This window comes from Dehalococcoidia bacterium, assembly GCA_025054935.1.
In the GTDB taxonomy this organism is placed as follows: Bacteria; Chloroflexota; Dehalococcoidia; order SpSt-223; family SpSt-223; genus JANWZD01.
Genome location: JANWZD010000007.1, coordinates 379 through 57,412, shown reverse-complemented (window position 1 = coordinate 57,412; position 57,034 = coordinate 379). Strand labels below are relative to the sequence as shown.

Sequence of the window (57,034 nt, the reverse complement as noted above, 5' to 3'; positions counted from 1 at the left end):
CTCGCCGGCTTGTACTCAAACACGACCTCGTGCTCGCCGGCCGGAACGAGCACCGCCATGAACAGCGCGTTGGCGCGCTCCAGCGATGCTGCCGCCCCGTTGATCGAGACCTGCCAGCCTGGGAAGAACGACTCGGTGAAGACGAGATAAGCCGGGGTCTGAAGCGAGACGGCGACCACCCGTCGTTCAGGCGACTCCTGCCGCGCCGAGAGGCGGTCGGGGACAGTCGGCTTCGGGAGGGCAGGCGGCGTTGCGCCGATGAGTGCGGTTACGCGTCCGCTCGTGGCGCGGACAACATTCAGCGCTTCGCCGTCGCCCCGCACAGGCTGGACGTCGCGCGTCAGATAGAACCGCTCCCGCCAATCGAGGTTCTCGTAGACCTTCAGGTCGCCGCTGTGAACGAGCCGCCAGCGTTCATTCAGAACAAGCGGCTCGCTCGCTTGCATCCGGTCATCGATCAAGGTGGCGCCCCGCACGACGAGCCGCACCTCCGGCAAGGTTGCCGCAATGCGGATCTCTTTGGGGTAGATGACCCCCGGAAATTGGACGGCCGTCCAGTAGTTGTAGGCGCGCGGGTTGCCCTTCCAGAGGGACGCCACTGTCCGCTGCGGAACGACGTGGGCCGGTGCCGCGCCTGGGCGGTTGTAATCGCCCTCGGCAGTGTCGAGCCCGGCTCGCAGCGTGTCAGTCAAGACCCGCCCGCTACTGTCGATGACCGTAACCACCCCGACGATTTCCCCCTGAGGAACGCGAGCTCCATTCTCGAGGTAGGTAATCAGCCCTAGGGAGGTGCTCGCGAAGGAGGGAACGTTGCGGAGGGTGAGGGGACGGTCGGGCGTCACCCGGACCGTGTGGCCGAGGTCGTAATAGGCGTTGGCGTACCAGACATCGCGCGCCTTGTCCATCACGGCATAGCGCACGTTCAGCATCCCGAGAAGGAGACTGTCGGGGAGGGCGTCGAGCTGCTCGCGGAGGATGCCGTCCGGCGCGCGGTTGCGGGGACGCTCGGCAACACTGCCCGCGAGCGCCTCGGCGCTCTCAAGGAGGACGCTCTTGAATTCGACATAGCGCCGGAGGGGGAGCACGCCTCCGTCGTAACCGTCGATAGTCGAGAGGCCAAAGCGCATCGGCACATTCGGTGTCAGAAACTCGTGATACTTGAGGGCGGTGACATAGTCTTGGATCCGCTCGGGCGGCAGTTCATCCTGCAGCAGGAGCCGCAGGTCGGCGAGGTCGCCGGGGTCGAAGGTGCCTTCGGAAATCGCGAGCACCCGGTAGGTTGCAGGGTCCGTCAGCAGATGGCTGATCACCGGCCGTTGGGTGGTATACGCCGTCATGGGGAGGGGGTGGCTCAGTTCGAGATCGCCGCGGGCGAACCAGAGCTCGACGGCGACCACGACAACAATCGCCGTCCCAAGCCAACGGTTCGGCGCCCACGGCAAGCCGGCGAGGATCAGCGCCAGCGTCAAGCCGATCATGGGCACCCAAATCGCAAGCACTTCACGGCGCGGAAAGACAAGAAGCGGGTGGAGGAGCCAAACGAGACTGAAAGCGGCGATGATGACGATGGTGATCCCGAGTTGCCGCCGCCGCAGTTCAGCGAGGGAATGCCGGTCGGCAAAGGTCTGAGTGAAGGCGCTGGCGCCGATCGCGGCGAGGGTCGCGACAGCAAATGTGTAGAGAAAGAGCCAACGCGCCGGCACGCGGAAGAGCGAGATGCCCGGCCAATAGCGGTAAACATACTCGTAGAACGGATTGAAGTTGCCCAGCGCCATGAAGATCGCGAGAACAGCGATGCTGAAACAGAACCAGGTGTACGGGTGGCGAATTCGAACCCCCAGCGCGACAAGCGCTAACCCAAGGGGCAGGATGCCGACGTAGGCGATATATTCGCTGAAGGGGTTCTCGAGATAGCCCGGCAGCAGCGAGCGGAGCAGCTCCCACGGCCGAAGCGAGAAGGAAGTCACCTCTTTGAACGACATGCCGCCGGCGCGGATCGACTCTGCAGACAGTTCGAGGGTCGGGATCAGCTGCACGGCGGCGAGCCCGACGCCAAGCGCCAGCATCGAAGCAAACGCGAGCAGGGAGAACGCCAGTTCGTTCGTCCAGCGGCCAAGCAGGGCGCTCAGCCGCCCGAGCCGCGCCCGCCAGCCGACAGGCGGCGCCTCCCTCAGCATCAGCGCGCGATGAGTTCCGAGCAGCAGCTGGAACATAAAGAAGAAGCCGAGTGCGACGAGCGTGAGATAGGACTCTTGCGTGTGGCCGGCGAGAAATTGGGCGGCGAGCGCGACGCCGGCGGCAAGCACAAGCGGGACGCTCTTGCGCCGGCAGGCTTGCTCGTAGAGGACGAAGATGATCGGGATCCATGCCGACGCCGCGAGCTGATTGGGGTGGCCGGTCTGGCCTGAGAGGAAGCCGCTCAGCATAAACACCAGCCCCCCAACGATCGCGCCCAGCCGGTCGAGGCCGACAGAGAGGCGGCAGAAGGCGTACATCCCGATACCGGCGAGAGCAATATGAAGCACGGTGTGAACCGTGATCGCGCGCGGTGCCGGGAGCGCGATCGTCAGCCAAGTTGGCGGGTAAAAGACCGCCGTTTGGATGTTCGCGAGGAGCGGGACGCCGAGGAAGATGTCGGGGTTCCAAAGGGGGAGCCGCCCTGCGCGCAAGGCAGCGTTGACCGCTTCCCGGTAAGGATAGAAGTACGTGAGGAGGTCGTAGCTGCCGAGGACCCGGTCGGTCAGGACGATTTGCCAGAAGCCGGCGATGGCAGCGGCGACCAGCACGACGCCGACGGCAGCCTCCAGCATGACGGCGCGAAGAACCGGAACGATCTCCCGCCATCTCCACCCCTGCAGCCCCGCTCCTCTGTTCCCTGTCGGCAGCGTGGGACGGGCGGGCGGGGGCGGTGCTGCCGACCCGTTCGTGGCGGCAGGGCGGAACGGCAGCGGGAGCTTCAGCGGTCGCTCCTAGCCCTGCTGAAGCGGTACTTCAGGAGCGCCACGACTGCCGGCAGGCCGTCTCGCCAGGGCGACAGTTTTTTGTCGGCGCGGGGCACATACGATATCGGCACTTCGACAATGCGGAGGCCGCGACGAAGCACCTTCGCCGTGATCTCCGGCTCAAGATCGAACCGCTCGCATTCGAGATTCAGTTCGAGCGCGAGCGTCCGAGGCATCAGCTTGTAGCAGGTTTCCATATCGCTCAGGCGAGAGCCATAGAGGAGGTTGGTCAGCCACGTCAGAAACTGATTGCCGAACCGGAGGAGCGGTTTCTGGCTGGCGAGGTTGCGCGCGCCATAGACGACGGTCGCGTCTCCGGCGAGCGCTGGGCGAAGCAGCTTGGGGAAATCGCCCGGGTCGTACTCGAGGTCTGCATCTTGGATAATGACCCAGTCACCCGTGGCGGCGGCAAGGGCAGTCCGCACGGCGGCCCCTTTGCCGCGATTGACCGGATGCCGGAGACGGACCAGGCCCGGCAGCTCAATCGCCTGCAGGATCTCCCACGTGGCGTCGGTTGAGCAGTCGTCGACCACGATGATCTCGAGTTCGAGGGGGAGCGCGGCAAGGCGGCGCAGGGCCTTCTCGAGCGTGAGCTCTTCATTATAGACCGGCATCAGCACCGAAAGCCGCACGCGCTCTCCTCTCTGCACGAGAGTGGCCACCCCGAGGTGGCTGCGCCGTATCGTAAGGGACGTCGCGCTCACTTTCCCATGGTGGGCGAGGCGAGCCGTCGCGCTGCTCTCGCGCAGCGCCATCCCTAACCGCTTGCTAGCTGGGACGCTGCAGTTCGTCGTTCAGCAGGATAGCCTCGGCAATCTGGCGCATCGATTTGCGTGTATTCATTGCCAGCTTCTGCATGCGGCTGTAGGCTTCGGCTTCTTTCAGCCCATGGCGGTCCATCAAGATGCCTTTGGCGCGGTCGACGAGCTTGCGCGTTTCCAATTGCTCGGTCAGGGTGCTTACCTCATTTTCGAGCGCGCGGAATTCCCGATAGCGCTGAAGCGCGATTTCGATTGCGGGCTTCAGGTCCGGCTCGCGAAACGGCTTAACAAGATAGCCGACGACGCCCGCATCTTTCGCCCCATCAAGCAATTCCTGCTGGCTGTAGGCGGTCAGCAGGAGGACCGGCGCAATCTTCTCTCGGGTGAGTATGCGCGCCGCCTCGATCCCGTCGAGGTCAGGCATCCGAATGTCCATGATGACGACGTCCGGCCGAGTTTGCCGCGCTAGGTTGATCGCGGTCTGCCCATCGCCCGCTTCACCGACCACCTGATAGCCCATGGAGGTCAGCATTTCGCGGAGATCCATCCGAATGATCGACTCGTCGTCAGCGATGACGACCCGTGTTGCCGTCATTGTCTACCCCTCTCGCCAGCGCCTCACGCCGTTTGGACCATCCGCTGACGGCTGCCGAGGCGCGGCAAGACGACCCGAGCGGTCGTCCCGTTGTGGCTTGTCAAGTGGAATTCGCCGCGAAGGTCTTCGCGGACAAGCGTCCGCACGATCTGCATGCCGAGGTTCCCATCCCGCTCGACTGACATCTCCGGCGGCAGTCCTGCCCCATCGTCGGCAATCTCAATAGTAATCTGGGTCGCCGACTCCGCAAGCCGGACGGTAATGACCCCCTCCTCTCGTCCAACGTAGCCATGCTTGACCGCGTTTTGCAGGAGCTCGTTCACCACCAGCGCGATCGAGGTCGCCTGCTGCGCGGGAAGATAGACATTCTCGCCCTCGAGGACGATGCGGATCCGCTTGTCAGGGTCGAGAATGCCTTGCGTCACTTCACTGACGATCCGGGCGCAGACCTCGCGGATGTTGATGATCGCGTCCTCATCGTGTGATAAGAACTCGTGGACCACTGCCACAGACAAGATTCGGTTGACGCTGTCCTGCAGCAGCCGCGTGACATCAGGGTTATCGGTTCGGCGCGCTTGGAGACGAAGCAGCGCCGCAATGGTCTGAAGATTGTTCTTCACCCGGTGGTGGATCTCTTTGATCATGGCGGTCTTGACCCGCAGCGCGAGCTCCCGCGTGCGCTCGTCGGTAATGTCTTGGATCACGACGAGGGCACCCGCCAGGCGTTCTGGCTGCCCAGACCGCCAAGCCGCGGCGTCGCAGACGATCGGGATCGCTTTTCGGATCCAGACAAGTCCGTCGATTGACGCTTCCCGCTCCAGGCAGCGTCCTTGGGCCATCGCCGCGTCAGCAAGCGTTTCGGGACCATCGAGGTCTTGAAGGGGAATCGAAAGCAGGCTGCCGGTATGGCCGAGTTTGCGGTAGAGGTTCTCGGCGATCCCGCTGATGTACTGGATGATCCCCTTTTGGTCGACGACAAGCAGCCCATCGTGCTCGCCGAGCCGCGAGAGCGATGCCGCGCTCGCTAAACGCCCATGCAGCGCCATCTCTTGAATACGCTCGAGCGCTTTGCGGAAGACCGGGCTTTTTTTCCGCATGCGCTCGTATTCGAGCAAGTTCGACTCGATGCTGAGGGCGCCGATCAGCCGGTTCCCTGACCGCACCGGCACGACTTCTTGAACAGTTGGGGCGCCGCTCGGCCCGCGGCTGTTGAACACCCGTGCCGAGCGCCCGCGCGTCAGCACTTGGAAGACCGCCGGCTCACTCTTCTTCTCGACGACAGTGCCCACAAGCCCTTCGTCGAAGACAGGAGCGACCGGCGCGGGGCGTGCCTGCGCCGACACGACAGCAGTGCCGGGATGACCAGTTGGGAGGTAGAGGAGAAGGTCTGCCCGACTCAAGTCGGACAGCAGCGGAAGTGCGGCCTCGATCTGGCGGAGCAGCTCCCGGTCACTGCGAGTCAGCCCGCTCTCCTCATTGAGTGGCTTCGGCACCGACGTCCTGCCTGAGAGCCGTTCAGCAGCGAACGGCAGTACTTCGGGCCCTTCCTCCGCCGTTTTCGCGGCGGACGCAGGAAGGGGCGCTGGAGCATCTCTTGAGCCGATTATATCAAAGCCTCCTCGCGGCTCCGGCGCGCGACGGCCACGTCGGCCAGCACTCCAAGGTGGTCGCTCAAGGCGCCTCCCGCTTGCGCGTCGCCGAGCACAAGCTGCGCACCAATCACGGTGATGTGCGGATCCTCAGGAGCGCGCAGGAGGATGAGATGGTCGATCCGGCGCGCGGCGCGCCGCTCCCCCGTGGCCATGTCGATCAGGGTTCCCCCAGCAACCCCCTTCGCCGCGAGCGCGTCGACCGCCTCCCACCCTGCGCTTCCGTTGAACAGCAGCGTGAGCTCGGGCGCGTCTGCTTCGGCGTTGAGATCGCCGCCGAGGAGCCGGAGGTCTGCCGGCTCGGCGAGCCAAGGGCTTGCGAGGAGCGCAGCTACTTGGCGTGCCCGGAGGTTAGGCAATGGAAGGTGGGTGAGATGCGCGTTGAGGAGGCGAACCTGTCCGAGCGGGGTGGCGACGAGCGCCCCAAGCGCCACCCGCTCTCCATCGGCGGGGTCCGATGGGAGGGGGAACGGTCGGAATTCCAGAATGGGCCAGCGCGACAGCAGCGCCGGAGACGACCAGCTGCTCACGCTCTCCCCTTCGACAATGCGCTGCTTGTGCCGCACAGCGAGGGCGACATGCGTGGCCCCGAGGGCCGCCCCGAGATCGCGCGCGGTGTCGAACCGGCCGTCCGCAGTCAGGAGCGCTTCCTGGAGCAGGACAAGATCCGGCGAGAGCAGGTCGAGCGCCCGAGCCATGCCCGCAAGGCGGCGACGGTAGGCGCCATCGCCCTTCGCCGTGTTATAGCTCACGATCCGCAGAAACTCAGCCATTCGAGGAGAATCCGAGCGGCAGCCTTGTCGAGCAGGTCGTTGTTGTTGCCGCACTTTGGGCTCTGGATGCAGCTTGGGCAGCCGTCTTCACAGGGACAGTCGCGCAGCAGCTGGGCTGCGGCCGACCAGAGCGCTTCCAGTTCGTGATAGCCGCGCTCGGCGATGCCGACCCCGCCCGCATGTCCATCGTAGATGACGATCGTCGGCTGTCCGGTGTCAGGGTGGCAGGGAGTAGAGATGCCGCCGAGGTCGCGGCGGTCGCAGAGCGCGAAGAGCGGAAGCAGCCCGATGCAGGCGTGCTCGGCCGCGTGCAGGCCGCCGGCGAAATCGCGGCCGGCCCGCTCGACTTCCCGACGCGCCGCCTCCGGCACCGTCCACCACACTGCCACGGTCTCGAAGGTGTAGGGGGGGAGATCGAGGCGCTCCCGGCTTAAGATCTCTTCGCTGAACACCCGCCGCCGCGTATAGCCGATAACGCGCGTGCGCACGTCGACCTGCCCAAGCGCAGCGACCGTTCTTCCGGCTGCCCGCTCGTCGATCGTGGCGCGGATGGTCAGTTCGGTCTGCTCGTCCGCAGCAGTGTAGTAGGGGACATCCGCCGGACGAGCACGCGCCACGCGGGCAGTCAGGTCGAGATCCTCAACGAGGTAGGTCTCCCCCTGATGGAGATAGACGGCGCCGGGATGGACGTGGTAGGCCGCAGTCTCGGCTTCGATCGTCTCAATTGTCCGCCCCGACGCCACCAGTGCGACCGGCCGGCCGCTGGCGGAACGGATGTCAATCTCCCCCGCAGGGTACTCCGCTCTTGGCGTGAGATGCCAGCGGTCGTTGCGCCGCTGCAGTAGGCCGCTTTCGGCAAGGTCGTGAACCGCGCCGAGCAGTTCTTCGCCGAAATACGTGAGGTCGTCCAGGTCGATCGGACGCTCATAGGCCGCTGCCAGCACGTGCTGATACAGGATCTTCGGATTAGCGGGATTGATGCGGGCGTGCTCAAGGGGGGTGCCGAAGATCAACTCGGGGTGACGCACCAAATACTGGTCGAGCGGATTGTCCAGCGCAATCAAGATGGCGAGCGACTCTTCGCGTCCTCGTCCTGAACGTCCTGCCTGCTGCCACACGCTTGCAATCGAGCCGGGATAGCCCGTGAGGACGGTCACCGCAAGGTCGCCGATATCGATCCCGAGTTCGAGCGCATTGGTGGCAATCACGCCGAGGAGCTCTCCTCTGAACAGCCGACCTTCGATCTCGCGCCGCACAGCTGGGAGATAGCCGGCCCGGTAGGAGGCGACGCGATCCCGCAGCTCCTCCTCAAGCCGATCGCGGGCATAGCGCGCGATCAGTTCCGCAAGCTTGCGCGTCTTGGTGAAGACAATCGTGCGCAGCTTGGCGCGAACGAGCGCCACCAGCAAGGCGGCGGCGTCGGTGTTGGCGCTGCGGCGAGCCGAGGCAGCGCCATCGAGAAGAGCAGGATTCCAGAACAGAAAATACTTCGAGCCGTGGGGGGAGCCGTCTTCCGTTACGACGGTAGCCGTCTCCCCCACCAATCGCCGGAAGTGCTCGCCCGGATTCCCGATGGTGGCGCTTGTGGCGATGAACAGCGGAGCGCTGCCGTAGAAGGCGCAAAGCCGGCGCAGCCGCCGCAGAACGTTCGCGACGTGGCTGCCGAACACGCCGCGGTACACATGCGCCTCGTCGATGACAACAAACCGGAGGCGGCGCAGCCACGCGCTCCAGGCGTGATGACGCGGCAGGATGCCGACCTGAAGCATGTCGGGGTTCGTAAGAAGGATCTGGGCCCGAGCGCGCGCTGCCTGCCGTTCAGCAGGTGGAGTGTCGCCGTCAAAGGTCCGCGCCTCGACCGTTGGGGCGAGGGTCGCCAGTGAGCGGAGCTGATCCTGAGCGAGCGCTTTGGTGGGGAAGAGGTAGAGCGCTCGCGCTGACTGGTCGGCCTCGAGCGCCTCGAGCGTGGGGAGGTGGTAGCACAAGCTCTTGCCGCTGGCAGTGCTTGTCGCGATGACAACGTGCTCGCCGCGCCGTGCGGCGTTGATCGCCTCCGCCTGGTGGGACCAGAACCGCTCAATCCCTCGCTGACGCAGCCGAGAAGCGAGCGAAGGAGGCAATGGCCGCTCGAGCGCCTCGTAGCGCGCGGGGCGCGGGGGAAGGACGGCGACATGGACGATCTGGCGGGAGAACGCGGGGTCGCGCCGAAGTCGCTCGATGAACTCAGCCGGGGTCATCACTCAATCGTGAGGACGTCGCTCACGACGTCCAGCACCTCGACATCCAGCCGGCTCTCTTCGATATAGCCGACGACGGTGCGCAGGATGTCCTCCGCGTGGCCCTGGTGGCTGGCGGCGCAGGCGATCCCGATTTCGGCGAGCTGCCACGCTTCCTGCTCTCCCACTTCCGCGGCGGAGACATTGAACCGGCCTTTGACCCGGTCGACGACCGATTTGACCACCTGCCGCTTCTCCTTCAGCGAGCGCGCTGCCGGGAGGCGAAGCCGCACGATTGCCGCACCGACGATCATGAGGCGTCGAACCGGTCGCCGAGCGGGGCAAAGTGGGTCCCGCCCAGATAGTGCAGCGGATGCCGGTCGGAAGCGCACCAGAAGCCGTCGAAGGCTGCCTCATCCGCCTCCGCGACCAGCACCTCGCCGACGAACAACGTGTGGTCGCCCGTCTCGATAGCGCGCAGGACGGCGCACTCGAGATGGCCGATCGCTTGGTCGACGAGGGGAGCGGCGATACGGCGGCCGGCGACAGGGCGCAGGCCGGTGAACGTAAATTTGTCCTCATGAGTTCGGCCGGAGATGAGCCCGGCTTGGAACACCTTGTCCGCCTCCTCTTTCGTCACGATCGACAAGCCAAATTCTCCGCTCGCCGTGATCAGTTCGTGAAGGAAGCGATCCGGCCGAACGACGATCCCGACCAATGGCGGCCGGCTGCTGAGCGGGGAGGTCCACCCGATTGGGGTGACGGTAAACCGCTCTTTGTGGATGGCGCTGGCGAGGGTGACGGGCCCCGGCGCAAGGAGGCGAAGCGACTGTTCGAGAGGAACGCGCACCCGCATTAGGCCTCCCTAGGAAAGACGAGGGTAGCGGTGCCGGTCACACAGTGGTCGCCCGACTCGTCAACAACAGTGAGGTCGAGAGTGACCGCCGGTTCTCCCTCGTCCTCTAGTATGTCGACGACGATAGCCTGCATTTCAAAAGGCGAGTCTTGCCAGACATTACGGCGGAAGACGAGGTCGAGCTTCGTCAGCCGTGCCGTCGGCAGCCACTGGCGCAGTGTGCGATCGAGAAGACCGGCGAGCAAGGGACCCGGCACGAGCAGGCGCGGCAGTCCGAGCGCTTTCGCCTCCTCAAGGCTGGTGAAGCGTCCATCGTGGCGCCCGCTTCCGCGGACGCTCAGGAAGCGACGAACGCGCGCTTGGTCGACTTGGTCGCGGGCGGGGCCAAGCTCGTCGCCGATGGCGAGGTCCCGAAATGAGCGGGGCGTCACTCTTGGTGCACCAGTGTCCGGCGGCAGCGGGCGACGACCTCGCCGCGCTGATTGGTCAGCTCGGTCTCCCAGACCACGAAGACAAGATGGCCTGTTCGGCCTGTTTTCTCGTAGACGTCGCGCAGAAAGGTCGTCGTTGTGATCATGTCGCCGGGACGGATGGGAACCAGCGGCCAGAACACTTGTCCGGCCAGAAAGGTGCGTCTCCCCCACTGCAGATCAAGCGGCGGCGGTTCGCCAACGAACGCCATGCCCATCAACGGGGGTGCGTACGGACCGAACTCGTCCTCCGGAGGAGCCCCCTCCCCTGTTGCCGCAAGATACTCCTCGATTTTCTGCGCATCCCACGTGAACGTGCCGACGGGGATCGGCCGGTCGAGCAGCGTTCGGTCGAATTCGATGGCGGTCATTCCACTCCCAGTTGCGTGTCTGCCAGCGTTGCAGGGGCGACCGCCCCGCTCCGGAGCGCGGCGACGAGCTCGTCCATGCTGCGGACGGGAACGAAGAAGCGCGTCAGCTGGCGCGCGATTGCGTTGACGAAATGGGCGTCGCTCCCCGCAATCCCCACATATCCTCGCTCAGCGGCCAGCCGCTGGGCACGCTCGTTCTCCCAAGGGCGACTTCCCCCATTCAGGACCTCCACTACGCGGACGAGCGAGAAATCGCGGTTGCCGGCGAGGTCGATAAAACTGACGCGCTCGCGTCCGGGATGGGCCGGCACTGCGATTGCGCCCTCGGCTTCGCAGCAGCGAACGAGCTCAACTGCGTTGATCCGGACGTCGGCAAAGTCGAACCGCCGGAGCAAGGCGTCATTAACCCCGTAGACCAAAAAGTGGCCCGCGTCCGTATCCAGTTCGCTCGCCTTGAAGATCGCGAGATCGTACGCATCCTCGAGGGCACGATAATCGCTGACGCGGTCGAACGTGCGGTGCTCCGTCAGCACAATGCCGTCAACGCGGTAGCCTTTGCGCCGCAGGGCGGCGATCCACTTCGCGTATTGCTCGACCGTGGCGCGGGCGTCGTCGGAGACGATGGAATGGCAGTGGAGGTCGAGAAACATCACGCTAAGCCTAGCACAGGGCGGGCGCGAATTCGTCGCCGGAGCCCCGCGCGCACGCGCTGCGATCGCTGTCGGAAGTCCAGTCTGACGCATCGCGGCTGCGTCGGCCCTGAAGAGGGCGGCAGGGTGCTCCACGGCCAAGAGCTAAGAGCAGGCTGACCTGCCTAGCGCGCGCCCGCGCCGGCGACCGGAGAACGCCCTCGGGTGGACGCACCCCTCGCGCTGCCGTAGAATTCGGGGCACATTACCGAGGGCGGTGCTGCGGTCTCGGCCCCTTACCGCTCGCGCCCTGCGTCCGGTGCCGGCTCCCGACTTTCGCGATTGGACTGTCGAACTCGTGACGGAGGGCAACACACGCGTGGAGCAGTCTGAGGAAACCACCGCTCGCTTTGCGATCGACGTTGCGGGTATCGAGAACTCAGGTCGTTCCTTCGAGGCGATGGTGGAGCAGCGGCTGTGCGCCGCTGCCCGCCGGCGCCTTGGGGACCTCGGAGAGGAGCAGCCTCCGCTCGAGCGGGCTTCCTCCGGCGCGGCGAAGCTCGCAACGCAGCGTGCTCCTTTCCGCTCTCTCGAACTGATCCAGCGCTTCTGCGCGGATGACGTGGACTATTTGCGCCCGGACCTGCCGATCCTTGAAGCGTGCTTTCGCCTCTTCCTGCTCAACGGCAACACGCCCCTCACGATTGCCCAGCTCCGCGAGGAGCTTGAGCATTGGCCCAGCTTCGCGGATCGCGTCCGTCCGCTCTCCGACGCTCAGCTCATTGATATGCTGACGCGAGACCGCTATTACGGCATCCGCCGAGTGAGCGAGTAGAGCTGTCGGTGCCGGAGTTAAGCGAGCTTGTGGCGCGCCTCGGGACGCCAATGACCCGGCCTGACCTGCTGCAGCAAGCCTTGGTGCACCGGTCGGTTGTCAATGAGCGGCCGAACCTGAGCGCAGGGACGAACGAGCGGCTCGAGTTTCTTGGCGACGCTGTGCTCGGCTTTCTCATCGCGGACGCACTGTACCAGCGCTTGCCGAACGCGAGTGAGGGAGAGCTGACCGCGCTGCGCGCCTCGATTGTTCGCAAGGAGACGCTGGCAGCAGCGGCCCGCAAGCTCGAACTCGGCCGCTGGCTTCTGCTTGGCCGAGGCGAAGAGGCAAGCGGCGGCCGCGAACGCGACCAGATCCTCGCCGCCGCTTTTGAAGCGGTCGTCGGCGCGGTCTATCTCTCCGATGGCCTCGCCCATGCGCGGACCGTCGTCCTGCGCGAGCTGGGTCCTATCGTGGAGGAGGTTGTGGCAACAGGGCCGCGCAAGGATGACAAATCGCGCCTGCAGGAGCTGACCCAAGCGCGGTGGCAGCTGACCCCCGTCTATGAGCTCCTCGAGGCAGTCGGGCCGGACCACGCGAAGGAGTTCCTCGTCGAGGTCCGCGTTGGCGCGCAGGTGGCCGGCAGAGGGAGAGGGCGGACAAAACAAGCGGCTGAGCAGATGGCCGCGCGCCAGGCGCTCGCTTCCCTCACTGGCGCGCCGGCCGAGGCGTCTCCCGCAGCGATCTGGCCGCGGCCTCCCGGCCCGGAGGCGAGGGCGGGAGATCAGTCTCCCTCCTCCTGACAGAGTGGAGCGGCGCCAGTGCTTCGTGCGCTTGAACTGGTTGGTTTTAAGACGTTCGCCAGCCGCACCCGGTTCGAGTTTCGAGGCGACCTCACGGCGATCGTCGGTCCGAACGGAAGCGGCAAGAGCAACGTTGCTGACGCGGTGCGGTGGGTTCTTGCCGAGCCGGCGGGGCGGGGGCTGCGCGTCCGCAAGGCGGAAGACCTGCTCTTTGCCGGCGGCGGGGGGCGTCCGCCAGCCGGCTATGCTGAGGCAACCATCATCCTCGACAACACGGCGCGGGTGGTGCCGCTTGACTTCGACGAGGTGGCTGTCACGCGCCGCCTCTATCGCTCCGGTGAGAGCGACTATTGGCTGAATGGGCGGCGCGTCCGCCAGCGAGACGTGTTCGACGCGCTCGGCCGCGCCGGCCTGTTCCAAAGCAGCTACGCTGTGATTGGGCAGGGCTTGATCGACGCGGCGCTCTCTCTCCGTCCGGAAGAGCGGCGCGAACTGATCGAAGAGGCAGCTGACATCCGCCGTCATCATGCTGCGCTTGAAGAGGCACGAGGGCGGCTGGCGGCAACGCGCCTCAATCTTCAGCGGCTCGACGACCTCTTGCGCGAACTGCGCCCGCGCGTCGAGAAGCTGGCGAAGTTCGCTGCCGACGCCGAGGAGCATCGTCGCCTGACCGCGGCACTCGCCGACTTGCTTGCCACTGCGTATGCCATCCGCTGGCGAGCAGCGCAGCAGCGATACGAGCGGGCGGCAGCTTCCGCTGCAGAACGCGTGGGCGAGCACGACGCGCTTCGTGCCCGTCTCCAGCAGACGGCGGACCGGCTGACCGCACTCCGGAGCGAAGCGAATGCCGCACGCCACCGCCATGACCACCTCCTGAATGAACTGCGGACAGCGCACGCAGCGGCCGACCGCGCGCGCCATGAGGCGGCCTTTGCCGCTCGGGAGATCGATCGCTTCACCGATGAGCTGACCCGCCTCGAGGCGGATGCCGAAGAAGCGGAGCGCCGCGCTGCCCAAGAACAAGCCGCTCTGGACGCGGCAGAGCAGGAGCTGACCCGTCTCCGTGCCGAGATCGAGCGGCTCGAAACTGCGTCCCGACCGAGCGCGGAGGCGGCCGACGCAGAGCAGCGAGCGGTCAGGCTGCGTCGACTGCTCGAAGAGCGCCGAGCGGAGCAGGGAGCGCTCGAAGCCGAGCGCCGTGCGGCGCTCGCCCTGCGGGATCGGCTGGCCGCTGACCTCGCTGCCCTCGACCGCCTGAGTGAAAGCCCTGCCCTTGACCCAGCGCTCGATGCGGAGATTGAGCGAACCTCGGAGCAGGCGGCGGCGCTTGCCGGACGCATCGAGTCCTTGGCGGCAGAGCGAGAGGAAGCGCGCCAGTGGCTGACCAATGCCGAAGAGCAGCTGGCGGCCCTCCGCGCCGAGCGTGCGGCGCTCCTAGAGCGCCTTCGCGACTGCGATCGCCGTCTTCAGCATCTTGCCTACGAGGAGGCAGCCGGCGAGGAGTACTCTCCGGCGGTGCGGGCAGTGCTGGAGAGCGCCGGCTGGCAGTTCGGCGCTGAGAAAGGGCGCCGCAGCACTGCTACCGCGGCGCGTCTTACTGGAATTGTGGGAACGGTTGCTGACCTGATCGAGGTACCGGCGGGGTATGAATTGGCATTTGAAGCTGCGCTCGGTGCCCGCAGCCAGGATATCGTCGTCGAGAGCTGGCGAGAAGCGGAAGAAGCGATCCAGTTCTTGCGCGCTGTCGGGGCCGGCCGAGCGACGTTTCTCCCGCTCGACACCATTCAGCCGGGGCGCCGCGCGAGCTGGCCAGCCGAGCCGGGAGTGCATGGGGCCGCCGCCGACCTCTGTCGGCATGACCCGCGCATCCGCGCAATCGTGGACCGATTGCTAGGGAATGTCATCATCGTCGACAGCTTAGCGGTGGCGCGGCGCTGCCTTGCCCGCAATGGGCGCGGTCATCAATTCGTCACCGTGCGAGGAGAGACAGTCGGAAGCTGGGGCGCCATCACCGGCGGCAGCCCGCCCTCGCGCCGAGAAGGCAGGTGGCGCCGTCGCGCGCGCCAAGCGAGCATCCGCGCCGAGCGCGAGGCGCTGGCGCAGCAGGGAGAGACGCTCCACCGCCAGATCGAGCGGCTTGCCGCAGAGGCGGCAGGTCGACGCGAAAGAGAGCGAGCGCTTGCGGCAGAGCGAGAGCGCCTCGAGCATGCTCGGGCGGAGACGGCGCGGCAACTGGCTCGCCTGCAGGCGCGCGCTGAGCAGCGCCGCGTCGCCCTTGAGGCGGCAGCGCGCCGACAAGAGGAAACTGCAGCGCGGCGGGCACAGTTGATGACCGAGATCGAGGCTCTGACCGCTCGCCTCGCCGTGATCGATCAGCGGTGCTCCGAACTGGGCCGCGAGCGCGAGACGATTGAGCGCGAGATTGCCGAGGCGGAAGCGGCGGTTCTGGAGGCGCGGCAGCGCCTGGCCCGCGACGGCGCGCAGTTGGCTGCGCTGCGGGCGGCCGAGCGCGCTGGGGTCGACACAGTGCGGCGGATCGGCGCCGGCATTGCCCGGGAGCGCGAGATTGCCGCAGCAGCTCGCCGGCGGCGCGACCTCCTTGCGCGGCAGCGGGAGACGGCTCGCACCGATGTCGAGCGTCACGAGGCGGTGGTCGCGGCCGCTCTCGCGCGCGCGGAGATGCTTCAGCGCGAGGCCGAGGCGCTCGGTCACCGCCGCCATGCCCTCGAGCAGGAGCTGGACCGCCTCGTCGAGCAGGAGCAGGCTGAGCGGGCGGACGCTGCGGCCGCTGCGGAGCGGCTTGCCGAGGCACGCCGCGAGCGGGAGGCGGCAGCTGATGCGCTCGATCAGCTCCGCAGGCGCATGGAAGCAGAGGGGCTTGATCCCCAGCGACTTCCATCTCCTCCCCCGGATGTCGACCTAGACGAGATCGAGCGCCAGATCACGCGGCTGCGCGCGCGTCTCCGCACGCTGCCGAGCGCGAACTACGCGCTGATTGCGGAATATGAGGAGGAGCGGGCGCGGCTCGACCACGGGCTGGCGCAGCTTGCCGACCTGCGCGCCGCCGAAGCGAATTTGGCGAAGACGATTGAGTCGCTCGAAACGCTGATAGCGGAGCGGTTCGACCAGACGGTCGCAGCGGTCAATGCCGAATTTCGGCGCTACTTTCAGCGACTGTTCGGCGGCGGCTCCGCGCGGCTCGGGGTCAGCGAAAGCGCCGGGATCGAAATCGAAGTGCAGCCGCCGGGCAAGCGCGCGCAAAGTCTCGCCCTCCTTTCCGGCGGGGAGCGGGCACTGACGGCCGCTGCTCTCGTTTTCGCGCTCCTGCGCGTCAACCCGATCCCCTTCTGTGTCCTCGATGAGGTTGATGCTGCTCTCGATGAGAGCAACGTCCGGCGGTTTGTGGCTGCGCTCCTTGAACTGGCGGCGACGACGCAGTTTGTCGTCATCACCCATAATCGCGTCACCATCGAAGCGGCAGCAGCAGTGTATGGCCTGACGGTCGGCGCTGACGGCGCGACAAAGATTGTCTCCCTGCAGCTGCGGGAGACTAGCTCGCGAGCGATGCCAGGAGGCGGCTGATCCGGTCGCGCTCTGCTCCTGCAGGCGCGGCCTGGAGATAGCGGCGCAGGTGCGCGATTGCGTCGCCATACTGGCCGAGGCGAAAGGCAAGGAGACCGCGGTCACGGCGGTCGAGGAGCGACTCCGGGGTGAGGAGGAGGATCCAATCGATGGCGCGGAGGGCAAGCTCCCACGACTCGCGCGAGAGATAAATCTGTTTCAAATTCTGCAGCATTCGCACGAGGATGGCGCGGCGTGAGGCGGGCCGCAAAAACCCATCGATACGGACCGGCCGCCCGACGGCACGCGCAGCCAGCGCTTCGAGGGCGTGGCGTGGCAGTTCCTCCCCGCCGAAAGGGTTGAGATAGATCGTTCCTCCCTCGACGGGCGCGCCGATGACGAAGTGGCCGGGCAGCGGCACGCCGAACGCAGGCTGACCGACCCGGCGGGCAACTTCGAGATAGAGCACGGCGAGCGCGATTGGGATGCCCAGGCGGCGAGTGAGGACCTCTGGCAGGAAGCTGTTGCGGGGGTCGTAATAGTTGAGGTGATTTCCCGCGAAGCCTTGCTCGACGAAGAGCCAGTGCGCGAGCGCGAGCGCCCGCGTTCGCCCGGCGCCGCCCGCGAGCGCTGCCGCTGCTTCCGCCGCGAGAGAGTCGATCCGCGCCGCCTCTGCCCGGCGGTCGAGCTGAGGGGAGTAGAGAGCCGCAATAAGGATCGCCCCTTCAGTGAGGTCGATCTGCGTGTCAGCTCGCTGCGCAAGCGCGGCAAAGGCGCGCGAGATCGGTTCAAGGATCATCGGTAGCCGAGAACGGAAGAAAGACGCCCGCCCGCCACATTGATACTCCGTCCCAGAAGGCTACCGCTTTGCGTGCCGATCTTCCACTGCCGCTCTGGCGGGGCGCGCCAACGCGGCATGGAGGAGGCCGCGCTCCCGCGAGGAGGAATGTTCCGCGGGAGACCTCGGTATCTGCTCGAACCGGTTCCTCAGGGCATCGGTTGCAGGGCCGCGGAGGAGGGTCCCTCGCTAGGGAAAGGCCAAAGTGCCGAGCGGGGTGGGCGCTGCGGGCAGCGGGGTGAAGTACAATCGGCGCGATACTTCGGAGAGGAGCCTGCCGTGACGTTGCGGCTGTCATTCGTTATTCGGCCCTATCCTCATGTCCAGCCGCTTATCGATGGAGAAGTGAAGCCGGAAGGGGTTGAACTCGACTATCAGGCATTTGAGTGGGACGCCTTCAACCGGATGATCCGAGAGCAGGCTTTTGATGTCTCGGAGCTCTCATTCTCGCTCCATATTCAAAGCGTCGCCCTCGGGGTGTCGAAAGTGCAGGCGCTTCCAGTATTTCCCGCACGGCATTTCAAACACAGTGCCTGGTTTGTCAATGTCAATTCGGGTATTGATCGGCCGCAGGATCTTGCCGGAAAGACCGTCGGTGTCTTTTCCTACAAGATGAGCACTGCTCTCTGGGCACGTTCAATCATTCAGCACCAGTATGGCGTCGATCTCCGCAGCATCAGATGGGTGACCTCTCATCCCGAAACTTTCGACACTCCGCCGGCAGGGATCACCATCGATTTTCGCCCTGGCGTCGACCTCGATCAGATGCTCGCAGACGGCGAGATAGACGCGATGATTCATCCGACAATGCCGCAGTGCTTTATGAATGGTGATCCGCGTGTCCGGCGGCTGTTTCCGAACTTTCGGGAGGAAGAGGCGCGCTATTTCCGAGAGACAAAGATCTTTCCGATCGGTCACGTCGTTGCAGTGAAGCGCGAGCTGCTCGCTGAATATCCGTGGCTGGCGCGCTCTCTGTACGATGCCTTCGAAGAAGCGCGTCGCCTCAGCTATGAGCGTCAGCGGCGCAACCCCGATTTCTCGCCGCTTATCTGGGCTCAAGCGTACTACGCCGAGGAGCAGCAGATCCTCGGCGATGACCCGCTTCTGTACGGGCTTGAGCGCAGCCGGCCTTCGGTCGAAGCGGAGTTGCGCTTTCTGCAGGAGCAGGGACTGATCGCCCAGCCGCCTCGGGTCGAAGATCTGTTCGCGCCGGTTTGAGACGATCGGCTGCCAGCCTGCCTTGGCCGACAGGGCAGCAAAAGATGTCCGCCGGCTGAGGGGGCGCCGGCCCTTGCGAGGCGGGCGGTGACCAATCCGTTTGCTGGTTGGAAGGAGAGGCTAGGTTCCCTCAGGCGGGCGGCGCGGTGCTGCTCGTTGGCTAGCGGTGGGGGAGGCGGTGGAGGGGCGGCGGGAGTGCCGCACGCGACGCGCACTCTGCCGCTGAGAGGTCCTAGAGGAGCACGCCCCTGCCGACGTTCGTCATGCTTGCGCCTGAGGCCGATAAGGGGCCGCTCGAGCGCCGCGCGGAGCGCTGTCGGGCAGCGCCTGCTGCTCCTCCGAGCGCTATTTCGTCCTCATCGGCTGAGCGGCGCTTCGGATGGCGACCGCCTTGCTGCTGGCGGGTCGGTCATCGGGTTGCTGCTCGCCTGTATCATGTACAACCACATCGGGTTCGTGACGACACTGCACGGCTGCTAAAGGAGCTGCAATGGAGACCCGCAAACGTCTGGAACGAGCAATCGCCGCCCTTCTTGAAGCGCGCGCTGAGTTCGACGCCGCAACTCGCGACTTGGACCCGGAGCATGTCGACGACGGCGCGAACTGGTCGGTGCTCGACCATGTCCGTCATGTCAGCCATCCTGGCGCGTACCCGAAGTGGATCCGCGGCCTGGCGACAGACCGCTCCTTCACCTTGCCGAACTTCGGTGGCCGCGCCGGCTATTGGGCGTGGACCCGCCAAAATGCCCTCGACGTGATCGATGAGCAGATCGCGTTTGCGCGCTCACTGTCCGACTGGCAGCTGACCCGCCGCGCCAAAATGGGGAACCGCGAGGTTGATGTCATCGACCTGCTCGAGGGGATGGCCAACCACTACCGGCACCATGCTGAGACGATCCGGCGGATGACTGGGCAGCAGACCGGCCACTCCGTTCCTCATCCAGACAGCTGATGGGCTGACTGGCGGCAAGGGGGACGCCGGCGCGGTGCTGCGGCGGAGGCAGTCCTCGCGGCGCACGCTGTTGCTGCTCGCACCGCCGAGGCGGCTGAGTTCGCCCTACCTTGCTCCTCCGGCGGGGCGTTGCTATCCTCCCCCCGCGTGTCGCGAGAGGGCGCGGTGTTCTGCAGATGTGAGCGATGAAACTGACAGTAGTAATGCCCGTCTATAACGAGGCGGCGACAATTCGCGAAGTGCTCCGGCGCGTCAAGCAGACCCCCTATCAGAAGCAGATCATCGTCGTCGATGACGGCTCAACCGATGGAACGCAGGAAATCCTGCGCGCCCTCGACGACCCCGAAATCGAGGTAGTGTTTCACGAGAAGAACCAAGGGAAAGCGGGGGCGCTCAAGACAGGGTTCGCTCGGGCAAGAGGGGATTTTGTCATTATTCAAGACGCTGACCTCGAATATGACCCGGCGGATTATCCCAAGCTGCTCGGGCCGCTGATTAACGGCGAGGCTGATGTCGTCTACGGCTCCCGCTTCACGGGGCCGGAGCGGCGCGTGCTGTACTTTTGGCATACCGTCGCAAACCGCTTCCTGACCTTGCTCTCCAACATCACGACAAACCTGAATTTGACTGATATGGAAACCGGCTACAAAGCGTTTCGCCTCGAAGTGATCCGGCGGATCACCATCGAGTCGAGCCGGTTTGGCGTCGAGCCGGAGATCACTGCCAAAGTGGCCCGGATGGGGTACCGGGTCTATGAAGTGCCTATCCGCTACCACGGTCGGAGCTACGCCGAGGGCAAGAAAATAACGTGGAAAGACGGCATCAAGGCGATCTGGGCGATCATCCGTTTCGGAGTGCTGCCGACGCGGGTGAGCGGGCATTACGGCAACGATACCTTGGCCGTGATGGACTCGCTCGACCGCTATAACGATTTCCTCTGGCAGCAGATTCAGCGGCATATCGGCAGCCGCGTCTTCGAGGCCGGCTGCGGCACGGGAACGATCACGAAGTTTCTTGTCGGGCGCGAGCTCCTCGTGTCGGCCGATTACGATCGCGCGTACCTTTCGCTTCTGCGCAAGTATGCCGACCGGCCGAATGTCGTTCTTGCCCAGATAGACCTTACCGCTACCTCGTGGCCGTTTGCCCGCGAGAACGAATTCGATACTGTCGTGTGCATGAACGTTCTCGAGCACCTGCCGGATGACTCGCACGTTCTCCGCCAGTTCTTCCGTTTGCTTCAGCCGGGCGGGAAGCTGATCCTTCTTGTGCCGGCCAACATGTGGTTGTACGGATCGATCGATAAAGCGATTGGGCACTACCGGCGCTACACTCTCGACCCGCTGAAGAAACTGGTGACCCTCGCCGGATTTCAGGTGATCGAGGGACGCTATCTGAATCTTGTGGGGACGATCGGCTGGTTCGTGAACGGCCGGATCCTGCGGCGGCGCTCTGTTCCCCGCGGCCAAGCTGCGCTTCTAAATGCCCTCTGGCCGGTCGTGCGGCAAGTCGAGCGCTTTCCGCTGCCCACTGGGCTGTCCTGCCTCGTGGTCGCCCAAAAGCCTGTCGGCGGTATGGGCTCTGGGTAACGCTCGGCTTTCGGGCGCTCTTTTCTCTGCGGAAGAGGATGACGCTCCTGCCGGACGGCACCGCTGTCGTCAGCGACGCTTTTCTCGTCGCACGAGGGGATGACGCTTCGCCGCTCGCTCTCGCCGCAACGCCTCCGGCGGTGCGGTATGCTAGTGGTAGCGCGATCGTTCCTCTCGGTTCGATCGACAAGTTGACGAGCTAAGCAAAAGGGGCAGGCGATGGCCTTTCCGCCAGTGACCGTCTATACCACCTCGAGCTGTCCTTGGTGTGTGCGAGCAAAGCAGTATCTCACCCAGAAAGGGGTGCCGTTCGTTGAGAAGAATGTCGAGCACGATCTTGCCGCAGCGATGGAGATGGTCCGCCGCTCCGGGCAGCGCGGTGTTCCGGTGCTGACGATCGGCAACGAGGTCGTGGTCGGCTTCGACAAAGCGCGCATCGATCGCTTGCTCGAGGCTGCCGCGGCGGGGCGTCCCACGTTCGGCGCGAGCGTCGCCGACGCGAGCAAAATCACTGCCAAAGCAGGAAGGCTGCCCATTTTCGGCGCCTATGTGGGCAAAGTGTCGCCGGGGTCGCCCGCAGCGCGCGCAGGGCTGCAGCCCGATGACATCATTGTCGAACTGAATATGCGGCCCATCGCCACTGCCGATGATCTCGCCAAAGCGCTCGAAGCCGTGCCGCCGGGCGGGCGGATCCTCGTGACATGGATGCGCGGCCAGCAGCAGTATCGCGCCGAAACGTCGTTCTAGCGTCAAGGGCGCCTTCTTCCGCCATAAAGAGGCGCCCTTGCAGTTCCCTCACCAACTGAGCAAAGCGGCGTCCAGGAGGGGGGCAGTGTTCGGTTCGAGGCCGGCGTCGGCTTTGCTATCATTCGATCGTGAAAGCTGCTCCCCACGAATGCATCGCAATCATTGACTTTGGCTCGCAGTACAGCCAGTTGATCGCCCGCCGGGTCCGCGAACTGCGTGTCTACTGCGAGCTGCTGCCTTGGGACGTTCCTTGGAGCGAGGTTGAGCGGCTCAACCCGAAAGGGTTTATCCTGTCCGGCGGGCCGCGCAGTGTCTATGAAGAGGGGGCGCCGCTGGTGCAGCGCGCGATCCTCGAGAGCGGCAGGCCAATCCTCGGGATCTGTTACGGCATGCAGGCGCTCGCCCATCAGTTGGGCGGCAGCGTGGCGCCGGGTCAGCGTCGGGAGTATGGGCACGCCATTCTGACGGTCAACGCCGAGTCGCCCCTCTTTCGCGGACTGCCAGCGCAGATCTCGGTGTGGATGAGCCACGGCGATCGGATCGAGTCGCTCCCGCCAGGATTTGTTGCCCTTGCTCACACAGACAACAGCCCCTTCGCGGCGATGGGAGATGGGCGGCACCGGTTTGGGCTGCAATTTCACCCAGAGGTCGTGCACACCCCGCAGGGCAAGGAGATCTTGGCCAACTTTCTCTACGGGATCTGCGGCTGTCACGGCGATTGGACGCCGAGCAGCTTTATTGCAGAGAGCGTCGAGCGGATCAAAGCGCAGGTGGGCGACGGCAAAGTAGTCTGCGCGCTCTCTGGGGGCGTCGACTCCTCAGTGGCGGCGAGCCTCGTTCACTGGGCGGTCGGCGACCGACTGACGTGCATCTTTGTCGACAACGGGCTGTTGCGGAAGGATGAACGCCGCCGCGTCGAGCAGGCCTTCCGCGACAATGTTCGGCTCAATCTTCGAACGGTTGATGCGCGCGAACTGTTCCTCGGTGCCCTTGCGGGAGTGACAGATCCTGAAGAGAAGCGGAAAATCATCGGCCGCGAATTCGTTCGCGTCTTCGAGGCGGAGGCGAAAGCGATCGGTGGCGTCAAGTTTCTCGCTCAAGGGACGCTCTACCCCGATGTGATTGAGAGTGCCACGCCGGAGCGGAAGGCGGCCGCGAAAATCAAGACGCACCATAATGTCGGCGGCCTGCCCGAAGACCTTGGGCTCGAACTGGTCGAGCCGCTCCGCTATCTCTTCAAGGATGAAGTCCGCGAAGTCGGTCTCCTGCTCGGGTTGCCGGAGGAGATCGTTTTCCGCCATCCCTTCCCCGGGCCGGGGCTCGCGGTGCGGATCATCGGGGAGATCACGCCCGAGAAATTGGCCGCCGCCCGAGAAGCAGATGCGATCTTCGAGCAGGAGATCCGTCGAGCAGGACTGTATCGCGAGCTGGCGCAAAGCTTTGTGGTCATCACCCCCGTTCGGACTGTTGGGGTGATGGGCGACGACCGGACGTACGGCTATGTCGCCGCAGTGCGAGCGGTCACGACGGAAGATTTCATGACGGCTGACTGGGCGCGGTTGCCGTACGAGCTGCTAGCGCGGGTGAGCACTCGGATTGTCAATGAGGTGCCCTATATCACGCGCGTCGTCTACGACATCACCAGCAAACCGCCGGGGACAATCGAATGGGAATGAGCGTGCTCGTTGTTGGCAATGGAGGGCGCGAGCATGCCCTCGCTTGGGCGATCCGGAAAAATGCTCGCGTTGCCCGGCTAGCGGTCGCCCCCGGGAACGCCGGCACGGCCGAGATCGCGGAAAATCTGCCCGTCGCGCCGACTGATGTCGCGGGGATGGTGCAAGCGGCGCGAGCGTGGAAAGCCGACTTCGTCGTTGTTGGTCCTGATGCCGCGCTCGGCGCGGGCATGGTTGACGCCCTTGAAGCTGAAGGGATCCCGGTGTTTGGGCCGACGCGCGCAGCTGCCCAGATCGAGACGAGCAAGCGGTTCGCGAAGGAGGTGATGGCGGCGGCAGAGGTCCCGACGGCGCGCTGGCGCACCTTCGCTGACCTGGAGGAGGCGCGCCGGTACGTGCGCCAGGTCGGCGCGCCGCTGGTCGTTAAGGCCGATGGGCTGGCGGCCGGCAAGGGGGTGGCGGTCTGCGAAACCTTGGAAGAGGTGGAGCGCGCCCTCGTCGACAACCTCGAACGGCGGGTCTTCGGCGCGGCCAGTCAGTCTGTCGTCATTGAGGAAAAGCTAACGGGGCGGGAGGTCAGCCTCTTCGCCCTAGTTGACGGCAAGCGGGCGGTGCCGCTTGCCGCCGCCTGTGATTACAAGCGGGTCGGCGAAGGAGATACGGGGCCGAATACCGGCGGAATGGGCGCCTACACCCCGCCAGAGTTTTTCACGAGTTTCGACATCGCGACGGTCATGGAGACCATTGTCCAGCCGGTGGTCGATGAGCTCTGCCGACGGGGAACCCCATTCCGCGGAACACTCTACGCCGGGCTGATGGTCACCGACAGTGGCCCGAAAGTGCTTGAGTTCAACGCGCGCTTTGGCGACCCGGAGACCGAGGCGATCGTTCCCTGTCTTGACGTCGACCTCTTCGATCTTCTCTACGCCACCGCAACAGAGGGATTGGCTGGGATCCGCTTTCCTCCTTCGACGAAAGCAGCGGTCAGCGTCGCGTTGGCGGCGGAGCGCTATCCCGGGACGCCCGTCGTCGGCGACGAGATTACGATCGGTCCGCTGCCTGCTGGGGTGGTGGTTTTTCACGCCGGAACACGCCGTGTCGATAGCCGTCTGGTGACAGACGGGGGACGAGTGCTGCACGTTGTGGGAACGGGCGGGAGTGTGGCCGCTGCCCGCGAACGTGCCTACGAAGGCGTTCAAGCGATCCAGTTTCGCGGAATGCACTACCGACGCGACATCGCGCTCGGGGGGTGAGATGATCGAACGCTACACCCGGCCGGTCATGGGCGCGATTTGGACGGAGCGGCACAAGCTCGACCTATGGCTGAAAGTCGAGATCGCCGCTTGTGAGGGATGGGCGGCGCTCGGGGTCATTCCTCCCGACGACCTCGCGGTGATCCGTTCCGCTACCTACGACCTTGACGACGTCGCCCGCTATTTCCGCGAGACCCACCACGACATGACGGCCTTTTTGCGCTCGGTGCAGGAGCGGCTTGGGGCTGCCGGCCGGTGGATCCACTACGGCCTTACCTCCTCCGATGTGATGGATACCGCACTGTCGCTCCAGCTGATGGAGGCGATGGACCTCCTGCTGAGCGGGGTCGACCGTCTCGAACAGGCGATCACCGCGCTTGCCGTCGCCCACTGGCGCACGCCGCAAATCGGGCGAACGCACGGGGTCCATGCTGAGCCGATGTCGTTTGGGCTGAAGCTAGCGGTCTGGATTGATGAAGTGCGTCGCGGGCGTGAGCGCCTCCGCGCTGCGCGCAGCCGGATCGCTGTCGGGAAGCTGTCTGGAGCGGTGGGCTCTCATGCGCTCGTGCCGCCGGAGGTTGAAGAGATTGCCTGCGCTTCCCTCGGGCTCACCCCCGCCGCCGCTTCGACTCAGGTCCTCCAGCGCGATCGTCATGCGGAGTACGTGCTGGCGCTCGCTCTCCTTGCCGCCTCGCTGGAAAAATTCGCGACGGAGCTGCGGGCGTTGCAGCGCACCGAGGTGCTCGAAACCGAAGAGCCGTTCGAGGAAGGGCAGACGGGCTCCTCCGCAATGCCCCACAAGCGGAACCCGGAGCTCGCTGAGCGGATCACCGGCCTCGCGCGAGTGGTCCGCGGGCATGCCGTCACCGCCCTCGAAAACGTCGCCCTCTGGCATGAGCGCGACATCAGTCACTCTTCGACCGAGCGCATCATCCTGCCCGACAGCAGCATCCTGCTTGATTACATGCTCGACCTTCTCGCCGGCATTCTCGAGCGGCTGCAGGTCTATCCCGATCGGATGCGGGAGAACATTGACCTGACGCGCGGGCTGGTCTACTCCCAGCGGGTCTTGCTCGCGCTCGTAGAACGCGGTCTCACCCGCCAAGAGGCGTATGCGATTGTGCAGCGCCATGCGATGCGCGCGTGGCGCACTCGCGAGAACTATCGCGACCTCCTTGCTGCCGACCCTGCAGTAACGGCAGTGCTCTCTCCGGAAGAGCTCGATGCCCTGTTCGACCCCACCTACTATCTCCGCTACGCCGATGTTCCCTTTCGCCGTCTCGGCATCCCGCTCGACGAGGCGGTCTCGCGGAGAGAGCGGCAGCCCCCGCCTCCCTGACCGTCGCTTGGGCAAGGGTGAGGGCGCGCTGCGGCGTGGAACTAGAGAAGGGGAGCGTTAGGGGCCGGGGTCGCTGTAGAGGCGCACGCGACGGTCGATAACCGAGGCGTTCATCTCGCCGGTGAACTGTTCGCGGAGAATGCCGTCCCGATCGATGAAGAAGGTCGTGGGGAGGCTGCGGACGCGGTAGACAGCGCTGATTGCGCCGTTGGGGTCGAGCAGGATCGGGAACGTCAGCTTGAATTCGTCGACGAAAGCGGTCACCGTTGCGCTCGCCTCTTGAACATTCACGCCGAGAAAGACAACCCCAGCGTCACGATAGCGGATGCTGGCTGCCTCGATCGCGGGCATCTCGCTCCGGCATGGTCCGCACCAGCTTGCCCAAAAGTTGAGGATGACGAGCTTGCCGCGGTAGTTGGCGAGATTGACCGCCTCCCCCTGCAAGGTGCGGGCAGTGAAGAGCGGCGCGGGGTCATTGACGCGCGCCGTTGCGCTCGTGTCGAGCGCGGTGACGGGGGCGTCACGGGGGAGCGTGGCGAAGCGCAGGCCGACGATGCCGACCATGCTGAGCAGAAGGCAGACGAAAAAACCGACGAAGATCGACACCCCGAGCAGGCGCATCAGCCCTCTCCCGCCGCCACCGGCGGTCGGCTGAGGCCGCCAGTTTGCTGGATCAGCAGCCGGACCTCAGCCATCGTCCGATGGAAGAAAGGATAGACAAGCCAGACGGTTGCCAGTCCGAACAGCCCTCCGGTGAGGGTGCGCAGTTCCCACGTGCTCGTCCGCATGCCGGTCAACTGCGTCAGGCCGTCGAGCGCCATCGGCGCGATGAGGACAAGGTACGCCTTCCAAGGAAGCGGCCGGATCCGATCGCGCAGCAGCACGAAGAGCAGACCGCCGATGAGAAAGGCGCCGTAAATCGCGGCGCACCGCTGGCAGCAGGCCATCTGATGGCCGGCGATGAAGTGGGAACGGTCGGGAAGCTGATGGCAGATCGGCCGAAACAGCAGGTAGAGGGCAGCAGCAGGGAGATCCCATCCTGCTGCCACCAGAAGCGGAGCAAGCGTCGCGAGCCCGAGGTAGAGCGCGAGCATGCTGTTGACGGCAAAGAGCCAATGAAAGGTCATGAAGCGGACGACGCTGTCGGCAAGCCGAGCGATGCCGCGCTCCAAAGCGGGCTCGAGAGAGGCGAACGGTGCCACGACAACATAGTAGCACAGCCTCAGGAGAGCGGTCGCTCACGAGGGGAGGGCACGGGAGCAGCGCCGGCGTGTCGTTCTTCGCCGATGATGCCGATGGCGCCGAGCACGATCCAGACAAGACCGAACGCTTGATCAGCCCGGAGGCCGATAAGCCAAGCCGGGTCGAGCCGGGCGTAGCCGAGAATGAGGTGACCGAGCCCGAAAGCGAGCGCTGCCAAGCACCAGCGCTCCCGCACGGTTCGTCTCGGCCAGGCCAGCCAGAGCCAGACTGCCGCGATCCCCATCCAGAGCAAGGAGTAGAGCGCAAGGGGGTGCACCGGTCGGGCGAGAAGTGTTGCCGGTACGCCTGCCTCGGTCCGGGTGTAGGAGACCGCCCACGGCACCTCGACGAGGGCCCCGGTGTAGTCGCCGCTGATGAGGAGCCCGACTGAGGCGATTGTCTCGCCGACCAGCAGACCGCCCGATGCCGCCGCGAGCACGCGGCCGGGCGGATGGCTCGACCGCAGCGCCCAAATCGTGAGGACAGCGGCTCCGCCGAGCGCTGCTGCCGGCAGAGAGACCCCCCCGTGAGCGAGCGTCACCGCGCCCCCGACCCCGCGTCGGAGGAGGTCGGGCCGCTCAATCAGCACCGCTGCCCGCCCTGCGATGATGCCGATGGCCACGACGGCTGCTGCCAGCAGGGCCGCCGAGACGGGGCGGAGCCCCACCGCCTCGCCCCACCGCTGCGCCACGATCAGCCCCGCGACGAGCGCGAGAGCGAGAAACACCACCGACCAGCGCACCTGCACGGGGCCGGCAGAGAAGGCGATCGGGTCGATGGCGATCGTCACCGCTGCTGCAGGCGAAAGGACTCCCTCAGCCAACGCTCGGCGCAGCGGCGCTCGCGCCCCGAGCGGAGCGACCGCTGCGTCTCCATCCGAACAGCGCTACAAGGGATGCGACGCCCTCCTCCCACGGCGAGCCGCCGCACGAGCGCTGGGCGCGGCTGCATCCTGCTGCCTTCCGCTGCGACCTCTCTCGCCGGCACTCCCATCGTGCGCCTGCCGGTCGCATTCCGCCGCTCGGGCCGTTCAGTCTGCTGACCGCCGGAACTGCTCGCTGAGCGTCTCGACTTCGCGCTCGAGGTCGCGTTGGCGGCGATTGAGGGTAAATACATAGCCCCCAATCAGCAGCCAGAGAATGGTATATGCGGCGAACAGCAGCCAGAATGCGGGATTGTCAAACATCGGCAGCCCCCTGAAGCTCGCGGCGGAGCGCTGCCACCTGGTCGCGCCCCGCCTCGAGACGGTAGCGGAGGTTCAGCAGCCAGAAATAGAGGGCGGTGAAAGCGAGCACGGAGACAACCAGCACGATCAGCATCGACGCCGGCAGCGCAGGATTTTCCGTGACGACGATGGGCGTCGGGTGCTGGGTCCGCCACCACTTTACCGACTGGTGGATGATCGGAACGTCGATAAAGCCGACAATGCCGACGATGGCGGCAAAGCGCGCTGTCCGCGGGCTCTCGCCCATCGTCGCTCGCAGCATCAGATAGCCGACATAGATCAGCCACAGGATCAGCGTGGTGGTGAGGCGAGCGTCCCAGACCCACCACGCGCCCCACACCTGCCGCCCCCAGAGCGACCCGGTGACGAGAGCGAGCGTCGTGAAGATCACCCCGAGCTCTGCTGACGAGAGGGCGACGCGGTCCCAGAAGCGGCTGCGGCGGACGAGATAGAGGATGCTCGCGATGAAGACAACGAACACGGCGAGATAAGCAAGCCACGCCGAGGGGACATGGATGTAGAAGATGCGCTGAGCGATCCCTTGGAAGCGGTCGGTCGGCGCGTAGATGAACGCGCCGAACATGGTCACTCCCATCAGGAAGATCGTCAGCCAGCCGAGGGCGACCCACGGGTCAAAGCGTCGTGCGCGTTCACGAGGGACAACAAGTTGCTGCGCCATGGCCTCCTCCGAGCTACTCCTCCAAGACGTACCCAAAGATGAGGTACGAAATGACGACAAACACGAGGTCGAAGACCATCATCAGGTTCAGCCACGGGATCGCGAGATCGGGAGCGATCGTGCCGATGGCGAACCCAGTTGCTTTGACGGCGGCGATGACGATGGGAATAATGATTGGAAAGAGGAGAACAGGCAGCATCACTTCGCGCGTTCGCGTGTTGACGGCCAGCGCGGCGAAGAGCGTGCCCAGCGCGGCGAACCCAACCGTGCCGAGCAGCAAGGCGGGAACCAATCCCCAGCCGACAGCGGTCAGGTTGAAAAGAAGAAGGAAGATAGGCACGGTCAGCGCTTCAACGATAAGCATGAAGACGACATTGCCGACGAACTTGCCGAGATAGATTGTGCTCCGGTCGATGGGGCAGAGCATCAGCCCTTCGATCGCATTCCGTTCCTGCTCGCGCACAAAGGTGCGATTAAGTCCGAGCACGCCCGCAAAGGCGAAGCAGACCCACAAGATCCCCGGCGCAATCGCGTCGATCCTGACATCGCGCAGGTCGATCGCGAAGTTGAAGACGATAAGCACGAGCAGGGAGAAATAGGCCATCGCCGTGAGGATATCTTTGGCGCGCAGCTCAGTGCGAAGGTCTTTTTCGAGAATGAGCAACGCTTTCCTCATGGCGCTGCTCCTCCCATCACGGCGCGGGCGTAGAACTGCTCGAGGGCTGCCCGGTCGATCGCTGCGCGCGGAGTGTCGAGGACGATCGTGCCCCTCACCAACAGGACGACCCGGCTGGCGAGGTCCAGCCCGAGGTCGAGCGAGTGAGAAGTGAGGAGAACGGCGCGATCAGGTTGCTCGACGGCGGCGAGCAGGGAGCGCAGCCCGGCGGCGGCGGTCGGGTCGAGGCCGCTCTCCGGCTCGTCGAGGAGCAGCAGTCCTGGCCGGTGGAGGATCGCCCGCGCGAGCGCCAGCCGCTGCTGCATTCCCCGCGAGAGCACGCGCACGCGGTCGCCTCGCCGCTCGCTCAGCCCAACCTGCTCCAGCACCACGTCGATGCGGCGGTCAAGGTCGGGGATATCGAACATGCGGCCATAGAAGCGCAAGTTCTCCTCGGCGGTCAGGTCATCGTAGAGGTAGGTCTGATGGGCGAGGAGGCCGATCCAGCGGCGGATGGCCGGCCCCACCTCGTGGAGGTCGACACCGCCGATCCGCACCATACCGCTGCTCGGCCGGGCGAGGGTGGCAAGAATCCGAAGGAGCGTGGTTTTGCCGGCACCGTTTGGCCCGAAAATGACGACTGTCTCCCCCATCTCGACGCGGAGATCGATCCCGCGCAGAATGAGGCGGCCGCCAATCTCTTTGCGCAACCCCCGCACCTCGATCGCCGGCGGCCGAACTTGCACGTCGGCGGTGGGGAGCGCTGCGTGCGGGATTGTCATCTAGATCCCTCGGATCTCGCGGATGAGCGCCACAAGCGCCTCTTTTTTCGCCGAGCGCAGGCGAGCCCACTCTTCATCGCTGATCTCACCGGCCGCATGCCGATCATCGAGGTCGGCGAGAGCGGCGAGGAGCGCCTCCCGCTCCTCAGCGCGCGGTTCGGCCGCGGTCGGGAGAGCGGGCTGGGGAGAGACGCTCGCTTGCGGAGGCGGCTTTCGGGGCGAGGGCGAGGAGAGGCCGCGCCTGCTGCGGCGCCGCAGGAGCGGCACTGCCACCGCGGCGATTGTCACCAATAGAATGGCGCTGCCGACGGCCATCGTGAAGAGCGGCTGGTTGCCAAGAGCCTGACTGGTCAGCCCTTGGCCTTGAATGACGGCGCGAAGTTCCTGACCGGGGACGAGGTTGGTTGCGGTGTAGCTGCGAAAACGCTGCCCGCCCTGTTCGACCGTACCGCTCGGCCGCGCGCCGTCTGCAATGAGGGTCCAATCTCCCTCGGCGAGCAGCAGGCTCAACTCCTGGGTGGGATGGTACACCGGCAGAGTGAAGAGAATGCCGTTGTCAACATAGTCAACGAGGTATTGGAAGACAACGGTGGTTTGGCCGGGCTTAACGGGGAGAGTGTCGGCGAAGCCGTTCATTGTCCGCGCGACAGCATTGACTTGGATCCCCTCAAGCACCTGCAGGCTGCGCGACCCTGCCGGCAGACCGAAGCGGAGGGTTTGCCGCTGCTGGCCGACAAGTTGGCCGATGTAGGCTTGGGATGAAGGGTTCTCGACGTCGACAAACGAGAGAACGCTCAGGAAGCGCTGGGGCGGCGAGGGGACAATGAGTACGACGTAGCGTGTCAGCCGGATGCCGGGGTCGCTCTCGGTCGGGGCGTAGACGGCCAGCTCCACGGGAAGCTCTGCGGTGCCGGGCGCGAACTGAAGCGGTCCGACTTGATAGCGCGCGCCCTCGAACTCGGCCCACACGACATAAAAGCGCCCGGCCTCTGTCGGCAGCCCGTCGAAGCGGAAGGTGCCGTCGGGTCCGCTCGTCGCGCTCACGCGCTGGCCCGGGCCCGTGGTGGTGACGGGGAGCAGCGTGACAGCAACTCCGGCAACCGGCGCTCCCCCGGCTGATCCGTTCACCACCCGCCCGACCACAGCGCCAGGGCCTTGGGCGCGTGCTGGCGAGGCGGCGGCGAGCACCGCCACCAGAGTCGCGAGCGAGAGCGCCAAGCGTCGGGTCAGCATGGTCAGAGACGAGTGCCGCACTGGGGGCAGAAACGATCGAGCGGCTCACTGGCTGCGCCGCACCGCGGACAGGCACGGCCCTGGGGAACACCGCACTGGCGGCAGAAGCGGTCGTTCGCGGTGAGGGCGGCGCCGCAGGCAACGCAGCGCGTGCTGGGCTGAGGACGAGCGGTCCGTCGGCGCGCGGCAACCTCGCGCTCGATCTCGGCGTCGATGGCGAGCAGGGCCGCTCGGGTCTGGTCGTCCAGCTGCTTCAGCAGGGCGATCGCTTGGCGCTTGTAGCGGTCCGACAGTTCGGCATGGTCGGCGGGGGAAAGTTTGCCGGTCCGCGCATCGAAGTCAAGTTCGCGAAGGGCTTCGTAGATGCTGTCACGCTTTCTCCGCAGTTCGGCGAGCGTCTCATCGCGGCGGGTGGCAGGGCGGGGCTGAGCGCGCAGAAACGGCCAGCTGACGTAGAAGAAGGCGACAGCGGCGAAGGCGAGCGCGATCAGCAGCGTGGACGTCACCGACGCTCTCCCGTTGCCGCGAGCGCCGGGCTCGGCTCCTGGTTGGCGCGCCGCGATCGCGTCGGTTTCGGGCCGGGGAGGAAGCAGATAAGGCAGCCAAGCAGGGCAACTGCGCCGCCGATCCAGATCCAAGCGACGAGCGGATTGAGATACGCCTTCACCGTGATCTCACCCGTCGGCTGCCATGCCGCGAGGACGACATAGAGGTCGTCGACGAGGGTTGAGCGCAGCCCGATAATGCTTTGGGGCTGCTGCTGAACCGGGAAGAAGTTCTTTTCAGGAAAGAGCGTTCCCACCTGCCGGTCGTTGACGAGGACGGCGACGGTCGCGCGGTTCACTTCGCGGGTCGGCGTGGCGGTCTGCTGAAGGCCGTCATAGCGGAGGGTATAGGCGCCGATCTGCATCGTGCTGCCGGGCTGGAGCGTCGTCTCGACGGCATCTTGATACACCCTCGAGCCGATCACCCCAACGGCAATCACAACCATGCCGACATGGACAAGATATCCGCCGTAGCGGCTGGGATGGCGAACAAACAGCCGGCCGAAGGCGAGAGCGAGCGGCTCGCCGAAGCCGCGCATCCGCGCGCGCGTGCCGCGGTAGAACTCGACGATCACGCTGCCGGCGACAAACCCCAAAACGGGCGCCGCAAGCAGCGTCGACCGCTGGTGGAAGCCGAGGGCGAGGCAGAGGCCAAAAGTGAGCAGCCCGCCGAGAACCGGCCAGCGGAAGTTGCGGATCAGATTGGCCACCGTCGCTCGCCGCCAGGCGATCAGGGGGCCGATGCCCATAAGGAGAAAGACCGCAAGCAGGATGGGGCCGACCACTTCGTCGTAGTAGGGGGCGCCAACGGTGACTTTCAGGCCGCGCGTCGCCTCCGAGACCAGCGGATAGACAGTGCCCCAAAAGATGGCAAAGGCGGCGCCAATCAGAAGAAGGTTATTGAGCAGGAAGCTGCTCTCTCGTGACAGCACCGAGTCGAGCGTGGCGTCAGACTGCAGGTCTTTCAACCGGCTGAGGATCAGCGCGATCGAGCCGAGGGTGACCAACGCGAGAAACGCGAAGAAAAACGGCCCGAGCGAGGAGAGGCCGAACGAGTGAACGGAGGTAAGGACGCCGCTCCGGACGAGAAAGGTGCCGAAGATCGTCAGGCAGAAGGTCGCGACAATCAGGGAGACGTTCCAGACCTTCAACATGCCGCGGCGCTCTTGGATCATGACCGAGTGGAGAAAGGCGGTCGCGGTCAGCCAAGGCAGGATCGCGGCGTTCTCGACCGGGTCCCATCCCCAATATCCCCCCCAGCCGAGGGTTTCGTAGGCCCACTTTGCGCCGAGCAGATTGCCGAGAGAGAGGAACCCCCACGTCAGCAGAGTCCAGCGATGGGTACCCTTGATCCATTCGTCGTCGAGGCGCCGCGTGATGAGGGCAGCGATCGCGAAGGCAAACGGCACCGAGGCGGCGACATAGCCGAGATAGAGCGCCGGAGGATGGAGCTGCATCCAGAAGTTTTCCAGCAGCGGGTTCAACCCCCGCCCGTCGCTCGGCGGCACGGGCAGTCGCTGGAAAGGGCTGTCAAGGAAGTTGATCATCGTTAGGAAGAAGACGGCGATCCCCATCAGCACCGCGAGAGCATAGGGTGCCAGCTCGCGATACTGACGGCGGGTTGTCAGCGCGACGATGCTCGTGAAGAGCATCAGCACGACCACCCAGAGCACGAGCGACCCGGCGTTGCCTGCCCACATCGAGGTGACGGCGTAGTTGAGCGGCGCGTCGTTGCTGGTGTAGAGGGCGACAAAGCGGAGGGAATAATCCTTCGTCACGAGAGAGACGATCAGGGCAGCCGCCGCCACTAGGACGAGCGCGAAACAGGCCCACACCGCTCGGCGGACGCTGAGGAGCACATCCTCCCGCTGCCATCGCCCAGCGACGATGCCGCCGATGACGCCGTAAACGGCGAGGAGAAAGGCGACAAGTAGCGCGGCACGCCCGGCATCAGCGATCATCGGCACTCCTCCTGTGTCATCTCGCTCGGCGGCCGACGCGCTACGCCGCTTCGAATTTTGAAGGGCATTTAGCCAAAAGGGTGGTCGCCTCGAACTCGAGGTCAGAGGTCGCGCCGCTCGCCAGGATCAGCGGCGGGCGGCCGTCTGTGCCGCTGCGGATGAGCTTCCCTTGAACGACCACCTCTGCCCCGTCAACGAACGTGTCCGGAAGCAGGCCCCGGTATGTCACGACCATCGTCTGGGAGGGGTCCTTCGAGTCGTACATGAGGAAGCGGGCGCCCGACCCGTCGGGGAACTTTTCGATGGTGCCTTCGCGCACCCACCCGTTCACCCGCACGATCTCGTTAGGCGCAAGCTGGCGCGCGCGAATTTCGGGGATCGTGTGGTAGTAGACGGCGGTGGTTTGCAAGCTTGTGGTGATCAGATAACCGATGGCGAGAGCGACGAGGACAGCGGCGATGACAGGCTTTTGGTAGCGGGTGAGGGGAGAGACACGAGCGGCGGGAAGGGAGATCGATTGTTCGCCGAGCATCGCTTCCTCCACGGCTCGGGGCGGCGCGGGGGACCTACCCACGAACAACTGGCATGAGCGCCAAGAGTCACCTGCTTCTTTCGCGGCGTCGCGGTGGGCAGCCCTCACCCGTGCGAAGCGAGTGTATCACAGCGCTCTCGGCGCGTCCAGCAGCGCGCCGTTCCTCACTCGTCCTTCAGGGGACGGATCTCAAAGTAGACAGTTTGGCTCGAACGGCGCATCCGCTCAAGCGTGACAAACAGCCATCCCAGCAGCCCGTATTTCTTCAGGATCGCCTTGCGGGCAGCCTCAGCCTGTTCCGGAGGGAGCAGACGCGCTCTGCCCTCCGCCGTCTCCCCGGTGACCCGCCCTCGGACATCGCAGGGGGCGACAAGAACGCGCGGAGTATGGGCAATCCGCTTCAGCTTGCCGGCGCCAGCGCGGGTCAGCAGCACAAGCCGGTCGCCCTCGCGCGCGAACCAGACGGGGGTCGCGACCGGTTCCCCCGACCGGCGGAAGGTCGTCAGCGAGAGATACGGGCTTGCTCCCAGATTCGGGAACACCGGTTGCTGCTCAGTCATCGCTCCTTTTCAAGGATACGCTCTCTTGGCGAATGCGCAGCGACACTGCTGCCGGTCTCGTCTCCAAAGCAGAAAACCCCGACCATCTGCCGATGATCGGGGCCGGCTGCTCTTCGGGGAGCGGGCCTAGGACCGGGCTTGCAGCTCCTTGACTGCTTCGAGCGCCCGGATCGAATGGGCTTGCATATCTTTGTCATCGATGATCAGCCGGTAGATAACCCCTGCCTTGTCGATGACATAGGTTCGCCGCTTCGGCACGCCAAAGCGCTCGTTGTAGATCCCATATGCAAAGGTGACGGACCGGTCCTTGAAATCGGACAGAAGCGGGAAGGGAAGGTCAAGCTCTTCGGCGAACTTCTTCAGGGAAGGCGCTGCGTCTGCGCTCAGAGCCGCAACCACGGCTCCCGCTGCCTGGAACTCCGGATAGCGGTCCCGGAATCCAGCCAGCTCGTTCGTTCAGCCGCTGGTGAACGCGAGCGCGAAGGTCGCCAGAACGACGGGGTTCTTCCCGCGATAGGCGCTAAGGGTGAACTCGTTGCCGAGGTGATCGCGCAGGGTGAAATCGGGAGCGACCTGCCCTTCTTGGACTTCGGTCTGCTCCGCCGCTGGGTTCGTCATCGCCGCGCTCTCCTTGGGTAGAATGATTAGCCGACTACGGCTGGCAGTATAGCACGCCCCGGTTGCTGAATTGATCGCTCGAAGGCGGGTCCAATATACTTTGCCGAGACGGGCGGTTAGCTCAGTTGGTGAGAGCGCGGCGTTGACATCGCCGAGGCCACTGGTTCGAATCCAGTATCGCCCACCAAAGCGGCGTTGACGAGGACGAGTAGCCGGTCCGGCCGTCGCAGCGAGGGGGGAGTGGTGGAAGCCCCTGACGCGCTCCCGGCGAAAACCCCCTCTGAGCCGAACAGCGAACGTATCAGCAAGTAGCTGTCTCCGGGTCGCTCCCGTTATCAGCGCAGACGAGTGCGCCCCTGTGGCGAAATCGGGTGGAACCGCGTGAGGCTGACGCCTTTCGTCCCGAACGACGAAAGGCGTTTTTCTTTGCGTCACGGGGCGGCGCCGAGAGAGCCGAAAAGGAGAGAGCAGATGAGTGTCGTAGGTGATGTCGCCGAGCAGCGTGATGAGGTTGCGGATCGCCTCTATCGGATTCGCCATTCGGCAGCGCATGTCATGGCGCAGGCAGTGCTCGAGCTCTTCCCCGAGGCCCAACTGGCAATCGGGCCGCCGATCGAGGACGGCTTCTACTACGACTTCCTGCTTCCTCGCCCCTTGACCCCCGATGATCTCAGCGAGATCGAATCGCGGATGCGCCGCATCATCGCCGAGCGTCACCCGTTCATCCGAACGTGGATGGACCGCGACGAGGCGGTAGCGTACTACCGGGCGCGCAATCAGCCGTTCAAGGTCGAGATCCTCACCGACCTGCCGGAAGAAGGGCTCCAAGACGGCCGGGTCTCGTTCTACACCCAAGATACGTTCACTGACCTGTGCAAGGGGCCTCACGTCGAGCATACCGGACAGATCGGCGCCTTCAAGCTGATGTCGGTTGCAGGGGCGTATTGGCGCGGCGACGAAAAGCGGCCGATGCTCCAGCGGATCTACGGCACAGCGTGGGAGACCGAAGAGCAGCTGGCCGCCTATCTCCACCGGCTGGAAGAGGCGGCGCGGCGCGACCACCGCAAGCTCGGGCGGGAGCTTGAACTGTTCACCGTCAGCGAAACAGTCGGGCCGGGACTGATCCTCTGGCTGCCCAAGGGAGCGCGGGTCCGGTCGGTCATGGAGACGTATTTGCGCAGTCTGCTCGACGACTACGGCTATCTCCCGGTGTATACGCCGCATCTCGGCCGGTCGACGCTCTGGCAGACAAGCGGCCACCTCAGTTTCTACCGCGAGAACATGTATCCGGCGATGGAAGTGGAGGAGCAGGAGTACTTTGTCAAACCGATGAACTGCCCCTTCCACATCGAGGTGTATCGGACGACGAAGCGGAGCTACCGGGAGCTGCCGCTGCGGCTGGCGGAGTTCGGCTCGGTCTATCGCTACGAGCGGAGCGGCGTTCTCCACGGCTTGCTCCGCGTCCGCGGCTTTACTCAAGACGACGCGCATATCTTCTGCACGCCGGATCAAGTCGACGGCGAGATCCGAACGCTGGTCGACCTCGCGATTCGGGTCTTGAACGATTTCGGGTTCGAGCAGGTCGACTTCTTTGTCTCCACCAAGCCTGAGAAGGCCGTGGGGCGTCCGGAGCAGTGGCACCTCGCGGAGACGGCGCTCAAAGCGGCGCTCGAGTCGCGGGGGCTCCCGTACCGCGTTGATGAGGGCGGCGGCGCGTTTTACGGCCCCAAGATCGACTTCATCGTCAAAGACGCGATCGGGCGCGCTTGGCAGCTGTCGACGATCCAATTCGACTTCAATCTGCCGGAGCGGTTCGGGCTCACGTACGTCGGCCCCGATGGCCAAGAGCATCAGCCCTTCATGGTTCATCGCGCGCTCTACGGGTCGTTCGAGCGCTTCTTCGCGGTGCTTGTCGAGCATTATGCTGGCGCCTTTCCTGCCTGGCTTGCGCCGACCCAAGTCGCGGTTATTCCGATCGCCGACCGGCATCATCCCTATGCCGACGAAGTGGTGCGGCAGTTGCGGGCTGCCGGCTTGCGCGTCGCCGTCGATGCCTCGGCGGAGCGGATGCAGCATAAAATTCGCGAAGCGCAGCTCCAGAAGATCCCCTTTATGCTTGTCATCGGCGACCGCGAAGTCGCCGAAGGCACCGTCGCTGTCCGCCTCCGCAGCGGGGAGAACCTCGGCGCGATGCCGCTTGCCCAGTTCATCGCCCACGCTCAAGAAACAATCGCGGCGAGGCGGTAACCGCGTGGCGCGCTCGGCGGAGGTGGTTGTCGTCGGCGGCGGGGTGGTGGGGGCAAGCGTTGCTTGGCACCTTGCTGAGCGCGGCCTGCGCGGCGTGGTAGTGGTCGACCAAGGAGCGTTTGGCGGCGGGACAACGGCGAAAGGGGCGGGCGGCGTCCGCTCGCAGTTCGGCGATCCGGCTGAGGTCGCCTTTTCGCGCTACAGCCTCGACTTCTACCGTCGCTTTGCGGAGCAGGTCGGCGGCGACTGCGGCTTCACGTCCTGCGGGTTTCTGGTGCTCCTGCGCGACGAAGCCGCAGTGGCGCGCTATCGCGAGATGGCAGCGCAGGGTCGCGCCGCCGGGGTCGACTGGCGCATCCTCCGTCCTGAGGAGGTCGCCGCCCTTGTGCCCGAGATCAACCTCGACGGCGTTCGAGCGGGAAGCTTCACGCCGCACGACGGCGTTGCCAGCCCGCCGCTGGCAGCGCAGCAGATGCTCCAGAGCGCGGTCGCCCGTGGGGTCGAGGCGCGGCCGAACACGGCGGTGACGGGCTTTCGGTTCGCTGGCGAGCGGCTCGAGGCGGTGGAGACGAGCCGCGGGCCGATCGCGGCGCGGTGGGCCGTTATCGCCGCGGGGCCTTGGACGGCGCAGGTAGGGCAGCTGGCAGGGCTGACGCTGCCGGTCGCGCCGATGCGGCGCCATCTCTTCACCACCGCCCCGACGCCCCTCCTCCGCAACGCGCCGATGACAATCGATCACGCGTCGGGCTGGTACTTCCGCGTGGAAGCGGATCATCTTCTGGTCTCTGCCGGCGAGATGACGCCGGCGCCCGAGTTTGATGTTGCCGTTCGTCCGGAAGTGGCCGAGCGCGCTCGGGCCGGGCTGAAACAGCTGCTCCCCCGCCTCGGCGAGATCCCGTTCACGGCGGCGCGAGCGGGGCTCCGGGAGATGACGCCGGACGAGAAGGCGCTCATCGGCCGAGCCCCAGACCGCGAGGGGCTGCTCGTCGCAGCCGGCTTCAGCGGTCACGGCTTTATGCACGCCCCTGCGGCCGGCCGGGCGATCGCGGACGTGATCCTGCAGGGCGCGACCTCGTTTGACCTCACCCCTTTCGACCCGGGGCGCTTCGTCGAGAACAATTGACAGGCGATCCGGCGGTGTCTACGCTATGCGCGGGGAAGAACTCCCCGCGCGCCCCGGCGTCTCCACAATGGGCGCAGGGGAAGAAGCTTCTCCCGGCTGGCTGGCGAGAGAGTTCCGTCGGAGGAGGGCTGATGCGCACGCTGTCGCGGCGGGAGGTATTGCGGGCGGCAGGCGCCGGGGCTGCAACCCTCGGCGTGGCAGGCCTCGCGCCTCCTGCGTGGGCGGAGACAGATGACACCCCGTGCCACCTGCGCCCCAATCACTGCGGGGAGTGGGAGGCGCTTGCGCACTACATCGACACGGTAGTGCTTCCGATCCCCGACGGCAATCCGCCGCCGTTTGTGCCCGGCCGTCCTGAGACTTATGCATCCCTCCGCGAGCCGTTCCCGCCAGTCCCGCTCTGGAACCCGCCCGGCCCCAAGCGGGTGGGGATCCAAGCCGGCCATTGGCGCTATTACAACTCTCCCGAGGAGCTGCGGCAGAACCGCTACAACCCCGGCACCTCCGGCGGAGGGAAAGCGGAGTGGGAAGTCAACCTCGATATCAGTGAGCGGGTTGTCAACCGCTTGACCGAGCTCGGCTACATCGCCGATTTGCTGGACTCGACGGTGCCGATCCGCTATCGCGCCCATGTCTTTCTCTCCATCCACGCGGATGGCGATGTCACGCAGCAGCTCCGCGGCTACAAGGTGGGCAGTTCCCGCTTCTCTGCGACGCCTGAAGCGGACAAGGTGCTGTGCGATGCGTTGTGGGAGGAGTATGGAGCGGCGACAGGGCTGCTGAAGCAGCCTAACCAGGTGTCGAGCCGGATGACCGCCTACTACGCCTTCAATGCGCGTCGCTACCAGCATGCGATCGCGCCCGGCGTGCCGCACGCCATTCTCGAAATGGCGTTCTTGACGAACCCGCTCGACCGGGAATTTCTCTTCCGTCAGCCCGACCGCGTCGCGACAGGCATTGTGAACGGCCTGCTGCGCTTTCTGGAGTGGCTTCCTCCCTCGCCGGCCGTTCCGCCCAGCATCGACACCGACCGAGCCTGAGTGCTGCCCCCAGGCCTTGCCCGAGCGAGGCGCGGCAGGCGCGCTCAACTGCGGAAGAGGGAGAGCGGCGCCGCCGAGGCGACGTTCGATATGCGGCGCGCCGCCTAGGGGCCGGCGACGACGAAGCGGTCACGTCCCTCGCGTTTAGCGGCGTAGAGTGCTTTATCGGCACGCCCGATCCAGCTCGCTCCGTCTTCGTTCGGTTTCAGTTCGGCGAGCCCGACGGAGACGGTGACCCGCACCTTGTTCTCGCCGCAGTCGATCTCGTGCCGCCGAAGGTCTTCGATGTGGCGGATGGCGAGCGGGATCGCGTCCTCGAGCGAGGTGTCAGGCAGAATGACCGCGAACTCGTCTCCGCCATAGCGCGCAAGGAAGTCGCTGCGGCGGGGGAAGGCGAGCGCGAGCCGGCCGACAAAGGTCTGGAGCACGGCATCACCCGCTTGATGGCCGAACGTGTCGTTGATCTGCTTGAAGTGGTCGATGTCGATGAGGAGGAGCGTGGTTGGGCGCGGAAATGAGCGCTGCAGCTGGATCGTCGTCGCGATGTAGTCATCGAAGGCAGCGCGATTGTGGATCCGGGTTAAGCCGTCCAGCTGCGCTTCTCGCTTTGCGGTGCGCAGGTCATTTGTGAGGAGGGCGACGGTGGTGCTGAGCCGTTCAATGCGGCGGCGGCTCTGCTGCTGCCGCTCCTCTGCGATCCGCCGCAGGGAGGCGATCGCGCCGAGGACCTCCCGCTTCAGCTCCTCGGTGGAGTTCTTGTCCAGAGCGGATTTCAGCCGGTCGATTTGCTCATGAAATGCGTGATCCTGCCCTTCATCCTCGCGAAAGGCCTGGCTGAACGTCTCGATCATCTTCCAGAGCGCATCGCGCAAGTCGCCGAGCGAGCGTGAGACCGCGTCCAGTTCCTGCTCGCGGCTTTTCAGCACGAACATCCGGACACCGCCCCAGTCGCGCCTGCTGAACGGCTTGTCGGGCGCATTAGGCGAAGGCTGACGGAGCAGAAGATGGGCCGCCCACGCTTCGCAGAGGGCGGGAAAGTCAGCCAGCTCGGGCGCTGCGAGGGGGAGGTTGCTGGTGCCGAGGGTGCGCAGGATAGCGGCGACGGTGTCGAGAGCGGGTTCTTCTTCACTCTCTGGCGGAGCCGTTCCTGCGGCGGAGAGCGCGGGGGGTGCCGTCGGCTGCGGTCCGCGCGAGAACCGAAATCGCCGAAGCATCGTTATCTCTCCTCGTCGAGCCGAGCCATCCGTTCCGGAGCGGTCATCCCCAGCAGCCGCAGCGCATTGGCCAGCACAATTTTCGCGCTCGCCACCAACTTCAGCCGCGCCGCGGTGAGCGGGGCGTCATCGGAGAGGACTCGGCAGAGCCGGTAGAAGCTGTGAAATTCACCGGCGAGCGCGAGGGCGTACGCGGCGACCCCTTGAGGGGCACGATTGATCGCTGCCAGTTCGATCACTTCCGGAAAAGCGAGCAGCTTGCGGATGAGAGACTGTTCGGCCTCGGAGCGCAGCAGTTCGACGTTGCCGCTGCTCCAATCGATGCCGCGTTCGCTGGCGAGCCGCAGGATGCTCGCGATTCGGGCGTGGGCGTATTGAATGTAGTAGACCGGGTTTTTGTCCGACTCTTCTTTGGCAAGTTCGAGGTCGAAATCCATCTGGCTGTCGGGCGACCGCTGGATGAAGAAGAAACGGCAAGCGTCGGGACCGACTTCGTCAATCACTTCGCGCAAAGTGACGATATCGCCGGTGCGCTTCGACAGCCGCACAACCTCGCCGCGCCGCTTGAGGGTGACCAGCTGGGAGAGCGCGACAACGAGACGGTCCGGGTCGATGCCGAGCGCCGCCACGACCGCCTTCATCCGCGAGACGTGGCCGTGATGGTCAGCGCCCCAGACATCGATGACTTCGTCGAACTGGCGCCGCAGAAACTTGTCGTAGTGGTAGGCGATATCGGTGGCGAAGTAGGTGGGAATGCCGTTGCTCCGGATGATGACGTTATCTTTGTCCTCGCCCAGAGCCGTGGAGGTGAACCAGAGCGCGCCTTCCCGCTCGTCAAGCGTTCCTGCCTCGCGCAGTTTCGCCAGCGCCTCGCGCAACTGCCCGTTTTCGAACAGTTCGCGCTCGTGGAACCAGCGGTCGAAATGGATCCCGAGGTCCTGCAGGTCGGCGCGGATCCAAGCGAGCACTTTTTCCATGCCGATCTCGGCGAGTTCGCGCTGCGCCTCCTCCGGCGGGAGCGTCAGAAAACGGTCGCCATATTCATCGACAATCTCGGCGGCGAGGGTCTGCATGTAGGCACCGGCGTAGCCGTCGGGCGGGAGCGGCGCCTCGCGGCCGAGCGCCTGCTGGTAGCGAGCGAACAGGGTTGCGCCGAACAGCCGCACCTGCGAGCCGGCGTCGTTGACGTAGTACTCCCGCTGGACGTCATGGCCGGCGAAGGAGAGAACATTGGCGAGCGTGTCGCCGAAGACGGCGCCGCGGCCGTGACCGGCATGCAGCGGCCCGGTCGGATTGGCGGAGACATACTCGACTTGGATGCGCTTGCCCGGCACGACCCCGCTGCCGTAGGCGATCCCCGCGTCGAGAATCGTTTCGACCTGCCGAGCAACCCAGCTGTCGTCGAGGAAGAAGTTGATAAACCCAGGCGGCGCCGTCTCGACGCGGGCGATTTCGGGGCTGGGCGGGATAAGGCGGACAATGGTGGCAGCGATATCGCGCGGGTTCATGCGGGTAGCGCGCGCTAGCCGCATCGCAACACTGCTGGCGTAGTCTCCGAACTCAGGTTGCGGGGGGTGGTCGATCCCGAGGTCGGGGACGCTCATAGCGGGCAGCGCTCGCTGCTGTTGAGCGGCAGCGATCGCCGCGGTGAGCAGCTCAGCGATCCGTCGTTTGATCACAGTCTCGTCCCTTCAGCGCGAAGGTCGGCGCGCCGCCGGCATTTGGCAGGCGAGCGAAAGAGAACACCTCTCCCCGGGGGAGAGGTGCGGCTGGTCCCGCGAGCGCCGGGCGCTCCATGCCACAGTTTAGCGCCTTCTGTGGCGAGTGAAGTACTCCTTGAGCGCGTTGTAGGCTGTCCGGTCGCCACCGTCCTCATAGGTGATCGCCCACCAATACTGCTCGTCATCCTCTGTCCAGTGCGGCGCGCACAGGTAGATCACCGTCATCACGCCGATCCACGGGCTCCAGTGCCGTTCGGCGAACTGAAAGGCGGTGACGAGGTAAGCGGCTTGCTGGTCTTCGGTGACGCGATGCCAGTAGTAGGGCGACTTCGGACGCGGGTCGGTTGTCCACCCGAACTCGAGGATCGCGATCCGTTTGTCGGCGTCGCCGTGCTCGACCATAACGCGGCGAACATCTTCGACATGGCGGAAGGCGTAGATCCGCCGCGCCGACTCGGGCGAGCGGTCGCCGTTGGTCAAGACAGGATCTCGCGCGACGTCTGCCGGGTCCATCTGGGGAGGCGCTTTATAGCCGGGCGCGTGAACGCCGAGCATGTCGAAGTACTTATTCGCGCCAAGGGCATACATCTGCCTCAGGAATTCGAGGTCGGGCACAGCGATCGCGCCCGATGCCGTGGTCGGCGACAGGCCGCCATTGATCACGAGCGCATCGGGGTCGGCTTTTTTGATCGCTTCGTATGCGACCCGCAGCATTTCGGTATATTCGCGGGCATTGGGCGGTTTGCCATTCCACTCGCGGGCAAGGTTCGGTTCGTTCCAAATCTGGTAGGCCTGGATCCGCCCCTTGTAGCGCGCGGCGACCGCGCCGACGAAATCGCCGTAGTCCTGCATGCGGACCGGCGGGCCGTGAAGGCGGGGGTCGGCGCCGGGCCCGCGCGCCCACATCGGCGCAACATCGAGCCGCGCAATGATGTACAGCCCGTGGCGCTCGATCGCGTCGACGATCCGGTCCGGCTCTTGCCACTCGAACTGCCCCTTGCCCTTGCCCTCGATGAAGTTCCACTGGAACATCTGCTTCACCCAGCGGAACCCCGCCTCCTTCGCCAGCCGCAGGTCGCGGTCGGTCGTCTTGGGCTCGCCCCACAGAAAGACTTGGATCGCCGGGTCGGCGACCTCCATCAATTCGGCTGGTTTCTTCCGCGGAACCGAGGCAGAACTGGGCGCCGCGCCCGAACCCCCATCCGGTTGTCGCGCCGCGCCGGGCAGACAGGCCGCCAGCGCGAAAACGATCACCGACAGGAGCGGCAGATATCGCATGACCTCTCGCCTCCGCGTGCTTCGATGCAGGTATCCTAGCGTACCGGCTGAAGAGCGCCTAGCGACGCATGACCTGCAGCCGGTCTGAGGAGGAAGTATGGGCGACCGCCCGCTCAAGTTCACCGCGCTCGCCAACTATTGGGGCGACTCACCGTCCGGCAACGACTGGACCGACCCTCGCCCTCGCGCCACGGACGTGCTCGCCGAGCGCGCGCGGCGGCTTGAGGCAATCGGGTTCGATAGCCTCTCCTACGCTGAGTTCTTGGAGGGCGATGTCTTTCCGCCGCTGATGGAGATCGCGCGAGCGACCGAGCGGATCGAGCTGCTGACGCGGGTGGCTGGCGCCTTCTCGCGCAGCCCGGTCCTGCTCGCCTCCGCTGCTGCGTGGGTTGCCGAAGCATCCGGTGGCCGGTTTCGGCTCGGCATCGGCGCCTCTGTCCCTCACGAGGCGCAGGAATATCTCGGCGTCGTCTTCGACCGGCCGGCCGCCCGGATGCGCGATACCATCATCATCCTGCGGGCGCTCTGGGGCGAGGAGCTGCCCGGCGTCACGCGGCTGGCGAGCGGACAGGTTCGGTATCCAGGCGCAGTCGTTCAGGTCGAAACTGCCCGCGTCGACTTGCGGCCCCGCCGGCCGATCCCGCTGCTGCTCGCTGCAGCGGGGCCGCTGATGCTGCGCCTCGCCGGCGAACTGGCCGATGGCGTGATTTTGGAGCTGACCACGCCTGCGTATGTCCGCTGGGCGTGGCAAGAGATCCGGCGCGGCGCGGCGCGGACCGGCCGTGACCTCTCGCGCTTTGAACTGTGCGTGCAGGGAACATGGGTGAACGATGAGGCGCCGGCTGAAACGCGGCGGCGCTCTCTCCGCTTTCACATCACGCACTGCGTTGACAAGGAATTTGCCCCCATTTGGGAGCGCGGCGGATTGGCTGAGGAAGCGGCAGCAATCCGCGAGCGGGCACTCGCTGGGGATTGGCAGGGTGCCGAGCGGCTGACCGAAGAGCGCTTATGGCCGAAGCTCGCGATCCGCGCGCGCGACCCGGCAACGCTCTGGCGCTGGCTGGAAGGCCATCGCGCTGTTGGGGTCACGACCTTCGCCCTTCCGCCGAACGTAGAGGAGCTGACCGGCATCTCGCTTGAGGAAATCCGGCGGCGGACGGCGGCGATGCCCGTCCTCGCCCCTTTCTAGTCTCGTTCATCGCGAGCTTGTCGCGAGGCAATGGCTGCGGGATAAAAACAACGGCGGCGCGGAGCGGAAAGCGACGAACGAGGCGGGAGCAGGTTCCTGGGGTGAGTTCCAGCACGAGCAGAGAACTCCTGCAGCCATCGCCCTGCTTTGATTTGACATAATACTCAGCGTTTTTATGCGCCGCTCGTCAGCTATGCTCCCGCAAACGGTTGCGAGAGGTGGGAATGTCCCTGTGGGTGTCTGAGCTGTACCGCTATCCGGTCAAGTCCTGCCGCGGAGAGCCGCTCCGTGAGGCGCCCTTGGACGCGCGCGGGATTGCGGGAGACCGTCTCTTCATGATCGTCGATCCAGCCGGCGTCTTCTTGACGCAGCGGGAGCTGCCGGCCTTATGCCGCATTGTCCCGCTGGTCGGGGAGGGCGCGCTGACCCTCCGCGCGCCCTCGGCGGAAGACCTAGTCATCTCAATCCGTCGCGGCCCTGGCGACTGCGAGGTGACGGTCTGGAACGACCGCTGCGCGGCGGTCGACCAAGGCGACGAAGCCGCCGCTTGGCTGGAACGCGTGCTTGGATGCCCAGCGCGCCTCGTTCGGATGGCCGAGGAGTTCATCCGTCCTGTCGACCCGCACTATGCCGTTCGCCCGACCGACCACCTTCATTTCGGCGACGGCTTCCCCTTCCTCCTGCTCAATCAGTCATCGCTGGACGACCTCAATCGCCGTATGGGGTCGCCCTTACCTGTCAACCGCTTTCGGCCGAACATCGTCGTTGCTGGCGCGCCGGCGTACGCCGAAGATGGATGGCGCCGGCTGCGGGTCGGCGAGGTGCTCTTCGACGTGGTGAAGCCGTGCTCGCGCTGCGCGATCACGCAGGTCGACCAAGAGACTGCCAGCGTCGGGAAAGAGCCGCTCCGCACGCTAGCGACGTATCGGCTGACGCCGGACAAAGAGGTGCTGTTCGGCCAGTATCTCATCCACGCCGGTCCGGGCGTCATCCGCGTCGGGGACCCGGTGGAAATCCTCGCCTGACCGAGACGTTTCGGCTGCCTCATGGTACTGTTTGAAAAGCGCCTTCCGAAACGATGCTCGAAACGACGCTGCGCGACACCTTCGGCTATACCAGCTTCCGCCCCGGACAGCGCGAGATCATCGAGGCGACCATCGCCGGGCGCGATGTCTTGGCTGTGCTGCCCACGGGCGGCGGAAAGTCGCTCACCTATCAGCTGCCCGCGCTGCTGAGCGAGGGGGTGACCCTAGTCATTTCGCCTCTCATCGCCTTGATGAAGGATCAAGTCGATCGCCTTTCGCGCCGCGCTCCGGGGGTGGCGACGTATCTCAACAGCACGGTGAGAAGTGCCCAAGCGCGGAAGCGCCTCGAACAGGCAGCAGCGGGCACGGTCCGGCTTCTCTACATCGCTCCCGAACGGCTGCGTTCCTCCAATTTTCGTGAGGCCGCCGCGCGAATGCGGATTGCGCGCATCGTGGTCGACGAAGCGCATTGCGTCTCCGAATGGGGCCACGACTTTCGGCCAGACTACCTTGCCATCCGCGCGTTTGCCGAGGAGGTGGGCCGGCCGCCGATCCTCGCGCTCACAGCAACGGCGACGCCCACCGTCCGCGCAGACATTCAGCGTCAGCTCGGGCTCGACCGGCCGGTCGTTCTCGTCGCTCCGCTCGATCGTCCAAACCTGCGCTTCAGCGTGCTGACCGTCGCGCGGAAGTCGGAAAAGATCGCCGTTACCCGCCAGTTGGTCGCCCAGCTTGCTGGGAGCGGCATCGTCTACACGGGAACGCGGCGCGATGCCGAAGATCTCGCGCAAGCGCTCGCGGCAGGCGGCGAGCAGGTGGCGCTCTATCACGCGGGGCTAACGCTGAAGGAACGGTCGCTTGCGCAGGATCAGTTTCTGCGGGGCGAGCGACGGGTGATTGTCGCGACCAATGCCTTCGGCTTGGGGATCGATAAGCCGGACGTCCGGTTTGTCATCCACTTCGCGATGCCGGCGACGCCGGAGGCGTATTTCCAGGAAGCCGGCCGCGCTGGCCGCGACGCCCTCCCCTCGCGCTGCATCCTGCTGTTCGCCCCGGTCGACGTCGGCATCCAGCGCTTTCTCGTGCAGCGAGACGTGCCCGACGAAGCGGCGATGCTCGCAGTGCTGCGCGCTCTCCGCCGCGGCGGCCGGTCGCGCGCGCTGGTCGACCCTGAGGCGATCGCGGCGCAGCTTGGCGTTAGCGAGCTGATGGTTCGGCTCGCCGTGGCAGGGCTAGAGCGGGGCGGAGCGCTCGTGCGCGGTCCAGACGAATGGGGAAAGCTCCGTCTTGAGGCGATTCGTCCTCAGCCGGAGCCGCGGCTCTGGCTGCCGGTGACGATCGATGCCGAACGCCGGCGACGCCGCCGCCTCGCGCTCCTCTGGAAGATGTGGGAGTACGCCCGAGGCAGCGGCTGTCGGCGCGCGTGGTGGGCGCGCTATTTCGGCGACCGCACCCCCTTAGCCCCCCGCGCCGGCTGCTGCGATCGCTGTGACCCGGCTGGCGAGCCCGTTCTTGCGCTCACGCCGTCGCCGGCGGTCCGCCCGACGCGGCGCGCCTCTTCAAGCGCGCTGCCGTCATCGCGCCTTGAGGAGCAGCAGCGGATCGCGCTGGCGCTTCGCGCTGTTGCCGCGGTCGAGGGCGCCTACGGCCGCCAGGGGGTGAGCGCGATCCTCCGCGGGCGCCTTCCGAAGAACGGCGATGCCGCTCTCGCCTCGCTCCCGGAGTTCGGCGCTCTCGCCGCTCTTCCCGTGGCTGAGGTCCATCACCTCCTCGATACGCTCGTGCTGGCGGGGTTGGCCGAGAAGGAGCCGACGATCCGTCCCCGCCTCCGGCTGACAGCGAAGGGGCGAGCGTTCCTCAACGGCGTCTCTCTGGAAGCGCTGCCGGCAGCGCAGGCAGCAGCGGAGCCGCGGTGGGCGCAGCTGCCCCGCCAGCCCACTGCCGAGGCGGTGGGAGCCCTCCTCGCCGCGCTCGACGATCCGCACCCGCGCGTCCGCAGCGTGGCGCTTGCCGGTCTCCGACGCTTGGCCCTTTCTCCCGCGGTCGACCTGCCGACGCGGCGGCTCGCTCGCGCTGCGCTCATCCGCCGCAGGTGAGCGCTACAATTGGCGTCATGAAAGGCCGAGGCGAAGGCTGGGTTGCGGCGCAAGCCCTGCTCTTTCTCGTCTATCTCGTCGCGCCTCCCCTCTTTCAATGGCCGTGGCCGCTCCGGCTTCTCGGCGCAGTCGTGGGCATCCCGCTTCTGCTCATCGGCGCAATCTTCGCCGGCTTCGGAGTGACGACCCTCGGCCGCGCCCTCTCGCCGTTTCCGAAGCCGAAGGACGACGGCGTGCTCATCACTGAGGGGATCTACGGCTGCGTCCGTCATCCCATCTACGGCGGGCTGACTATGGCCGCCGTCGGCTTTGCCCTCCTGACGGGGTCGCTCGGGCGGCTGGCAGCTGCCCTTCTCCTTTTTGCCTTCTTTGCGGCGAAGTCGGAGGTCGAAGAACGCTGGCTGCGCGCGCGCTATCCAGCCTATGCCGCGTACCGCGCGCGAGTTCGGCGGATGTTACCCGGTCTCTGGTAACCGAGGGGCAAGCCACGCGTTCACATCGCTGATGGTCTCCGCGCGGATCTCGTGCCCGTAGTCGTAGAGGCGCAGCGTGACGTCGGCGCCGCGCTCGCGCACGGCTGCTTCCAGTTCCAGCGCCGCTGTCGCCGGGATGATCGGGTCGAAGCGGCCGTGGCCGATGAAGATCGGAATGCCGTCGAGGCGCCCGGAAACCGGCGTGGTGGGGAAACGGCCGCTCAGCAGGACTGCCCCGCGAACAAGCTGAGGCTGGGCGAGCGCGAGAGCGACCCCCATGATCGCGCCTTGACTGAAGCCGAGGACGAAAAAGCGCGACGGGTCGATCGCATACCGCTGGGGGAGCGACGCCGCAAACTGCGCAAGGTCCTCTACCGCTGCCTCGAAGCCTGCCGGGTCAGCGCCGCGCTCGGGCAAGAAGTGGTACCAGCCGTATCCCCATGCGAGGGCAAGAGGCGCTCGAGGGCTGATAATCAGCAGCCGGTCGTCGAGGAGGGGGGCGAGCCCGAGAAGATCATGTTCATCGGCACCCCAGCCGTGGAGGACGAGCAGGGCCGGGGAAGGCGCGAGTGCCCGCGCCGGACGGTGAATGAGATGGTAAAGGTCGTTCTTCATCGGAGGAACGGCATCGGGTCGGAACGGACGCCGTTGTTGATCACCTCGAAGTGCACATGGGGAGCGGTTGCGATGCCGGATGCCCCCACCAGCCCGATGGTCTGCCCGCGCGTGACACGGTCGCCGGGCGAGACGTGAATGGCGCTGAGGTGAGCGTAGCGCGAGATGATGCCGCTGCCATGGTCGATCTCAACCATGTTGCCGAAGCCGCCGTTGTAGCCCATGGCCGCGAGGATGACAACGCCATTGCCCGCCGCGAAGACCGGGCTGCCGTAGGGGGCGATGATGTCGATCCCCCGGTGGCCGCCGGAAAAACCTTGGACGAGCTGCCCCGCGGTCGGATAGCCGAGCCGGATTGGGACGTTTCCCGAGGATGCAGAGAGGCTCGCCTCTGTCCGTCCCGTCGGCGGCGCCGGCTGGACGACGGGCGCCGGCGCAACGGCCGGGGGAGGAGCGGGTGCTGCCGGCTGCCGCGGCGCTGCAGGCGCAGGTGTGGGACGGGGCACTACCCCGCCAGGAATGAACAGCTCGCGGCCGACGCGGACAACGACCCCGCCCTCCGGCGCGTTGAAGGCATGTCCTGTAATTGCCTCGGGCGATACCCCGTAGCGCGCTGCGATCGTCTGCAGGGTCTCGCCAGCCTGAACGGTGTGGAGTACGCCTGTTCCCGGGGGAATGCGCAGTTCGTCACCCGGCGACAGAAAGTTGGCATTTTCGAGCTTGTTCGCCCAGATCAGGGTCTCGGTGCTCACTCCAAACGCGCGCGCGATGCCGGAGAGCGTGTCTCCCACCCGCACGATATAGGTGCGCACCTGAGGCTTCGGCGGGGGCGCTGGCGCGGTTGCCGGGCCCGGGGCGGCTTGCGCAATCCCAAGAACGGGCGGCGCGATCTGCTCCTCGAACGTCGCGCCGGCGCGGTTTCGAAGCCAGTCACTGCCACTGCTGACGCGCTGAGAGCGGCTGAAAGGCTCAAATGTCCACCCGACGGTCGCCGCTTCCACCTCCGCCCGGCGCGGTCCGGCGAAGGCAGCCACGAGGCCGACCACGACGATCACGAGAGTGTGGCCTAAGAAGCGCGGGCTGATCGCGATCGTCAGGTGACGCTCAGCGTTTCGGGGAAGAACTGGGGTGAGCGCGACGATCCACCTCCGCGTGACAGACCGCAAGCAGCCGCTTGTCCGCTGCCCCGCTATTCTGGCAAACAGCCGGTCAGCCGATCAACTTCGCGCTTGGTCTACGCCGCTCAGCGGCTCGCTCTCCTGATGTTGGGGAATAGGCGAGGGGCTTCTTGCCCCGAACGCCCTGCGCGAGCGGCTACTCTCGCGTGACGAGGAGGTCAAAGGTGAGGGAGCTGAGGCGACGGGGTGTTGTCGCCGTGATGAGCACCGGTTCCGCCAAGGTCAGCATCGCCCACCCCGGCTCGCGATAGGTGAAGGAGACGACGACGACGTTGCCGGGCTCAAGGACGTTCTCTCCTTCCACGCCGGCGGCGGGCAGTTCGGCGCGCTCAATCCCGATACCGCGGACGGGCTCGTAGAGCGGCGGGGGGAGACCTGCCGCACCGCTCGCCTCTTCCGCGGCCTCGGTCAGCCCTTCTACCGTGGCGCCAGCTTCGAGACGCGGAACGAGCATCTCCATCGCCTTTGCGAGGGCGTGAGCAGCGCGCTCCGCCTTCGGCAGGCGGTCGCCGACGACAGCAACCCGCCCCAGCTCGCTCCAGTAGCCGTCGATTGCCGCTGCACCGAGCAGCCCCATCGCTTCGTGGCGAGCGAGGGGTCGGTCAGGAGGAGCAGAACTGTCGGCCAGCGACGCGTTCCACTGGATGATCGCTGCGCCGGCGGCGACGACCTCTCGCCGCCACGTATCGCCGACCGCTCCCCACGGGCGCTGAGGCTCGGCGACCGCCACTGCCGCCCGGAGCGCAGTCGCGTTCGCCTCGGTGGCGGCGCGGATCCGCTCAATTTCGTCGGCGGTTTTGACGGCGCGGAGACGACGGAACAGGTCGGCGCCTGTCGGCCGTGAAAGAAGGACGCCCTCGCTCTCGAGTGCGAGGACGGCTGCAGGGTCGTCGAAGGCGAGCCGGCCGCCGGCCAGCCCGAGAGTGATGAGGATCTCGTCGAGCGCGGTCGCGAGGTCAGGGCAGACCCGCTCTCGCAGCGTCGCTGGAAGCGTGTTCGTCACTTCGGCGGCGCTGGTGTCAGCACCGCCGGGCACGGCGCTCAGGAAAGCGCGGACTGCGGCTGCGGGCTGACGAGCGAACGGAAAGGCGAGAAAATCGGCGAGGGGGAGCACGGCGCCGATGGGACGCGCCGGGTCGGCAGGGAGGATCGCCCACTGACTGCCCAGCCGCGGCGATCGCTCTGAGGAGGGCGGGATCCAGTCGAGCAGGTAGCGGAGATTGGGAGGCGTGGTGGCCACGAGGGCGTCGAGACCGAACCGCGTCAAGAGCGCCTGCGCGCGCCAGCGATTGACCAGCCCCACTTCAGCGGCCGAGGATGTCTCCGATGTCTTTCGCCAGCATTGCTGGCCAGAGCGCCGCGAAAAGAAGGATGTGCAAGAGGAGCACGGCAGTGACAGTTGCCGGGTCAGCGCGACGGTAGAGCCAGCTCCAGAGCAGCCGGGCCACTGTTGCCGGTCCAACTAGGGCGACGCCGAACACGATGATCAAGCCGACACTGAAGCTGATCCGATAGGGGAGCCCGTGGATCAGTCCCTGCACCAGAAGCAGGGCATTGAGCGCAAGCTGCTCGAGGAGGATCGCAGAAAGAACCGTCGCGCCTACCGCTCCCGCCCAGGCCAGGCCGAGGCGATGGTCAAAGGCAGGGGGCCGGAGCGAGACCATCGCTCTCCTACGACGCGAGACGGATGCCGCACTCGGCGCAGAACTTGGCGCCGGCGGCGGCTTCTGCGCCGCACTGGGGACAGCGCGGGGAGGCACTGAGCCGGACACCGCATTCGGGACAGAACTTGGCGGCGGCTGGGATCTGCGCTCGACAGCTTGGGCAGACCGTCGTTGCGCTCGGCGCCGCCGCAGGCTGAGCGGTCGCTGGGGGCTCGCCCGGGCGGACAGCTTGGGAGATCATGCCCGCCATTGCGGCGCCGAGCCCGATCCCAGCGCCAAGGCCGAGCCCTTCTGTCGCCCCGCTGCCGGCCGCGGCGGGGTTCTGGGCGGCTTCACGCATCGCTTGCGCCGCTTGGTACTGCAGGTAGGCGGTCATGTTGGCAAGACCGATCGCGCCCATCCCTGCTCGCTGGTCGATCGCTTTCTGCACATCCTCGGGCGGCGTGATCGCTTGGACATTGAGCGCTCGCAGCTCGAGGCCGAGCGCGGCAAATGCATCCTGAACGCGTGCGCGCGTTGCCGCCGCGATCTCGTCGTACAGGCTCGGCAGGTCGAAGATCGACTTCATGGTTTCACCGAGCAGGTCCGTTAGGCTCGCGACGATAATGCCGCGCAGGTAATTCGTCACCGCTGCAGTCGTGAACAGCCCTTGCCCGCCGACCACTTTGTTGACGAAGAGCATCGGATTGCTGACCGCCATCGCGTACGAGCCGAACGCGCGCAGACGAACCATGCCGAGCTCGGTGTCCCGGTAGGGGATCGGCTCCGGCGTCCCCCATTTCAGGTCGACGAACTCGCGCAGACTGACAAAGTACACTTCGGCGCGAAACGGCGACCGTCCGCCGAAGGGGAGAGCGAGGAGGTTTGCCAGCAGCGGGATATTGTTCGTGCTCAGGGTGTGGCGCCCGGGACCGAAGGAGTCCAGCGCTTTCCCGTCGCGAAAGAAGATCGCCGCCTGATTCTCGCGCACGATAAGCTGAGAGCCGAGGCGAAACTCGCCGCTCCCGACTTCGGGCACCCGACGCACGATCTCTTGACCGGAGGGGTCGACGAATTCGATGACATCAAGAATGGCCACGCTCTGCCTCCCGTCGTCAGGCCGCTTACGACAACCAAAGTATGCCGGATAGCGCCGGCGGGCGCCGCGTCATCGTCGGAACTGCTGGATCGTGGCGAGATCGGTCACGATCCCGAGAAAGGCAAGGGTCTCTGGGCCGAGCCGCTCTGCCCACAGCACCTGCAGATCCGACCGGAAGAGCGCAATCTGCGCGGGAACGTCGCGCCGAGTTCCGCTCGGTCCGTCGAGATTGACACTCCCGTAGCCGCGATTGACAAGCCGGAGGAGGTCGCTTCCTACGGCGACCTGCTCGTCTTTGAAGAGATCGGTGCGAGGAGAATAGGGGTCAAGAAGAGCAATATCCCGCTCCGTGGGGCCAACCCAGAGCCAGCGCGCTTGCGCGCCGGAGTCAAGTCGGAAGAGGAAGTAGGTAGTTCCGTTCACGGTCGCCTGTTCGCGCGCAGAAACGACAGCGTTCATCCCGGCGGCGGCGACGGCGTCGTTGATCCGCAGCTGGCGGAGCGCCAAAAACTCGGGACGAGCGACTGCCTGTGGCTCGAGAACGCTGCGCGGCGACAGCTCGGGAGGGGCAGTTCCTGTCAAGATAGCGTGATGACGGGTCTCAAGATGCGAGAGTAGGGCATCCGCTTCGCTCAGCACGGTGGCAAGATCAGCCGCAGGGTCGGCGCCGGCGAGGACCGCCGCCCGAACCGCTTCGATCTTTGCACCAAGCGCATCGATTTCTGCATCGAGAGCGCGGTCAAACTCGTAGAGCGCGTCGAGCTGCGGCTCGCGCACAGCGTCGGAGTCAAACAGACCGGCGTAGCCGTAGGAGGCGCTTTTAATCGTGTCGATCAGCGTGCGGAGCTTCGTGGAGGCACGCTCGAAGGGGCTGAGGCGACTGAGCCCTCCTGCTTCCAGCAGCTTCAGCTTGGCTTCGTCGAGACGTCGCTGCTGTGCTTCCAACTTTCCTGCAAGATACATCCGCAAGGCGCGGTCTGCCTCTCGGCGAAGCTCCTTGCGCTTATATCCTCGGTAGCCGGGGATAGAGTCCATCCATTGGGGGGAGTTGTTCCGGATGGAGGACCGCGGGTCCATTGCCTACCTCCGTAGTCGGTCGGGCTGCCGAGAACTAAACGTAGGAGCAGGAAGCGGAGTTCCCTTGCTGCCCGCCGCTCTGCAGCGTGAGGGGCATGCTCGCTGCGCGGCTCAGCGAAGATCCTCCCGCTGCGCCGTACTGGTTGCTATCTCCCGACGTACGGGATATATTAATGCGTCTCTTCCGTTGGCCCTGCTTCTAACGAGAAGCGGGCGCTGTGCGTGGGGGCTGAGCCAGTCAAGGCCGTGCCCCACCCTTGACAGACCTGCAACTGGCAGGTATAGTTTTACGCCCGCGCCCTGCGGGCGCAGCAGATGCACGTTGACAATCGAAGAGTGAGGGAGAGGGAAGCGAGGCGCCCGAAGAAGTAGAAGAGGGAGTGGGTGCGAGAGTGCCTGCTCCGTGGTATGGTTGGAGAGTTTGATCCTGGCTCAGGATCAACGCTGGCGGCGTGCCTAATGCATGCAAGTCGAACGCACCCGCTTCGGCGGGTGAGTGGCGCACGGCTGAGTAACACGTGGGAACCCGCCCCCCGGTGGGGGATAACGCGACGAAAGTCGCGCTAATCCCGCATACGTCCGCGAGGGGAAAGCGCACACGCGCGCCGGGGGAGGGGCCTGCGGCCCATCAGGTCGTTGGTAGGGTAATGGCCTACCAAGCCCATGACGGGTAGCTGGTCTGGGAGGATGGCCAGCCAGACTGGGACTGAGACACGGCCCAGACTCCTACGGGAGGCAGCAGCAAGGAATTTTCGGCAATGGGCGCAAGCCTGACCGAGCAACGCCGCGTGCGGGATGACGGCCTTCGGGTTGTAAACCGCTTTTCGGGGGGACGACCCTGACGGTACCCCCGGAACAAGCCCCGGCTAACTCTGTGCCAGCAGCCGCGGTAAGACAGAGGGGGCGAGCGTTGTCCGGAGTCACTGGGCGTAAAGCGCGCGCAGGCGGTCGCCTAAGTGTCGTGTGAAAGCCCCCGGCTCAACCGGGGGAGGCCATGGCAAACTGGGCGACTCGAGCCGCAGAGAGGCCCCTCGAATTGCCGGTGTAGCGGTGAAATGCGTAGAGATCGGCAGGAAGACCAAGGGGGAAGCCAGGGGGCTGGCTGCGGGCTGACGCTGAGGCGCGACAGCGTGGGGAGCAAACCGGATTAGATACCCGGGTAGTCCACGCCGTAAACGATGACCACTCGGCGTGTGGCGACTATTGACGTCGCGGCGCGCCCAAGCTAACGCGCTAAGTGGTCCGCCTGGGAACTACGAGCGCAAGCTTAAAACTCAAAGGAATTGACGGGGGCCCGCACAAGCAGCGGAGCGTGTGGTTTAATTCGAGGCAACACGAAGAACCTTACCCAGGCTTGACATGACGGTGCAGGCGGCGGAAACGCCGCGGCCTTCGAGGGTCCGTCACAGGTGCTGCATGGCTGTCGTCAGCTCGTGTCGTGAGATGTTGGGTTAAGTCCCGCAACGAGCGCAACCCCTGCGGTTAGTTACAGGTGTCTAACCGGACCGCCCTTCGGGGAGGAAGGCGGGGATGACGTCAAGTCCGCATGGCCCTGATGCCTGGGGCGACACACACGCTACAATGGCGCCGACAATGCGTTGCCACCGCGCAAGCGGGCGCAAATCGCCAAACGGCGTCGCAGTGCAGATCGGGGGCTGCAACTCGCCCCCGTGAAGGCGGAGTTGCTAGTAACCGCGTATCAGCCATGGCGCGGTGAATACGTACCCGGGCCTTGTACACACCGCCCGTCACGTCATGGGAGTTGTCAATGCCTGAAGTCCGTGCGCTAACCGCCACCGCGGAGGCAGCGGCCGAGGGCAGGGGCAGCGACTGGGACGAAGTCGTAACAAGGTAGCCGTACCGGAAGGTGCGGCTGGA

The 57,034-nt window shown here is 65.7% G+C and carries 53 protein-coding genes, 1 tRNA gene, 1 rRNA gene and 1 pseudogene (2 of these 56 running past the window's edge); 21 read left to right on the top strand and 35 right to left on the bottom strand.

Features of this window, described 5'->3' with window-relative positions:
• The 11 genes from NZ773_09205 to NZ773_09155 form a co-directional block, all read right to left on the bottom strand.
• Window positions 1–2,810, bottom strand: the 5' portion of a protein-coding gene (locus tag NZ773_09205) for a YfhO family protein (GenBank protein ID MCS6802099.1). Its footprint begins 139 nt before the window's first position; only the first 2,810 of its 2,949 coding nucleotides appear in the window; its start codon is at window positions 2,808–2,810; its stop codon lies off the left edge, out of view.
• Window positions 2,811–2,956: 146 nt separating this feature from the next.
• Window positions 2,957–3,634 carry a glycosyltransferase family 2 protein gene (locus NZ773_09200; GenBank protein MCS6802098.1) on the bottom strand — a complete coding sequence of 226 codons (678 nt, stop codon included), beginning with the start codon at window positions 3,632–3,634 and terminating at the stop codon, window positions 2,957–2,959.
• 136 nt (window positions 3,635–3,770) lie between these two features.
• Window positions 3,771–4,358 (bottom strand): response regulator, encoded by a 588-nt coding sequence (locus NZ773_09195; GenBank protein ID MCS6802097.1) that lies wholly within the window; start codon window positions 4,356–4,358, stop codon window positions 3,771–3,773.
• A 23-nt stretch (window positions 4,359–4,381) separates the two neighbouring features.
• Entirely contained in the window at window positions 4,382–5,851 is a 1,470-nt protein-coding gene (locus NZ773_09190) for a sensor histidine kinase (protein ID MCS6802096.1), read from the bottom strand.
• A gap of 110 nt (window positions 5,852–5,961) precedes the next feature.
• Entirely contained in the window at window positions 5,962–6,780 is an 819-nt protein-coding gene (locus tag NZ773_09185; GenBank protein ID MCS6802095.1) for a hypothetical protein, read from the bottom strand.
• Window positions 6,756–9,017, bottom strand: a complete 2,262-nt coding sequence (locus tag NZ773_09180) for a DEAD/DEAH box helicase (GenBank protein MCS6802094.1) — start codon at window positions 9,015–9,017, stop codon at window positions 6,756–6,758. The genes NZ773_09185 and NZ773_09180 overlap by 25 nt, the downstream gene beginning before the upstream one ends.
• On the bottom strand, window positions 9,017–9,310 hold the full coding sequence (locus tag NZ773_09175) for a DUF503 domain-containing protein (GenBank protein MCS6802093.1): 294 nt from the start codon (window positions 9,308–9,310) through the stop codon (window positions 9,017–9,019). The genes NZ773_09180 and NZ773_09175 overlap by 1 nt, the downstream gene beginning before the upstream one ends.
• A complete protein-coding gene (locus NZ773_09170) occupies window positions 9,307–9,852 on the bottom strand; it encodes a flavin reductase family protein (GenBank protein ID MCS6802092.1) in 546 nt (181 codons plus the stop codon). Before NZ773_09170 ends, NZ773_09175 begins: the two co-directional genes overlap by 4 nt.
• Window positions 9,852–10,283, bottom strand: coding sequence for a hypothetical protein (locus NZ773_09165; protein MCS6802091.1), 432 nt, complete (start codon window positions 10,281–10,283; stop codon window positions 9,852–9,854). Before NZ773_09165 ends, NZ773_09170 begins: the two co-directional genes overlap by 1 nt.
• Complete coding sequence (locus NZ773_09160; GenBank protein MCS6802090.1) at window positions 10,280–10,693, bottom strand: MaoC family dehydratase N-terminal domain-containing protein; 414 nt, start codon at window positions 10,691–10,693, stop codon at window positions 10,280–10,282. Before NZ773_09160 ends, NZ773_09165 begins: the two co-directional genes overlap by 4 nt.
• The gene (locus tag NZ773_09155; GenBank protein ID MCS6802089.1) at window positions 10,690–11,343 is read right to left on the bottom strand and encodes a PHP domain-containing protein; all 654 of its coding nucleotides are present in this window, start codon (window positions 11,341–11,343) and stop codon (window positions 10,690–10,692) included. Before NZ773_09155 ends, NZ773_09160 begins: the two co-directional genes overlap by 4 nt.
• Before the next feature lie 358 nt (window positions 11,344–11,701).
• Here NZ773_09155 and NZ773_09150 point away from each other — a divergent pair, with 358 nt between their 5' ends.
• From NZ773_09150 to smc, 3 genes are read left to right on the top strand one after another with little or no spacing between them, the layout of a single operon-like run.
• A complete protein-coding gene (locus NZ773_09150; GenBank protein MCS6802088.1) occupies window positions 11,702–12,157 on the top strand; it encodes a hypothetical protein in 456 nt (151 codons plus the stop codon).
• A gap of 8 nt (window positions 12,158–12,165) precedes the next feature.
• Window positions 12,166–12,939 (top strand): ribonuclease III, encoded by a 774-nt coding sequence (gene rnc / locus NZ773_09145; protein ID MCS6802087.1) that lies wholly within the window; start codon window positions 12,166–12,168, stop codon window positions 12,937–12,939.
• A gap of 18 nt (window positions 12,940–12,957) precedes the next feature.
• On the top strand, window positions 12,958–16,521 hold the full coding sequence (smc, locus tag NZ773_09140; protein MCS6802086.1) for a chromosome segregation protein SMC: 3,564 nt from the start codon (window positions 12,958–12,960) through the stop codon (window positions 16,519–16,521).
• Here the strand turns inward: smc and NZ773_09135 are convergent.
• Entirely contained in the window at window positions 16,490–17,299 is an 810-nt protein-coding gene (locus NZ773_09135) for a tetratricopeptide repeat protein (protein ID MCS6802085.1), read from the bottom strand. The genes smc and NZ773_09135 overlap by 32 nt on opposite strands.
• A gap of 318 nt (window positions 17,300–17,617) precedes the next feature.
• Here NZ773_09135 and NZ773_09130 point away from each other — a divergent pair, with 318 nt between their 5' ends.
• The 9 genes and pseudogenes from NZ773_09130 (at window position 17,618) to purB (ending at window position 26,106) form a co-directional block, all read left to right on the top strand.
• Window positions 17,618–18,556 (top strand): ABC transporter substrate-binding protein, encoded by a 939-nt coding sequence (locus NZ773_09130; protein ID MCS6802084.1) that lies wholly within the window; start codon window positions 17,618–17,620, stop codon window positions 18,554–18,556.
• 490 nt (window positions 18,557–19,046) lie between these two features.
• Complete coding sequence (locus tag NZ773_09125) at window positions 19,047–19,508, top strand: DinB family protein (GenBank protein MCS6802083.1); 462 nt, start codon at window positions 19,047–19,049, stop codon at window positions 19,506–19,508.
• A gap of 185 nt (window positions 19,509–19,693) precedes the next feature.
• Entirely contained in the window at window positions 19,694–21,094 is a 1,401-nt protein-coding gene (locus NZ773_09120; GenBank protein MCS6802082.1) for a glycosyltransferase, read from the top strand.
• A gap of 38 nt (window positions 21,095–21,132) precedes the next feature.
• On the top strand, window positions 21,133–21,297 hold the full coding sequence (locus tag NZ773_09115; protein MCS6802081.1) for a hypothetical protein: 165 nt from the start codon (window positions 21,133–21,135) through the stop codon (window positions 21,295–21,297).
• A gap of 16 nt (window positions 21,298–21,313) precedes the next feature.
• Window positions 21,314–21,544, top strand: a pseudogene (locus NZ773_09110) (glutaredoxin family protein).
• Window positions 21,539–21,841: a PDZ domain-containing protein gene (locus NZ773_09105; GenBank protein MCS6802080.1), complete on the top strand. Its 303-nt coding sequence runs from the start codon at window positions 21,539–21,541 to the stop codon at window positions 21,839–21,841. Before NZ773_09110 ends, NZ773_09105 begins: the two are co-directional and overlap by 6 nt.
• Before the next feature lie 128 nt (window positions 21,842–21,969).
• Window positions 21,970–23,517, top strand: a complete 1,548-nt coding sequence (gene guaA, locus NZ773_09100) for a glutamine-hydrolyzing GMP synthase (GenBank protein MCS6802079.1) — start codon at window positions 21,970–21,972, stop codon at window positions 23,515–23,517.
• A complete protein-coding gene (purD, locus tag NZ773_09095) occupies window positions 23,514–24,767 on the top strand; it encodes a phosphoribosylamine--glycine ligase (protein MCS6802078.1) in 1,254 nt (417 codons plus the stop codon). Before guaA ends, purD begins: the two co-directional genes overlap by 4 nt.
• A 1-nt stretch (window position 24,768) precedes the next feature.
• Window positions 24,769–26,106, top strand: coding sequence for an adenylosuccinate lyase (gene purB, locus NZ773_09090; GenBank protein MCS6802077.1), 1,338 nt, complete (start codon window positions 24,769–24,771; stop codon window positions 26,104–26,106).
• Between the two features lie 57 nt (window positions 26,107–26,163).
• Here the strand turns inward: purB and NZ773_09085 are convergent, their stop codons facing one another.
• From NZ773_09085 to NZ773_09020, 14 genes are all read right to left on the bottom strand, one after another.
• Complete coding sequence (locus NZ773_09085) at window positions 26,164–26,727, bottom strand: TlpA family protein disulfide reductase (GenBank protein ID MCS6802076.1); 564 nt, start codon at window positions 26,725–26,727, stop codon at window positions 26,164–26,166.
• On the bottom strand, window positions 26,727–27,308 hold the full coding sequence (locus tag NZ773_09080; protein MCS6802075.1) for a DUF2085 domain-containing protein: 582 nt from the start codon (window positions 27,306–27,308) through the stop codon (window positions 26,727–26,729). The genes NZ773_09085 and NZ773_09080 overlap by 1 nt, the downstream gene beginning before the upstream one ends.
• Before the next feature lie 20 nt (window positions 27,309–27,328).
• Window positions 27,329–28,138, bottom strand: coding sequence for a prolipoprotein diacylglyceryl transferase (locus NZ773_09075; GenBank protein MCS6802074.1), 810 nt, complete (start codon window positions 28,136–28,138; stop codon window positions 27,329–27,331).
• A gap of 240 nt (window positions 28,139–28,378) precedes the next feature.
• A complete protein-coding gene (locus NZ773_09070) occupies window positions 28,379–28,534 on the bottom strand; it encodes a CcmD family protein (protein ID MCS6802073.1) in 156 nt (51 codons plus the stop codon).
• On the bottom strand, window positions 28,527–29,252 hold the full coding sequence (gene ccsA / locus NZ773_09065) for a cytochrome c biogenesis protein CcsA (GenBank protein MCS6802072.1): 726 nt from the start codon (window positions 29,250–29,252) through the stop codon (window positions 28,527–28,529). The genes NZ773_09070 and ccsA overlap by 8 nt, the downstream gene beginning before the upstream one ends.
• A gap of 13 nt (window positions 29,253–29,265) precedes the next feature.
• Window positions 29,266–29,928 (bottom strand): heme exporter protein CcmB, encoded by a 663-nt coding sequence (locus tag NZ773_09060; GenBank protein ID MCS6802071.1) that lies wholly within the window; start codon window positions 29,926–29,928, stop codon window positions 29,266–29,268.
• Window positions 29,925–30,689, bottom strand: coding sequence for a heme ABC exporter ATP-binding protein CcmA (ccmA, locus tag NZ773_09055; GenBank protein ID MCS6802070.1), 765 nt, complete (start codon window positions 30,687–30,689; stop codon window positions 29,925–29,927). The genes NZ773_09060 and ccmA overlap by 4 nt, the downstream gene beginning before the upstream one ends.
• On the bottom strand, window positions 30,690–31,922 hold the full coding sequence (locus NZ773_09050; protein MCS6802069.1) for a carboxypeptidase-like regulatory domain-containing protein: 1,233 nt from the start codon (window positions 31,920–31,922) through the stop codon (window positions 30,690–30,692). It abuts the gene before it with no gap.
• A 2-nt stretch (window positions 31,923–31,924) separates the two neighbouring features.
• A complete protein-coding gene (locus NZ773_09045) occupies window positions 31,925–32,428 on the bottom strand; it encodes a zinc ribbon domain-containing protein (protein MCS6802068.1) in 504 nt (167 codons plus the stop codon).
• On the bottom strand, window positions 32,425–34,428 hold the full coding sequence (locus NZ773_09040; protein MCS6802067.1) for a heme lyase CcmF/NrfE family subunit: 2,004 nt from the start codon (window positions 34,426–34,428) through the stop codon (window positions 32,425–32,427). Before NZ773_09040 ends, NZ773_09045 begins: the two co-directional genes overlap by 4 nt.
• Before the next feature lie 40 nt (window positions 34,429–34,468).
• A complete protein-coding gene (locus NZ773_09035; GenBank protein ID MCS6802066.1) occupies window positions 34,469–34,960 on the bottom strand; it encodes a cytochrome c maturation protein CcmE in 492 nt (163 codons plus the stop codon).
• 164 nt (window positions 34,961–35,124) lie between these two features.
• Entirely contained in the window at window positions 35,125–35,520 is a 396-nt protein-coding gene (locus NZ773_09030) for a PPOX class F420-dependent oxidoreductase (GenBank protein ID MCS6802065.1), read from the bottom strand.
• Between the two features lie 126 nt (window positions 35,521–35,646).
• Window positions 35,647–35,967 (bottom strand): redoxin domain-containing protein, encoded by a 321-nt coding sequence (locus NZ773_09025; GenBank protein MCS6802064.1) that lies wholly within the window; start codon window positions 35,965–35,967, stop codon window positions 35,647–35,649.
• Between the two features lie 9 nt (window positions 35,968–35,976).
• Window positions 35,977–36,138 (bottom strand): redoxin domain-containing protein, encoded by a 162-nt coding sequence (locus tag NZ773_09020; GenBank protein ID MCS6802063.1) that lies wholly within the window; start codon window positions 36,136–36,138, stop codon window positions 35,977–35,979.
• 110 nt (window positions 36,139–36,248) lie between these two features.
• Here NZ773_09020 and NZ773_09015 point away from each other — a divergent pair.
• From NZ773_09015 to NZ773_09000, 4 genes are all read left to right on the top strand, one after another.
• Window positions 36,249–36,325: transfer RNA gene (locus NZ773_09015), tRNA-Val, on the top strand.
• Window positions 36,326–36,609: 284 nt separating this feature from the next.
• On the top strand, window positions 36,610–38,385 hold the full coding sequence (gene thrS, locus NZ773_09010; GenBank protein ID MCS6802062.1) for a threonine--tRNA ligase: 1,776 nt from the start codon (window positions 36,610–36,612) through the stop codon (window positions 38,383–38,385).
• 4 nt (window positions 38,386–38,389) lie between these two features.
• Complete coding sequence (locus tag NZ773_09005; GenBank protein ID MCS6802061.1) at window positions 38,390–39,508, top strand: FAD-binding oxidoreductase; 1,119 nt, start codon at window positions 38,390–38,392, stop codon at window positions 39,506–39,508.
• A gap of 131 nt (window positions 39,509–39,639) precedes the next feature.
• Window positions 39,640–40,548: an N-acetylmuramoyl-L-alanine amidase gene (locus NZ773_09000; GenBank protein ID MCS6802060.1), complete on the top strand. Its 909-nt coding sequence runs from the start codon at window positions 39,640–39,642 to the stop codon at window positions 40,546–40,548.
• 104 nt (window positions 40,549–40,652) lie between these two features.
• Here the strand turns inward: NZ773_09000 and NZ773_08995 are convergent, their stop codons facing one another.
• The 3 genes from NZ773_08995 to NZ773_08985 form a co-directional block, all read right to left on the bottom strand.
• Window positions 40,653–41,762, bottom strand: a complete 1,110-nt coding sequence (locus NZ773_08995) for a GGDEF domain-containing protein (protein ID MCS6802059.1) — start codon at window positions 41,760–41,762, stop codon at window positions 40,653–40,655.
• Window positions 41,763–41,764: 2 nt separating this feature from the next.
• The gene (argS, locus tag NZ773_08990; GenBank protein MCS6802058.1) at window positions 41,765–43,441 is read right to left on the bottom strand and encodes an arginine--tRNA ligase; all 1,677 of its coding nucleotides are present in this window, start codon (window positions 43,439–43,441) and stop codon (window positions 41,765–41,767) included.
• Window positions 43,442–43,567: 126 nt separating this feature from the next.
• Window positions 43,568–44,761, bottom strand: coding sequence for a cellulase family glycosylhydrolase (locus NZ773_08985; GenBank protein ID MCS6802057.1), 1,194 nt, complete (start codon window positions 44,759–44,761; stop codon window positions 43,568–43,570).
• A 97-nt stretch (window positions 44,762–44,858) separates the two neighbouring features.
• Between NZ773_08985 and NZ773_08980 the strand changes: the two genes are divergently transcribed.
• The 4 genes from NZ773_08980 (at window position 44,859) to NZ773_08965 (ending at window position 49,544) form a co-directional block, all read left to right on the top strand.
• A complete protein-coding gene (locus tag NZ773_08980; GenBank protein ID MCS6802056.1) occupies window positions 44,859–45,950 on the top strand; it encodes an LLM class flavin-dependent oxidoreductase in 1,092 nt (363 codons plus the stop codon).
• A gap of 224 nt (window positions 45,951–46,174) precedes the next feature.
• The gene (locus tag NZ773_08975; protein ID MCS6802055.1) at window positions 46,175–46,975 is read left to right on the top strand and encodes an MOSC domain-containing protein; all 801 of its coding nucleotides are present in this window, start codon (window positions 46,175–46,177) and stop codon (window positions 46,973–46,975) included.
• A 53-nt stretch (window positions 46,976–47,028) separates the two neighbouring features.
• The gene (locus tag NZ773_08970; protein ID MCS6802054.1) at window positions 47,029–49,071 is read left to right on the top strand and encodes a RecQ family ATP-dependent DNA helicase; all 2,043 of its coding nucleotides are present in this window, start codon (window positions 47,029–47,031) and stop codon (window positions 49,069–49,071) included.
• Window positions 49,072–49,088: 17 nt separating this feature from the next.
• Window positions 49,089–49,544 (top strand): isoprenylcysteine carboxylmethyltransferase family protein, encoded by a 456-nt coding sequence (locus NZ773_08965; protein MCS6802053.1) that lies wholly within the window; start codon window positions 49,089–49,091, stop codon window positions 49,542–49,544.
• Here NZ773_08965 and NZ773_08960 read toward each other — a convergent pair.
• The 6 genes from NZ773_08960 to NZ773_08935 form a co-directional block, all read right to left on the bottom strand.
• Window positions 49,527–50,159, bottom strand: a complete 633-nt coding sequence (locus NZ773_08960) for an alpha/beta fold hydrolase (GenBank protein MCS6802052.1) — start codon at window positions 50,157–50,159, stop codon at window positions 49,527–49,529. The two genes, NZ773_08965 and NZ773_08960, sit on opposite strands and share 18 nt — an antisense overlap.
• Window positions 50,156–51,325 (bottom strand): M23 family metallopeptidase, encoded by a 1,170-nt coding sequence (locus NZ773_08955; GenBank protein MCS6802051.1) that lies wholly within the window; start codon window positions 51,323–51,325, stop codon window positions 50,156–50,158. The genes NZ773_08960 and NZ773_08955 overlap by 4 nt, the downstream gene beginning before the upstream one ends.
• Before the next feature lie 148 nt (window positions 51,326–51,473).
• The gene (locus NZ773_08950; protein ID MCS6802050.1) at window positions 51,474–52,640 is read right to left on the bottom strand and encodes a M24 family metallopeptidase; all 1,167 of its coding nucleotides are present in this window, start codon (window positions 52,638–52,640) and stop codon (window positions 51,474–51,476) included.
• Between the two features lies 1 nt (window position 52,641).
• Complete coding sequence (locus tag NZ773_08945) at window positions 52,642–53,001, bottom strand: hypothetical protein (GenBank protein ID MCS6802049.1); 360 nt, start codon at window positions 52,999–53,001, stop codon at window positions 52,642–52,644.
• Between the two features lie 7 nt (window positions 53,002–53,008).
• Window positions 53,009–54,079: an SPFH domain-containing protein gene (locus NZ773_08940; GenBank protein ID MCS6802048.1), complete on the bottom strand. Its 1,071-nt coding sequence runs from the start codon at window positions 54,077–54,079 to the stop codon at window positions 53,009–53,011.
• 69 nt (window positions 54,080–54,148) lie between these two features.
• On the bottom strand, window positions 54,149–55,156 hold the full coding sequence (locus NZ773_08935) for a hypothetical protein (GenBank protein MCS6802047.1): 1,008 nt from the start codon (window positions 55,154–55,156) through the stop codon (window positions 54,149–54,151).
• 409 nt (window positions 55,157–55,565) lie between these two features.
• Here NZ773_08935 and NZ773_08930 point away from each other — a divergent pair.
• Window positions 55,566–57,034: ribosomal RNA gene (locus NZ773_08930) — 16S ribosomal RNA — on the top strand (it continues 11 nt past the right edge of the window).

Coding starts and splice junctions, on each gene's coding strand:
- NZ773_09195 (MCS6802097.1), bottom strand. CDS start 4,358: ATGACGGCAACACGGGTCGTCATCGCTGACGACGAGTCGATCATTCGG.
- NZ773_09185 (MCS6802095.1), bottom strand. CDS start 6,780: ATGGCTGAGTTTCTGCGGATCGTGAGCTATAACACGGCGAAGGGCGAT.
- NZ773_09180 (MCS6802094.1), bottom strand. CDS start 9,017: ATGACCCCGGCTGAGTTCATCGAGCGACTTCGGCGCGACCCCGCGTTC.
- NZ773_09175 (MCS6802093.1), bottom strand. CDS start 9,310: ATGATCGTCGGTGCGGCAATCGTGCGGCTTCGCCTCCCGGCAGCGCGC.
- NZ773_09170 (MCS6802092.1), bottom strand. CDS start 9,852: ATGCGGGTGCGCGTTCCTCTCGAACAGTCGCTTCGCCTCCTTGCGCCG.
- NZ773_09160 (MCS6802090.1), bottom strand. CDS start 10,693: ATGACCGCCATCGAATTCGACCGAACGCTGCTCGACCGGCCGATCCCC.
- NZ773_09155 (MCS6802089.1), bottom strand. CDS start 11,343: ATGTTTCTCGACCTCCACTGCCATTCCATCGTCTCCGACGACGCCCGC.
- NZ773_09135 (MCS6802085.1), bottom strand. CDS start 17,299: ATGATCCTTGAACCGATCTCGCGCGCCTTTGCCGCGCTTGCGCAGCGA.
- NZ773_09125 (MCS6802083.1), top strand. CDS start 19,047: ATGGAGACCCGCAAACGTCTGGAACGAGCAATCGCCGCCCTTCTTGAA.
- NZ773_09120 (MCS6802082.1), top strand. CDS start 19,694: ATGAAACTGACAGTAGTAATGCCCGTCTATAACGAGGCGGCGACAATT.
- NZ773_09115 (MCS6802081.1), top strand. CDS start 21,133: ATGACGCTCCTGCCGGACGGCACCGCTGTCGTCAGCGACGCTTTTCTC.
- purD (MCS6802078.1), top strand. CDS start 23,514: ATGAGCGTGCTCGTTGTTGGCAATGGAGGGCGCGAGCATGCCCTCGCT.
- purB (MCS6802077.1), top strand. CDS start 24,769: ATGATCGAACGCTACACCCGGCCGGTCATGGGCGCGATTTGGACGGAG.
- NZ773_09085 (MCS6802076.1), bottom strand. CDS start 26,727: ATGCGCCTGCTCGGGGTGTCGATCTTCGTCGGTTTTTTCGTCTGCCTT.
- NZ773_09070 (MCS6802073.1), bottom strand. CDS start 28,534: ATGTTTGACAATCCCGCATTCTGGCTGCTGTTCGCCGCATATACCATT.
- ccsA (MCS6802072.1), bottom strand. CDS start 29,252: ATGGCGCAGCAACTTGTTGTCCCTCGTGAACGCGCACGACGCTTTGAC.
- NZ773_09060 (MCS6802071.1), bottom strand. CDS start 29,928: ATGAGGAAAGCGTTGCTCATTCTCGAAAAAGACCTTCGCACTGAGCTG.
- ccmA (MCS6802070.1), bottom strand. CDS start 30,689: ATGACAATCCCGCACGCAGCGCTCCCCACCGCCGACGTGCAAGTTCGG.
- NZ773_09050 (MCS6802069.1), bottom strand. CDS start 31,922: ATGCTGACCCGACGCTTGGCGCTCTCGCTCGCGACTCTGGTGGCGGTG.
- NZ773_09040 (MCS6802067.1), bottom strand. CDS start 34,428: ATGATCGCTGATGCCGGGCGTGCCGCGCTACTTGTCGCCTTTCTCCTC.
- NZ773_09035 (MCS6802066.1), bottom strand. CDS start 34,960: ATGCTCGGCGAACAATCGATCTCCCTTCCCGCCGCTCGTGTCTCTCCC.
- NZ773_09030 (MCS6802065.1), bottom strand. CDS start 35,520: ATGACTGAGCAGCAACCGGTGTTCCCGAATCTGGGAGCAAGCCCGTAT.
- NZ773_09020 (MCS6802063.1), bottom strand. CDS start 36,138: ATGACGAACCCAGCGGCGGAGCAGACCGAAGTCCAAGAAGGGCAGGTC.
- thrS (MCS6802062.1), top strand. CDS start 36,610: ATGAGTGTCGTAGGTGATGTCGCCGAGCAGCGTGATGAGGTTGCGGAT.
- NZ773_09000 (MCS6802060.1), top strand. CDS start 39,640: ATGCGCACGCTGTCGCGGCGGGAGGTATTGCGGGCGGCAGGCGCCGGG.
- NZ773_08995 (MCS6802059.1), bottom strand. CDS start 41,762: ATGCTTCGGCGATTTCGGTTCTCGCGCGGACCGCAGCCGACGGCACCC.
- NZ773_08985 (MCS6802057.1), bottom strand. CDS start 44,761: ATGCGATATCTGCCGCTCCTGTCGGTGATCGTTTTCGCGCTGGCGGCC.
- NZ773_08980 (MCS6802056.1), top strand. CDS start 44,859: ATGGGCGACCGCCCGCTCAAGTTCACCGCGCTCGCCAACTATTGGGGC.
- NZ773_08975 (MCS6802055.1), top strand. CDS start 46,175: ATGTCCCTGTGGGTGTCTGAGCTGTACCGCTATCCGGTCAAGTCCTGC.
- NZ773_08970 (MCS6802054.1), top strand. CDS start 47,029: ATGCTCGAAACGACGCTGCGCGACACCTTCGGCTATACCAGCTTCCGC.
- NZ773_08965 (MCS6802053.1), top strand. CDS start 49,089: ATGAAAGGCCGAGGCGAAGGCTGGGTTGCGGCGCAAGCCCTGCTCTTT.
- NZ773_08960 (MCS6802052.1), bottom strand. CDS start 50,159: ATGAAGAACGACCTTTACCATCTCATTCACCGTCCGGCGCGGGCACTC.
- NZ773_08945 (MCS6802049.1), bottom strand. CDS start 53,001: ATGGTCTCGCTCCGGCCCCCTGCCTTTGACCATCGCCTCGGCCTGGCC.
- NZ773_08935 (MCS6802047.1), bottom strand. CDS start 55,156: ATGGACCCGCGGTCCTCCATCCGGAACAACTCCCCCCAATGGATGGAC.